Source organism: Streptomyces sp. NPDC006743, assembly GCF_040703815.1.
Classification (GTDB): domain Bacteria; phylum Actinomycetota; class Actinomycetes; order Streptomycetales; family Streptomycetaceae; genus Streptomyces.
The window spans coordinates 1-56,202 of record NZ_JBEYJA010000051.1 but is presented as its reverse complement, the minus strand read 5'-3'; the positions used below and the strand labels follow the sequence as shown (position 1 = coordinate 56,202).

General features: G+C 72.9%; 51 protein-coding genes and 4 pseudogenes. 31 read left to right on the top strand and 24 right to left on the bottom strand.

The features are described from left to right. Positions 1-200 precede the first annotated feature (200 nt). The 5 genes from ABZ719_RS30570 to ABZ719_RS30550 all read left to right on the top strand — a co-directional run bounded on the left by ABZ719_RS30570 (position 201) and on the right by ABZ719_RS30550 (position 3,946). Positions 201-1,016, top strand: coding sequence for a phosphatase (locus tag ABZ719_RS30570; protein WP_366728391.1), 816 nt, complete (start codon positions 201-203; stop codon positions 1,014-1,016). Between the two features lie 129 nt (positions 1,017-1,145). Beyond that, entirely contained in the window at positions 1,146-1,358 is a 213-nt protein-coding gene (locus ABZ719_RS30565) for a helix-turn-helix domain-containing protein (RefSeq protein WP_158771693.1), read from the top strand. A gap of 155 nt (positions 1,359-1,513) precedes the next feature. Further along, positions 1,514-1,612, top strand: a complete 99-nt coding sequence (locus ABZ719_RS30560; RefSeq protein ID WP_003948845.1) for an AURKAIP1/COX24 domain-containing protein — start codon at positions 1,514-1,516, stop codon at positions 1,610-1,612. A 184-nt stretch (positions 1,613-1,796) separates the two neighbouring features. After that, a complete protein-coding gene (locus tag ABZ719_RS30555; protein ID WP_366728390.1) occupies positions 1,797-2,858 on the top strand; it encodes an NAD-dependent epimerase/dehydratase family protein in 1,062 nt (353 codons plus the stop codon). 14 nt (positions 2,859-2,872) lie between these two features. Next, entirely contained in the window at positions 2,873-3,946 is a 1,074-nt protein-coding gene (locus ABZ719_RS30550) for a lysophospholipid acyltransferase family protein (protein ID WP_366728389.1), read from the top strand. Between the two features lie 85 nt (positions 3,947-4,031). On the opposite strand, the gene ABZ719_RS30545 is transcribed toward ABZ719_RS30550, so the two are convergent. The 3 genes from ABZ719_RS30545 to ABZ719_RS30535 form a co-directional block, all read right to left on the bottom strand. Further along, entirely contained in the window at positions 4,032-5,276 is a 1,245-nt protein-coding gene (locus tag ABZ719_RS30545; RefSeq protein WP_366728388.1) for a DUF5667 domain-containing protein, read from the bottom strand. Positions 5,277-5,510: 234 nt separating this feature from the next. Continuing rightward, positions 5,511-6,335 carry an ECF subfamily RNA polymerase sigma factor, BldN family gene (locus tag ABZ719_RS30540; protein WP_366728387.1) on the bottom strand — a complete coding sequence of 275 codons (825 nt, stop codon included), beginning with the start codon at positions 6,333-6,335 and terminating at the stop codon, positions 5,511-5,513. 570 nt (positions 6,336-6,905) lie between these two features. Continuing rightward, positions 6,906-7,832, bottom strand: a complete 927-nt coding sequence (locus ABZ719_RS30535; RefSeq protein ID WP_366728386.1) for an HAD-IB family hydrolase — start codon at positions 7,830-7,832, stop codon at positions 6,906-6,908. Positions 7,833-8,132: 300 nt separating this feature from the next. On the opposite strand from ABZ719_RS30535, the gene ABZ719_RS30530 reads away from it, so the two are divergent. The 5 genes from ABZ719_RS30530 (at position 8,133) to ABZ719_RS30510 (ending at position 13,968) form a co-directional block, all read left to right on the top strand. After that, a complete protein-coding gene (locus tag ABZ719_RS30530) occupies positions 8,133-8,417 on the top strand; it encodes a glutaredoxin family protein (protein WP_366728385.1) in 285 nt (94 codons plus the stop codon). Positions 8,418-8,745: 328 nt separating this feature from the next. Beyond that, positions 8,746-9,510, top strand: a complete 765-nt coding sequence (locus ABZ719_RS30525; RefSeq protein WP_366728384.1) for a redox-sensing transcriptional repressor Rex — start codon at positions 8,746-8,748, stop codon at positions 9,508-9,510. Next, entirely contained in the window at positions 9,507-11,279 is a 1,773-nt protein-coding gene (locus ABZ719_RS30520) for a glutamyl-tRNA reductase (protein ID WP_366728383.1), read from the top strand. The genes ABZ719_RS30525 and ABZ719_RS30520 overlap by 4 nt, the downstream gene beginning before the upstream one ends. Next, positions 11,276-12,262: a hydroxymethylbilane synthase gene (gene hemC / locus ABZ719_RS30515; RefSeq protein WP_366728382.1), complete on the top strand. Its 987-nt coding sequence runs from the start codon at positions 11,276-11,278 to the stop codon at positions 12,260-12,262. Before ABZ719_RS30520 ends, hemC begins: the two co-directional genes overlap by 4 nt. Further along, positions 12,259-13,968: a bifunctional uroporphyrinogen-III C-methyltransferase/uroporphyrinogen-III synthase gene (locus ABZ719_RS30510; protein WP_366728381.1), complete on the top strand. Its 1,710-nt coding sequence runs from the start codon at positions 12,259-12,261 to the stop codon at positions 13,966-13,968. Before hemC ends, ABZ719_RS30510 begins: the two co-directional genes overlap by 4 nt. 90 nt (positions 13,969-14,058) lie before the next feature. Here ABZ719_RS30510 and ABZ719_RS30505 read toward each other — a convergent pair whose 3' ends face one another. Continuing rightward, the gene (locus ABZ719_RS30505) at positions 14,059-14,307 is read right to left on the bottom strand and encodes a DUF397 domain-containing protein (protein WP_366728380.1); all 249 of its coding nucleotides are present in this window, start codon (positions 14,305-14,307) and stop codon (positions 14,059-14,061) included. Further along, a complete protein-coding gene (locus ABZ719_RS30500; protein WP_366728400.1) occupies positions 14,304-15,122 on the bottom strand; it encodes a helix-turn-helix transcriptional regulator in 819 nt (272 codons plus the stop codon). The genes ABZ719_RS30505 and ABZ719_RS30500 overlap by 4 nt, the downstream gene beginning before the upstream one ends. A gap of 172 nt (positions 15,123-15,294) precedes the next feature. Here ABZ719_RS30500 and ABZ719_RS30495 point away from each other — a divergent pair, with 172 nt between their 5' ends. Continuing rightward, a complete protein-coding gene (locus ABZ719_RS30495) occupies positions 15,295-15,759 on the top strand; it encodes an ATP-binding protein (RefSeq protein ID WP_366728379.1) in 465 nt (154 codons plus the stop codon). Positions 15,760-16,000: 241 nt separating this feature from the next. Then, a complete protein-coding gene (locus ABZ719_RS30490; protein ID WP_366728378.1) occupies positions 16,001-17,089 on the top strand; it encodes a helix-turn-helix domain-containing protein in 1,089 nt (362 codons plus the stop codon). Between the two features lie 18 nt (positions 17,090-17,107). Here ABZ719_RS30490 and ABZ719_RS30485 read toward each other — a convergent pair whose 3' ends face one another. Further along, complete coding sequence (locus ABZ719_RS30485) at positions 17,108-17,497, bottom strand: VOC family protein (protein ID WP_366728377.1); 390 nt, start codon at positions 17,495-17,497, stop codon at positions 17,108-17,110. A 70-nt stretch (positions 17,498-17,567) separates the two neighbouring features. Here ABZ719_RS30485 and ABZ719_RS30480 point away from each other — a divergent pair. Then, a pseudogene (locus tag ABZ719_RS30480) lies at positions 17,568-18,500 on the top strand (YafY family protein); the annotation flags it as partial. Positions 18,501-18,948: 448 nt separating this feature from the next. Then, positions 18,949-19,941, top strand: a complete 993-nt coding sequence (gene hemB, locus ABZ719_RS30475; RefSeq protein WP_037862419.1) for a porphobilinogen synthase — start codon at positions 18,949-18,951, stop codon at positions 19,939-19,941. Here hemB and ABZ719_RS30470 read toward each other — a convergent pair. Both ABZ719_RS30470 and ABZ719_RS30465 read right to left on the bottom strand, forming a co-directional pair. Next, positions 19,905-20,126, bottom strand: coding sequence for a hypothetical protein (locus ABZ719_RS30470; protein ID WP_366728376.1), 222 nt, complete (start codon positions 20,124-20,126; stop codon positions 19,905-19,907). The two genes, hemB and ABZ719_RS30470, sit on opposite strands and share 37 nt — an antisense overlap. 255 nt (positions 20,127-20,381) lie before the next feature. Further along, positions 20,382-21,155: a DUF4232 domain-containing protein gene (locus ABZ719_RS30465; protein WP_366728375.1), complete on the bottom strand. Its 774-nt coding sequence runs from the start codon at positions 21,153-21,155 to the stop codon at positions 20,382-20,384. 226 nt (positions 21,156-21,381) lie between these two features. Between ABZ719_RS30465 and ABZ719_RS30460 the strand changes: the two genes are divergently transcribed. From ABZ719_RS30460 to tgmC, 8 genes and pseudogenes are all read left to right on the top strand, one after another. Then, entirely contained in the window at positions 21,382-22,722 is a 1,341-nt protein-coding gene (locus ABZ719_RS30460) for an XRE family transcriptional regulator (RefSeq protein WP_366728374.1), read from the top strand. A gap of 94 nt (positions 22,723-22,816) precedes the next feature. Further along, entirely contained in the window at positions 22,817-23,719 is a 903-nt protein-coding gene (locus ABZ719_RS30455; RefSeq protein WP_366728373.1) for an SAM-dependent methyltransferase, read from the top strand. Positions 23,720-23,737: 18 nt separating this feature from the next. Beyond that, a pseudogene (locus tag ABZ719_RS30450) lies at positions 23,738-24,226 on the top strand (SAM-dependent methyltransferase); the annotation flags it as partial. A gap of 39 nt (positions 24,227-24,265) precedes the next feature. Further along, positions 24,266-25,039, top strand: coding sequence for a helix-turn-helix transcriptional regulator (locus ABZ719_RS30445; RefSeq protein WP_366728372.1), 774 nt, complete (start codon positions 24,266-24,268; stop codon positions 25,037-25,039). Positions 25,040-25,055: 16 nt separating this feature from the next. Beyond that, complete coding sequence (locus ABZ719_RS30440; RefSeq protein WP_366728371.1) at positions 25,056-26,243, top strand: M20/M25/M40 family metallo-hydrolase; 1,188 nt, start codon at positions 25,056-25,058, stop codon at positions 26,241-26,243. Positions 26,244-26,369: 126 nt separating this feature from the next. Beyond that, positions 26,370-26,642, top strand: a complete 273-nt coding sequence (gene tgmA, locus ABZ719_RS30435) for a putative ATP-grasp-modified RiPP (protein ID WP_366728370.1) — start codon at positions 26,370-26,372, stop codon at positions 26,640-26,642. A gap of 11 nt (positions 26,643-26,653) precedes the next feature. Then, positions 26,654-27,616 carry an ATP-grasp ribosomal peptide maturase gene (tgmB, locus tag ABZ719_RS30430; protein WP_366728369.1) on the top strand — a complete coding sequence of 321 codons (963 nt, stop codon included), beginning with the start codon at positions 26,654-26,656 and terminating at the stop codon, positions 27,614-27,616. After that, positions 27,609-28,730: an ATP-grasp peptide maturase system methyltransferase gene (gene tgmC / locus ABZ719_RS30425; RefSeq protein WP_366728368.1), complete on the top strand. Its 1,122-nt coding sequence runs from the start codon at positions 27,609-27,611 to the stop codon at positions 28,728-28,730. Before tgmB ends, tgmC begins: the two co-directional genes overlap by 8 nt. Positions 28,731-29,052: 322 nt before the next feature. Here tgmC and argS read toward each other — a convergent pair whose 3' ends face one another. Then, positions 29,053-30,816, bottom strand: a complete 1,764-nt coding sequence (gene argS / locus ABZ719_RS30420; RefSeq protein ID WP_366728367.1) for an arginine--tRNA ligase — start codon at positions 30,814-30,816, stop codon at positions 29,053-29,055. 218 nt (positions 30,817-31,034) lie between these two features. On the opposite strand from argS, the gene lysS reads away from it, so the two are divergent. Continuing rightward, positions 31,035-32,780 (top strand): lysine--tRNA ligase, encoded by a 1,746-nt coding sequence (gene lysS, locus ABZ719_RS30415; protein ID WP_366728366.1) that lies wholly within the window; start codon positions 31,035-31,037, stop codon positions 32,778-32,780. Between the two features lie 121 nt (positions 32,781-32,901). Here the strand turns inward: lysS and ABZ719_RS30410 are convergent, their stop codons facing one another. From ABZ719_RS30410 to ABZ719_RS30400, 3 genes are all read right to left on the bottom strand, one after another. Next, positions 32,902-34,197, bottom strand: a complete 1,296-nt coding sequence (locus ABZ719_RS30410; RefSeq protein WP_366728365.1) for a DUF2637 domain-containing protein — start codon at positions 34,195-34,197, stop codon at positions 32,902-32,904. Positions 34,198-34,315: 118 nt separating this feature from the next. Beyond that, positions 34,316-35,251, bottom strand: a complete 936-nt coding sequence (locus ABZ719_RS30405; RefSeq protein WP_366728364.1) for a DUF3558 family protein — start codon at positions 35,249-35,251, stop codon at positions 34,316-34,318. Between the two features lie 166 nt (positions 35,252-35,417). Next, positions 35,418-36,272: a DUF3558 domain-containing protein gene (locus ABZ719_RS30400; RefSeq protein WP_366728363.1), complete on the bottom strand. Its 855-nt coding sequence runs from the start codon at positions 36,270-36,272 to the stop codon at positions 35,418-35,420. Positions 36,273-36,476: 204 nt separating this feature from the next. On the opposite strand from ABZ719_RS30400, the pseudogene ABZ719_RS30395 reads away from it, so the two are divergent. After that, positions 36,477-36,710 (top strand): annotated as a pseudogene (locus tag ABZ719_RS30395) (RtcB family protein); the annotation flags it as partial. Positions 36,711-36,766: 56 nt separating this feature from the next. On the opposite strand, the gene ABZ719_RS30390 reads toward ABZ719_RS30395, so the two are convergent. From ABZ719_RS30390 to ABZ719_RS30370, 5 genes are all read right to left on the bottom strand, one after another. After that, positions 36,767-37,600, bottom strand: coding sequence for an LAGLIDADG family homing endonuclease (locus ABZ719_RS30390; protein ID WP_366728362.1), 834 nt, complete (start codon positions 37,598-37,600; stop codon positions 36,767-36,769). Between the two features lie 141 nt (positions 37,601-37,741). After that, positions 37,742-39,007: a tyrosine-protein phosphatase gene (locus ABZ719_RS30385; protein ID WP_366728361.1), complete on the bottom strand. Its 1,266-nt coding sequence runs from the start codon at positions 39,005-39,007 to the stop codon at positions 37,742-37,744. 43 nt (positions 39,008-39,050) lie between these two features. Further along, positions 39,051-39,269 carry a hypothetical protein gene (locus ABZ719_RS30380; protein WP_366728360.1) on the bottom strand — a complete coding sequence of 73 codons (219 nt, stop codon included), beginning with the start codon at positions 39,267-39,269 and terminating at the stop codon, positions 39,051-39,053. Beyond that, positions 39,266-40,042: an SDR family NAD(P)-dependent oxidoreductase gene (locus tag ABZ719_RS30375; RefSeq protein ID WP_366728359.1), complete on the bottom strand. Its 777-nt coding sequence runs from the start codon at positions 40,040-40,042 to the stop codon at positions 39,266-39,268. Before ABZ719_RS30375 ends, ABZ719_RS30380 begins: the two co-directional genes overlap by 4 nt. 50 nt (positions 40,043-40,092) lie before the next feature. Next, entirely contained in the window at positions 40,093-40,434 is a 342-nt protein-coding gene (locus tag ABZ719_RS30370; RefSeq protein WP_366728358.1) for a YnfA family protein, read from the bottom strand. Positions 40,435-40,882: 448 nt separating this feature from the next. Here ABZ719_RS30370 and ABZ719_RS30365 point away from each other — a divergent pair, with 448 nt between their 5' ends. The 5 genes from ABZ719_RS30365 to ABZ719_RS30345 all read left to right on the top strand — a co-directional run bounded on the left by ABZ719_RS30365 (position 40,883) and on the right by ABZ719_RS30345 (position 46,594). Next, positions 40,883-42,196, top strand: coding sequence for an MFS transporter (locus tag ABZ719_RS30365; protein WP_366728357.1), 1,314 nt, complete (start codon positions 40,883-40,885; stop codon positions 42,194-42,196). Between the two features lie 285 nt (positions 42,197-42,481). Continuing rightward, positions 42,482-43,585: an LLM class flavin-dependent oxidoreductase gene (locus tag ABZ719_RS30360; protein ID WP_366728356.1), complete on the top strand. Its 1,104-nt coding sequence runs from the start codon at positions 42,482-42,484 to the stop codon at positions 43,583-43,585. Further along, positions 43,582-44,190 (top strand): FMN reductase, encoded by a 609-nt coding sequence (locus tag ABZ719_RS30355; protein ID WP_366728355.1) that lies wholly within the window; start codon positions 43,582-43,584, stop codon positions 44,188-44,190. Before ABZ719_RS30360 ends, ABZ719_RS30355 begins: the two co-directional genes overlap by 4 nt. Before the next feature lie 232 nt (positions 44,191-44,422). Continuing rightward, the gene (locus ABZ719_RS30350) at positions 44,423-45,148 is read left to right on the top strand and encodes a response regulator transcription factor (protein WP_366728399.1); all 726 of its coding nucleotides are present in this window, start codon (positions 44,423-44,425) and stop codon (positions 45,146-45,148) included. Beyond that, a complete protein-coding gene (locus tag ABZ719_RS30345) occupies positions 45,149-46,594 on the top strand; it encodes a HAMP domain-containing sensor histidine kinase (RefSeq protein ID WP_366728354.1) in 1,446 nt (481 codons plus the stop codon). A gap of 246 nt (positions 46,595-46,840) precedes the next feature. Here ABZ719_RS30345 and ABZ719_RS30340 read toward each other — a convergent pair whose 3' ends face one another. The 4 genes from ABZ719_RS30340 to ABZ719_RS30325 form a co-directional block, all read right to left on the bottom strand. Continuing rightward, complete coding sequence (locus ABZ719_RS30340) at positions 46,841-48,982, bottom strand: protein kinase (protein WP_366728353.1); 2,142 nt, start codon at positions 48,980-48,982, stop codon at positions 46,841-46,843. Between the two features lie 32 nt (positions 48,983-49,014). After that, on the bottom strand, positions 49,015-50,880 hold the full coding sequence (locus tag ABZ719_RS30335; RefSeq protein ID WP_366728352.1) for a phosphatidylglycerol lysyltransferase domain-containing protein: 1,866 nt from the start codon (positions 50,878-50,880) through the stop codon (positions 49,015-49,017). A gap of 178 nt (positions 50,881-51,058) precedes the next feature. After that, on the bottom strand, positions 51,059-51,538 hold the full coding sequence (locus tag ABZ719_RS30330; RefSeq protein WP_366728351.1) for a hypothetical protein: 480 nt from the start codon (positions 51,536-51,538) through the stop codon (positions 51,059-51,061). A 353-nt stretch (positions 51,539-51,891) separates the two neighbouring features. After that, positions 51,892-52,548: a hypothetical protein gene (locus tag ABZ719_RS30325; protein WP_366728350.1), complete on the bottom strand. Its 657-nt coding sequence runs from the start codon at positions 52,546-52,548 to the stop codon at positions 51,892-51,894. 395 nt (positions 52,549-52,943) lie between these two features. On the opposite strand from ABZ719_RS30325, the gene ABZ719_RS30320 reads away from it, so the two are divergent. Then, a complete protein-coding gene (locus tag ABZ719_RS30320; protein ID WP_366728349.1) occupies positions 52,944-53,513 on the top strand; it encodes a DoxX family protein in 570 nt (189 codons plus the stop codon). Positions 53,514-53,599: 86 nt separating this feature from the next. Beyond that, positions 53,600-54,466, top strand: a complete 867-nt coding sequence (locus ABZ719_RS30315; RefSeq protein WP_366728398.1) for a class I SAM-dependent methyltransferase — start codon at positions 53,600-53,602, stop codon at positions 54,464-54,466. A gap of 150 nt (positions 54,467-54,616) precedes the next feature. On the opposite strand, the gene ABZ719_RS30310 is transcribed toward ABZ719_RS30315, so the two are convergent. The 3 genes and pseudogenes from ABZ719_RS30310 to ABZ719_RS30300 form a co-directional block, all read right to left on the bottom strand. Continuing rightward, entirely contained in the window at positions 54,617-54,973 is a 357-nt protein-coding gene (locus ABZ719_RS30310) for a MerR family transcriptional regulator (RefSeq protein WP_366728348.1), read from the bottom strand. 574 nt (positions 54,974-55,547) lie between these two features. After that, positions 55,548-55,772 (bottom strand): CBS domain-containing protein, encoded by a 225-nt coding sequence (locus ABZ719_RS30305; RefSeq protein WP_366728397.1) that lies wholly within the window; start codon positions 55,770-55,772, stop codon positions 55,548-55,550. A 193-nt stretch (positions 55,773-55,965) separates the two neighbouring features. Continuing rightward, positions 55,966-56,202: pseudogene (locus ABZ719_RS30300) on the bottom strand (ATP-dependent helicase); the annotation flags it as partial.

The following is a 56,202-nucleotide window of genomic DNA, read 5'->3' as shown; positions in this document are numbered from 1 at the left end:
CCGCCGTCGGCGGGTGGCGACGAGCGGTCGGCAGCCGATGGCTGATGGCCGGCGGTCGGTGGCCGACGTGCGGCGGCCGGGGAGCGAGGGCCGCCCGGCGGGACGGCCGCCTCGTGTCGCTCGGGCCGGCGTTACGCCGACCGTGCGGTGTTCTCCCGGTTCCCGGGACGTGCCCGTCGCGGGTCCGGCACCATCGCTTCGTGTCGAGCACCGCTGCACTGCGCGCCCACCTGGTGCGCGCCGGACTGGCCGGGGTGGTGGCCACCACGCGGGAGGTGAGCCTGCGGAGCTACCGGCTGTTCGCGGCCGGCGACCCCCGGGCGTTGATCGGGATCGACCCCGAACGGTCCTGGGGGCAGCGGGAACTGATCGGGTTGATGGCCGAGAAGTGCGGTGTTTCGGCCGATCCGCTGCACACCTTCGGCCATGATGTGATTGACCCGGAGCTGACCCTGGCCGCCCTCGGGGCCTTCGCGGACCGGCTCGGCCTGGCCGCCCGGTGCCGTACGGCGGTGCTGCTCGGCACCGGGCACCCGCACCGGCTGCTCGGTTTCTACGCCGCGCTCGCGGACGCCCTGTCGGCGTCGGGATGTACTGTCCTCACCCCGGCGCAGGGTCGCTGTGTCGACATAACGACCCGGTTCGGTCTACGTACGCACCACCTCGACTACGTACGCCGCGTCGCCCTGGTACGGCCCGCCGGCCCCGAACGCCCCGGTTGTGAGCCCGGCGCACACACGCACTCGCCGCTCCCGGTTCGGGTGGCCCTCGACGCGGCCGCGGACGCCGGCGGACCGCTGCCCGAGCTGGTGATCGGGGACCACGGCTGGGTCTGCGGGGCAGGTCAGCTGGGGTTCGAGGCCATGGGTCTGGCCGACACCGACGACCCGGCGCCGTTCGTCGGACAGGCCGAGGGGCGCGTGTCCGTCGTCGTTCCACTTGATGACGGTGTGCGAGCCGACTACTACCGTCCGCTGGCCCGCTACGTGCTCAATCGAGCGCGTCTGTCGCCTTAGCCCGGCGATGCGTGCACCTCTTCCCCACTCGCATCACCCGCCCCTAGTCTGGGGAGTGAGCACGCAGCGACGAAGAGTCACCGGAAGGGGAAGCCGGTGGCCGTCGAGTGCGGAAGGTGCAGGTGTGTCATGGCTGCAGCTGACCAGAGGCCTCTGAACGAGGTTCAGTTCCTCACCGTGGCGGAGGTCGCCTCGGTGATGCGAGTGTCCAAGATGACCGTGTACCGGCTGGTGCACAGCGGTCATCTGCCCGCGATCCGGGTGGGGCGGTCCTTCCGCGTCCCCGAGCAAGCGGTTCACGAGTACCTTCGCGAGAGCTATGTGGGGGTGGAAACCGCCTGACGGCAACGGAGGGGGACCCGTACCGGGTACCACCGGGTCCCTCCCGGCCCACCGATTAACAAGTGCGCCGCTCCTGCGGGTAGGCTAGCCCCTCGTAGGTCGTGTGGGCCCATGGCGCCCAAACACCGAGTGATGAGAAGTGAGCGAGGGTAGTCGTGGGCTCTGTTATCAAGAAGCGGCGCAAGCGGATGGCCAAGAAGAAGCACCGCAAGCTGCTGAAGCGCACCCGCGTCCAGCGTCGCAACAAGAAGTAGTGACGCCGGTCGCCACTGTGTAGTGCGCGACATTGCGAGAGCGTGTCCGTGGCCCCCCACCCGTGCGGTGGGGGGCCACACGCGTCACATACCGCAGTCGGCGGTCATCACAGCGCGACACCGGCCAGGATAGGTTGGCCGCACACGGGGAACGCGGGACGCGACGTGAAGGAAGGCGCTGAGCTTGGGACAGATCGTGCTCGTGACCGGAGCGGCCCGCCGGCTGGCCGGCCGGTTCGTCCGGCGGATCCAGCGTGACCCGCAGGTGGACCGGGTGGTCGCCGTGGACGCGGTCCCGCCCGAGCACCATCTGGGCGGTGCCGACTTCATCCAGGCGGACATCCGCCAGCCCACCCTCGCGCGGGTGCTGGCCGAGACGGCCGCCGACACGGTCGTCCACATGGACGTGACCGGCACCGCGCTCGGCGGCGGCAGCCGGGCCACGGTCAAGGAGACCAACGTCATCGGCACCATGCAGTTGCTGGGCGCCTGTCAGAAGTCCCCGAACGTCCGGCGGCTGGTGGTGAAGTCCAGCACCAACGTCTACGGCTCCGCGCCCCGCGACCCGGCGGTGTTCACCGAGACCACCCCGGCCAAGTCCCTGCCCAGCGGCGGCTTCGCCAAGGACACCGTCGAGGTCGAGGGGTACGTGCGGGGCTTCGCGCGGCGCCGTCCCGACGTGGCCGTGTGCGTGCTCAGGTTCGCCAACATCCTCGGGCCGACCGTGGACACGCCGCTCGCCTCGTACTTCGCGCTGCCGGTGCTGCCGACGGTCCTCGGCTACGACCCGCGGCTGCAGTTCGTGCACGAGGACGACGTGATCGAGGTGCTGCGCATCGCCTCGCACGAAGCGCGCCGGGGCACGCTGAACAGCGGCACCTTCAACATCGCCGGGGACGGTGTGCTGCTGCTGTCGCAGTGCGCGCGTCGGCTGGGCCGCCCGACCGTGCCGCTGCTGCTGCCGGCGGTCACCTGGGCGGGCTCGCTGGTGCGTACGCTGGGGATGACGGACTTCTCGCCCGAGCAGATCCGGCTGCTCACCCACGGCCGGGTCGTGGCCACGGACGAGATGCGCCGGACGCTGGGATTCGCGCCCCGGTACACGACCGCCGAGACCTTCGCGGACTTCGCCCGCAGCCGCGGCCCCGGGCTGCTGCCGCCCGAGGCCCTCGCGGGGGCCGTCGACCGGGCCGCCGCGCTGTCCCGACGGGGCGGCGGCCACCCCCCGACGCCGAGCGCCAACTGAGGAGCGCAGCAACGATGGCGGACGCCAAGGTCATTCCGTTCGACGACGACCGTTCCCGAGGGAGCGGCGGAGCGCGGCCGTCGCGGCGGCGGAGCGCGGGCAGCCGGCTTTCCGGCGGCGACTCCGCGGTGGTCAGGGAGGTCCAGCCGCTGCCGACGGGCGCGGCGGCGCAGGACGAGGGTGGCGTGAGCGGTGAGCCCGGGCGGGAGCGGCCGCCGCAGCCGTCGCGTGGGGACGGGCAGGGCGACGGCGGCTTGGAGCGGCGGGTCGCCAGTGGTCTGGCGTTCCTGCGCCGGCGCCTCACCGGCGAGTACGAGGTCGACGACTTCGGCTACGACGCCGAGCTGACCGACCAGGTCCTGATGTCCCTGCTGCGGCCGGTGTACGAGAAGTACTTCCGGGTCGAGGTGAAGGGGATCGAGAACATCCCCAAGGAGGGCGGCGCGCTGCTCGTCGCCAACCACTCGGGCACGCTGCCGCTGGACGGGCTGATGATGCAGGTGGCGGTGCACGACCACCACCCGGCCGGCCGGCACCTGCGGCTCCTCGCCGCCGACCTGGTCTTCGTGCTGCCCGTGGTCAACGAGCTGGCCCGCAAGCTGGGCCACACCCTGGCGTGCGCGGAGGACGCCGAACGGCTGCTGGGCCAGGGGGAGCTGGTCGGGGTGATGCCGGAGGGCTTCAAGGGCATCGGGAAGCCCTTCAGCGAGCGCTACAAGCTCCAGCGCTTCGGACGCGGCGGTTTCGTCTCCACGGCGCTGCGCCAAGGAGTGCCGATCATTCCGTGCTCGATCGTCGGGGCGGAGGAGATCTACCCGATGCTCGGCAACGCCAAGACGCTGGCGCGGCTCCTCGGCTTCCCGTACTTCCCGCTGACGCCGACCTTCCCCTGGCTGGGGCCGCTGGGTGCGGTGCCCCTGCCGACGAAGTGGACGATCCAGTTCGGTGAGCCGATCCCGACGGACGGCTATCCGCCGGAGGCGGCCGAGGACCCGATGCTGATGTTCAACCTCACGGACCAGGTCCGCGAGCAGATCCAGCACACGCTGTACAAGCTCCTGGTGCAGCGGCGGTCGGTGTTCTTCTGAGAGGTGCCCGGGGCGCCCGCCCCCGGGGACGAGGGCGCCCCCGGTGAGAGGGCGCCCTGGCCGTCGTACGGCTGCCGGGCGGGTGCTATCTGGCGTCCTCGCCGTCGATGCCCAGGCCGGGCAGGAGACCCGGGAGGAGAGGCGGGATCGTGACGTCGGGGTCGCTGCTGGGCGACTTGCCGGCGGACGGGGAGGCGCTGCCGCTGGACTGCGGCGGGTCGAGCAGACCGCCGGTGGTGCCGCCGAGCAGACCGTCACCGCTCTCGCTGCCGCTGCCCGCCGACGCCGTGGGGCTGCCGCTGCCGGACCCGTGAGAACCCGAGGGACTGCCGCTGCCGGTGCTGGGCGGGGCCGAGCGGCCGGCGGAACCAGTGGGGCCGGACGGGGACGCCGGTGCTTTCCGGTGCCGTCCGCCGCCGTCGGCGGGGGCGGTGGGCTGGGGCAGCAGCGACTGGAGCGGGGCGACCTCCTGGTCTATGGCGTCGAACACCGACGAGACCTGCTCGCTGACGTCCCCGAGCTGCACGGGCAGCTTCTCGCGCAGCGCGCCCCAGGCGTCGCGGTGGGACTTGGAGAAGGCGGAGAGCGCCTGGATGGGACCCAGGGACTCCGGGTCGCGCTCGTACGCCTCGTGCAGCAGGCGGTGGCCCTCGGTCGCGTCGTGCTGCATCCCGGACAGGGTGCGGCGGATCTCACCCAGGGACTCGTGGTCCAGGTGGCCGCCGCGGCCCCGCTCCAGCAGCCGTCTGGCCTCGCTCAGCCGGGTCGAGGCGAGGTCCAGGTAGGCCTGCCCCTGGTCGTCGACCCCGTCGGTGAGGTAGTTGAGCTTGAAGTCCTCGATGCCGCGCTTGAGGCCGTACAGCGAATCACCGGGGAGGGCGTCGGAGCTGGCGGCGGCCACTCCGCCGAAGGCGCTCGCGGCCACCCCGACGCTGAGCCCGCCCGCGGCGAGGCCCTTGGTCAGCCGTGTGCGCGGCCGCAGTTTCCCCAGGCCGCTCGCCCGGTGCGCGCCCTTGCCCCGGTGGCCCCGCTGACCGGGCACCGACAGCTCACTCGCCTCGCCCGCCGCGGTGCCCTCCTGCAGCATGGCCTCCATGGCGGCCACCAGCTGGGCCCGCTGGACGGCCTTGACCTCGGGGTCCAGCTCCGGCCTGGGCAGCGCGCCGAGACCGGTGGCGAGGGCCGTCAAGCGGCCCTGCTCGGTCTGGTCCGCCGCCGGGGCCGGCTCCGGTCCCTCGGACTGCTCGGCCGCCGGGCCCCGGTCGGACAGCTCCTCCAGGGCCTGGGCGAAGGCGTTCGCCCGCCGGTGCGCCGATACGTTCGCGATCACTGGCGGCACCTCCTCTCGTCATGACGGTCGACTCCACGGGGGTCCTGCGGGGTTGCACGCCCACGACCGGACCACCCGATCGGGTGATCAGCGTGGGCCAAGGCATGACCACAGGGAGCCTGTATCCCGCACAACGAGCGCCCCGGCACTTCGGTTACGGACGTTCCGGGATCCGGTGGAGAAGTCAACACGCCGCGACAGAAGGTGAGTTGAATGTCGCCCAGGGTAGGGGGCTCAGCGGGCGTCGTCGGGGAGCAGCCGGGCCAGGGTGCGCACCGCCCGGTACTGGAGGGTCTTGATCGCGCCCTCGTTCTTGCCCATCACCCGGGCGGTCTCGGCGACCGAGAGGCCCTGGAGGAAGCGGAGCGTGACGCACTCCTGCTGCTGGGGGTTGAGCCGTCGTACGGCGTCCAGCAGGGCGGCGTTGGACAGCGACTCCAGGACGGAGTCCTCGGGGGAGCGCTCGACCTCGTTGGCGTCGAGCATCTCGCCGGTGGTGACCTCCAGCCGGAAGCGGCTGGACTTGAAGTGGTCGGCGACGAGGTTGCGGGCGATGGTGACCAGCCAGGCCCCGAAGTCGCGGCCCTGCCAGGTGAAGGTGCCGATGCGGCGCAGGGCCCGCAGAAAGGTCTCGCTGGTGAGGTCCTCGGCGGTCGCCTTGCCGCCCACGCGGTAGTAGATGTACCGGTACACGGTGTCGCTGTACTGGTCGTAGAGGCGGCCGAAGGCGTCGGCCTCGCCGGCCTGGGCGCGCTCGACGAGGTCCATCATCCGGGCGCTGTCGCTGTCCGCTGCGGGGCGCCGGACGGTGGCCGCCGGGGCGGAGCGCGCGCGTCTGCCGGCCGTCCGCCCGTCGCCGGAGCGCCGCCCCTCGACGACGGCGCTGCGCGCGGGCCCCTGCTCCATGCCGTCGGCCAGCGCGTAGCACGGGCCGACCGGCGCGGCGGTGGCGAAGGCGGGGCCGGGGTACGCGGTGGGGACGAGGGTGCGCAGCAGGTCGAGGACCGTTGCGCGGAGCGTAGCCAGGCCCGAGGCGTCAACCCCGACGTGTGGGTACACGGGACTCCCAGAGGCAGAGCTTGCATCACGTGCAGTGCGGAACCGTTCACCCGTCGTAGCGACGGAGGGGTGCCGGATTGCGTCTGAGGAGAATAACGCTTCGTACAGGCCCTGCTACACCGAGTTGCTCAAATCATCGATTACGTCGTTTCAGTAACCGATTGGCGACTGTTCGTGTGTCGCAGAGTGACCGTTTACTGATCGTTCTGGTTCGTGATCGGGGTGGGACGGGGGCGTGTTGTGGCGGTGTACCGCCAACGGCCATGGCCGGCGCGGTACATGGGCGCGTTCGGTCGTTTGACCGGAATCCGGCTGCGGGGAGCGACTGTGACCGGTGGTGTCGCTGTGTTTTCTGTGACCGGTGGTGTGCGGCCGCCCGGCTCCGGGGGTGGCGAGGTCGGGACGACGGCGGCTGGGTGCGGTGGCCGGGGCCGGTGGCCGGGCCCGAGGACCGGGTGCGGGCACCGCTTCGGGGCCGACGGCCGGGTGCGGGGGCCGCTTGGGGGGCCGGTCAGGGCCGGCGGGGCGCACGAGGGCCGCTTCGGGGCCGGTCCGGGTGCGCGCCGGAGGTCAGCGGCGGCGCCGGTGCAGGGCGATCGCCGCGGCGGTGCCGCCCGCGACCGCGCCGACGCCCGCCGCCGCCGGGATGCCGACCTTCGCCGCCTTGCGGCCGGTGCGGTAGTCGCGCAGGCGCCAGTCCTTCTCCCGGGCGTGTCGGCGGAGCTTGGCGTCGGGGTTGATGGCGTAGGGGTGGCCGACCAGCGACAGCATGGGGATGTCGTTGTGCGAGTCGCTGTAGGCGGCGCAGCGGGACAGGTCCAGGCCCTCCGCCGCCGCCAGGGCGCGGACCGCCTCGGCCTTCGCCGGGCCGTGCAGCGGTTCGCCGACCAGACGGCCGGTGTAGACGCCGGCGACCGACTCGGCCACCGTGCCGAGCGCGCCGGTCAGGCCCAGCCGGCGGGCGATGACCTGGGCGATCTCCACCGGGGCCGCGGTGACCAGCCACACTTTCTGGCCGGCGTCGAGGTGCGCCTGGGCCAGGGCCCGGGTGCCCGGCCAGATGCGCTCGGCCATGTACTCGTCGTAGATCTCCTCGCCGATGGACTGCAGCTCGCGGACGCGGTGGCCCTTGACGATGGACAGGGCCGAGTCGCGGGCCTCCTGCATGTGTTCGGGGTCCTCGACGCCGGCCAGCCGGAACCACGCCTGCTGCCAGGCGAACCGGGCGAGGTCGCGGGTCTCGAAGAACTTCCGTTTGTACAGGCCCCGGCCGAAGTGGAACAGCGCGGCACCCTGCATCACGGTGTTGTCCAGGTCGAAGAAGGCGGCGGCGCGGTCGTCGCCGTGCACGGGGAACTCCGGTTCCGCCGGGGCGGGCGCCGGGGCCTGCGCCTCCTGGGTGGACTTGCGCGCTGCCTCCGCCGAGGCCTCGCCTGCCAACACGCTCCGCGCGGTGGCGGAGCGCCTACGGGGGGTGAGCCATCCGAGAGCGGCCATGGCGTGAGCATAGCCAGTCTGTTCGGGGGTTCCTCAGCCGCGAGGTTCGTACGCCGTGAACTCTGCGCGACCGCGCCGTGAAGGGGGCTGCCGATGGGCCGCCCCGGGACGGCCCCCCGGAGGGCGGCGGGACGGCCGGGGGAGCGGAGGCGGGACCGCCGGGGGAGCGGAGGCGGGACCGCCGGGGAACCCGCGGTGGGGAGCCGCCGGTGGGCGCGCGGCCGGGCGGCCCCGGAGCCGGGGGAGGGCCGGACGGCCGGGCGGGGCGGTCCTGGCAGCGGGGGCGCCGCCGGGGCGACAATGTCCGGCATGAGTCCGCTCTTCCGCCGCAGGCCCCCCGCTCCCCAGGACCGGCTGGTGACCCTCGTCCGCAAGCCCGGCTGTCATCTGTGCGACGACGCGCAGGAGGTCGTCGAGAAGGTGTGCGCGGACCTCGGTGTCCGCTGGGAGCAGAAGGACATCACCGAGGACCCGCGGCTGCACGACCAGTACTGGGAGCAGATCCCCGTCGTGCTGATCGACGGGGAGCAGCACACCTTCTGGCGGGTGAACGAGGAGCGGCTGCGCCGCGCGCTGGCCGGCTGAGCCGCGTGCCGGTGGACCCGAGGGGCCGGCCGTGAACTGACCGGCGGGTACAAAGTGGCCGAAAGTCGCTTAGGATCGACGGCGACTTGGTCTCGGGGGCGGTGATCGTGAAGGAGCGTGTGCGGTTTTGCCCCCAACGAGTAAGGAACGCGGACGCGGGTGCGTCGGTTCCGCATGTTCACGCCGGGGGCGCGTGACCCCGGTCACGTTGGCCGGGCAAATCGGACACCATCTTTGTGCACGCGTTCACAAAGACATAGCCTGCTGTCGACGGGGCGGTCCGGGAACGTATGACCGCCCACAGCCCCGCTCTACCCGCAGGAGCACCGTGGCAACTGGCCGAACTCACCGACCGGCGACCCGTAGCCGAGGGATTCCCGAGGCCACCGTCGCCCGGCTTCCGCTGTACCTCCGAGCCCTGACCGCACTGTCGGAGCGCTCGGTCCCGACGGTTTCCTCCGAGGAACTGGCGGCGGCGGCGGGAGTCAACTCCGCCAAGCTGCGCAAGGACTTCTCCTACCTCGGCTCCTACGGGACCCGTGGTGTCGGCTACGACGTCGAGTATCTCGTCTACCAGATCTCCCGTGAACTGGGGCTCACCCAGGACTGGCCGGTTGTGATCGTCGGTATCGGAAACCTCGGCGCCGCGCTCGCCAACTACGGCGGGTTCGCCTCCCGCGGCTTCCGCGTCGCCGCGCTCATCGACGCCGACCCCGCGATGGCCGGGAAGCCGGTCGCCGGGATCCCGGTCCAGCACACCGACGAGCTGGAGACGATCATCCGCGACAACGGCGTCTCGATCGGCGTCATCGCGACGCCCGCGGGCGCCGCCCAGCAGGTCTGCGACCGGCTCGTCGCCGCGGGCGTCAGCTCCATCCTGAACTTCGCGCCGACCGTGCTGAACGTCCCCGAGGGCGTCGACGTGCGCAAGGTCGACCTCTCCATCGAACTGCAGATCCTGGCCTTCCACGAGCAGCGCAAGGCCGGCGAGGAGGCCGCCGCCGAGGGCGCGGTGCCCGCCGCCGCGGCCGCCCGGAAGCACTCCGCCGACCAGGGACCCGACGGGGACGTCCCCGCCGTGATGCCGGCATGAGCCTCCTCGTCGTCGGACTCAGTCACCGCAGCGCCCCCGTCAGCGTCCTGGAGCGCGCCTCCCTGAACGCGGACGACCGGGTCAAGCTGCTCCAGGACACCGTCGCCGCGGAGCCCGCCACCGAGGCCGCCGTCCTGGCCACCTGCAACCGCATCGAGCTGTACGCGGACGTGGACAAGTTCCACGCCGGTGTCGCCGAGCTGTCCACGCTGCTCGCCCAGCACAGCGGGGTCGGCCTGGAGGAACTCACTCCCCATCTTTATGTGCACTACGAGGACCGTGCCGTCCACCACCTGTTCTCGGTGGCCTGCGGCCTGGACTCGATGGTCGTCGGCGAGGGCCAGATCCTCGGCCAGATAAAGGACTCGCTCGCCCGCGCGCAGGAACTGCACACCGCGGGACGCCTGCTGAACGACCTGTTCCAGCAGGCGCTGAGGGTCGGCAAGCGGGCGCACTCCGAGACCGGCATCGACCGCGCCGGGCAGTCCCTGGTCACCTTCGGCCTGGAGCAGCTGTCCGCGGGCACGGCCGTCACCGACTGGGCGCACGGCAAGAAGGCCCTGGTCATCGGCGCCGGTTCGATGTCGTCGCTGGCCGCCGCCACGCTGGCGCGCGCCGGTGTCGGCGAGATCGTCATCGCCAACCGCACCCAAGAGCGCGCCGAGCGCCTCGCGCGGATCCTCACCGAGGGCGACGACACGCACGTGCCGGCCCGCGCGGTACCGATGGACGCGGTACCGGTCGAGCTGACACGTGCGGACATCGCCGTCTCCTGCACCGGCGCGACGGGACTCGTCCTGACGGCCGAGGCGGTCGCCGCCGCGGTCGAGGGCCGTCCGGCCGCGCCCGCCGCCCGGCCGGACGGCGGCCGCACGGCCCCGCAGTCCGCGGGGAGCCGTACGGCAGCCGCGGCGGAGCCGGGCCCGCGCGGGACGACGCCGCTGCCTGCCGCCGCCGAGGAGGGCTGCCCGCTCGACCTGGCCACCGTGGAGCAACTGGCCGGCGTGGAGCCGGGCTTCTCCCTGCTCGGCGAGTCCGCGGTCGCCGGTATCGACGCGGCCACCCTCGAACAGCACGGGGCCTGGGTCGACGGCGGCACCTCCCTGCTGGAGCGGGGCCGCGCACGGGACGCGCAGGCGGAGGCCGGCGCGGACGCCGAGCTGATCACCGCGCTCGCGGCGACCGCCGCCACCGTCGGCCGCGTCCCCGAACTGCGCAAGCCCGAGCCGGTCGCCGTGCTCCCGCGCCCCGAACCGGTCCTCTTCGTCCTCGACCTGGCCATGCCCCGCGACGTGGACGCGGCCGTGCACCGGCTGGCCGGGGCGCGCCTGGTGGACATCGAGTCGCTCGCCGAGGCCTCGGCCGACGCGCCGATGGCGGCCGACGTCGACCAGGTCCGCCGTATCGTCTCCGACGAGGTCGCGGCCTTCGGGGCGGCCCAGCGGGCGGCGCACATCACGCCGACCGTCGTCGCCCTGCGCACCATGGCCGCCGACGTCGTGGCCAGCGAGATCGCCCGCCTCGAAGGGCGGCTGCCCGGCCTCGACGACAAGCACCGCGCGGAGATCACCCAGACCGTGCGGCGCGTCGTGGACAAGCTGCTGCACGCCCCGACCGTGCGGGTCAAGCAGCTCGCGGCCGAACCCGGCGGCGCCGGGTACGCCGACGCGCTGCGCACCCTGTTCGACCTCGACCCGGAGACGGTGGCCTCCGTCTCCCGGGCCGACGAAGACTCCGAGAAGAACGGCAAGAACCGAGGGCCGGCATGAGTAACAAGGCACTGAGACTCGGGACCAGGCGCAGCAAGCTCGCCATGGCCCAGTCCGGGCAGGTGGCGGACGCCGTGAGCCGGGTGACCGGACGGCCCGTCGAGCTGGTCGAGATCACCACGTACGGCGACGTCTCCCGCGAGCAGCTGGCGCAGATCGGCGGCACGGGCGTGTTCGTCGCGGCGCTGCGCGAGGCGCTGCTGCGGGGCGAGGTGGACTTCGCGGTTCATTCGCTCAAGGACCTGCCCACCACGCAGCCCGAGGACCTGGTCCTGGCCGCGATACCCGAGCGGGAGGACCCGCGCGACGTGGTCGTCGCCCGGGACGCGCTGAAGGTCACCGACCTCGCCGCGTCGTCCCCGACGGGGGTGGCACGCATCGGCACCGGCGCCCCGCGCCGCATGGCCCAGCTGAACGCGTACGCCCGCGCCCACGGACTGGACATCGAGACGGTCCCGATCCGCGGCAACGTCGACACCCGCATCGGCTTCGTCCGCAGCGGTGAGCTGGACGCGGTGGTCCTGGCCGCGGCCGGACTGAACCGCATCGGCCGCAGCGACGAGGTGACCGACTTCCTGTCGGTCGACACGGTTCTGCCCGCCCCCGGCCAGGGGGCCCTGGCGATCGAGTGCAGGGCGGGGACCACCGCCCAGGACACTGAGCTGATCGCCGCGCTCGCCCGGCTCGACGACCCGCTCACGCGGGCCGCCGTGACGGCCGAGCGGTCACTGCTCGCCGCCCTGGAGGCCGGTTGCAGCGCCCCTGTGGGTGCTTTGGCCGACCTCCTGGCCGACGGGCAGACTGTCAAGGAAATGCGCCTGCGGGCCGTCGTCGGCACGACCGACGGCACCACGCTGGTGCAGCTGTCCACCACCGGTCCCGTGCCCCACACGCACGCCGATGCGATGGCGTTCGGTCGCGAACTCGCCACCGAGATGCTCGCCCAGGGCGCGGCCGGTCTGATGGGGGAGCGAGCACATTGAGCCCCACCACCCTTCCCGCCGGTCCTGAACACGGGCACGTCACCTTCCTCGGTGCCGGACCCGGAGATCCGGGACTGCTCACACTGCGCGCCGTGGAGGCGCTGGCGAACGCGGACGTCCTCGTCGCCGAGCACGAGGTGCTCGACGTCGTCCGCACGCACGCCCGGCAGGGCGTGACCGTCGTGGACACGGACTCCGGCTCCTCGCCGGACGCCGTTCCGGGCACGGGCGCACCTCAGCTCACAGTGGTTGACAGCACGTCAGCCACCGTCGGGCCCCCCGCGGTGCGGGATGCCGCACATCTTGTCATGGAGGCCGCGCGGGGCGGCAGGCGGGTCGTCCGTGCGGTGGCCGGTGACCCGGGACTCGACACGGACGCCGCCGCCGAGATGCTCGCGTGCGCCGACGCCGGGGTCCCCTTCGAGGTCGTCCCCGGCATCGCGAGCGCCGTCGGTGTGCCCGCGTACGCCGGTGTCCCGCTGCGCGACGCCGAGGGCACCGACGTGCGGTTCGTCGACGCCCGTACGGCGTCCGACCGCTGCTGGACGGAGGTCGGCGCCTCCGACGGCACGGTCGTCGTGTCGACGACCCTGGACTCGGTGGCCGCCACGGCCGGTGAACTCGTCACGGCCGGCCGCAAGCCGGACACCCCGATGACGGTGACCGTCGCCGGTACGACCACCCGCCAGCGGACCTGGACCGCCACCCTCGGCACGGTCGCGCAGACCCTCAAGCAGGCCAAGGTCCTGCCGTCCCCGGACGGCGGCCGTCCGGTGATAGCCGTGGTCGGTGAGCGCAGCGCCGCCGCGGCGCGGCGCGACCAGCTGTCGTGGTTCGAGTCCAAGCCGCTGTTCGGCTGGAAGGTCCTCGTGCCGCGCACCAAGGAGCAGGCCGTGTCGCTCTCCGACCGGCTGCGCTCCTACGGTGCCGTCCCGCACGAGGTCCCCACCATCGCCGTGGAGCCGCCGCGCACCCCGCAGCAGATGGAGCGCGCGGTCAAGGGCCTGGTCACCGGACGCTACGAGTGGATCGCCTTCACCTCCGTCAACGCGGTCAAGGCGGTCCGCGAGAAGTTCGAGGAGTACGGTCTCGACGCGCGTGCCTTCGCCGGCATCAAGGTCGCGGCGGTCGGCGAGCAGACCGCCAAGGCGCTGATCGCCTTCGGCGTGAAGCCCGACCTGGTCCCGAGCGGCGAGCAGTCGGCCGCGGGCCTGCTGGAGGACTGGCCGCCCTACGACCCGGTCTTCGACCCGATCGACCGGGTCTTCCTGCCGCGCGCCGACATCGCCACGGAGACGCTGGTCGCCGGGCTGATCGAGCTGGGCTGGGAGGTCGACGACGTCACGGCCTACCGCACGGTCCGCGCCTCGCCGCCGCCGGCGGAGACCCGTGAGGCGATCAAGGGCGGCGGTTTCGACGCGGTGCTCTTCACCTCGTCCTCCACGGTGCGCAACCTCGTGGGCATCGCGGGCAAGCCGCACAACGTGACGGTGATCGCCTGCATCGGCCCGGCGACGGCCAAGACGGCGGAGGAGCACGGCCTGCGGGTCGACGTGATGGCTCCCGAGCCGTCCGTCCTCAAGCTGGCCGAGGCCCTGGCCGACTTCGGCCTGCGCCGCAGGGCCGCCGCCCTGGAGGCCGGTGACCCGGTGACCCGGCCGAGCGAGCGGCGTCCGGGGGCGCGCAGGCGCCGGTCCTCGACGTAGCGGCGCCGCGGGTGAGCGGAACGGCGGGGCGTGCCTTCGGGCACGCCCCGCCGTACGTGCGCGGTGCCTCGCGGACTCCGTCAGTGCCGGTCAGTGCCGGGAGGCGTACGGCAGGAAGGCCGCCCAGGTGGTGGGAGTGAGGGCGAGGCGGGGGCCGCAGGGGTTCTTGGAGTCGCGGACGAGGATGTGGTCCGGGGCTGCGGCCACCTCGACGCACGACGGTCCGTCGGACGTGCTGTAGCTGCTCTTCGACCAGGCCACTTCGACGCAGGATGGACCGTCGTCGGTGCTGTAGCTGCTCTTTATCCACTCCAGCTCAGAGCTGCGTTTGAGGCTCATGTTTCTCCCCGCAGTTGCTCGATGAAGGTCAGGGACTCCCGTGGCGTGAGCGCCTGTGCCCGGATGATCCCATAGCGCACATCGAGGACGGTCGTCTCCTTGGGACCGCAGAACACCCGGCTGACGAGCGGCGCTTCGCTGAGCCCCACGGCCGTCCCGTCCTTGAGCTTGAGCAACCGGAAGAGCCCGCCGAGTCCCGAGTTTTCCTCGCTGGCCAGGGGAAGCACCTGGAGGTCGACGTTGGGTAGCCGGGCCACATCCAAGAGCCGTTCAAGCTGCGCACGCATGACCATCCTGCCCCCGATCGGTCGCCGCAGCGTGGCCTCGCACAGCACGAAGCTGAACAGCGTTTTGGCGGTTGCGCTGTCGATGATCTCCTGACGGGCCAGGCGCGCAGTGAGCTGCCAGTCCAGCTCCTCCTCCGTGAAAGGGGGTCGGCGCGAACTGAAGACGGCCCGCGCATAGTCCTCGGTCTGGAGGAGACCGTCCACAACCGAGTTGTTGTACGAGCAGATCTGTACGGCCTCGACCTCCAGGCGGCGAACGTCCCGCACCTTCTTCGGATACCTGACCTCCGCCAAGTCACGCGTCATCGCTGTGATCCGGCCGCCCGCGTTCAGCACTCGGTCCGCCGCCTCCAGGTACTCCGGCCGGGGAATCCGTCGTCCCCGCTCCACAGACGAGACCAGTTCCTCGCCATACCCGATGGCCGCGCCGAACTCCGCCTGGGTGAGGCCGGCGGACTCGCGCCAGAGCTTCAGTTGCCGTGCGACGGCCCGTACGACCGCGCTGGCTTCCTCGTCCTCCGGGCTCATGTCGCTATCGTTCACGTCTGTCCTCCCACCGCACCCTTCCCCGTCCAACCCGCCGCCCCCGTACGCCGTCACCCCGGGCACCCCGGACGGAACCGGACACCTCCCGGACAGCCACCGGCCGCACGGGGTATCTACCTTCACAGGTTACGCAGGCGTGAACACGCTGAGTGACGTGAATCAGCAAACCGCCGCAGCGCACACGTCGTTGCACCACTTCTCCGTACCGCTGTCCGCCACGCGCCGTGGCGCCCGTCTCGCGCGGCTGCTCGCTGCCGAGCGGCTGGACGCGTGGGGAGTCCCGTTGGACCCGGCGCGGCTCGTCGTGGCCGAACTCGCGGCGAACGCCGCACTGCACGGCAGGGTCCCCGGACGGAGTTTCCGGCTCGGTCTCTCCCTCCTCGCACCCGGGGTGCTGCGGGTCGAGGTGACCGACGCCCGCGGTGACCGGCTCCCGGTCCCCGAGCGTGCTACCGCAGTCGTGGAACCCGCCGAGTCCGGTTACGGTCTGCTGCTCGTCGAGGAGCTGGCCGACCGGTGGGGCGTGCGGGAAGGGCCGTCGCCGTGCAAGACGGTGTGGGCGGAGTTCGATCTCGCCGGTTCGCCGGGCCGCCTTCCACCGGCGCCGGGAAACATGTGATCCGGCGGGGCGGCCGTCGGGGCTTCGGGACGTAAAAAGACCAAAGAACCCAGGGAAATAACCAACCAACCAAACCAAACCCGGCGTAGGTCACCCGGGCGGGTGAAATCGGTCGGTGTGGGTGGCGCGGCGGCTGGTCAGGCGGGCACTCTCGGCTCAGACAACCCACACATACGTCGGCCCCCGCCGGGACTGCCATCCCAGTGCGAGGGCCTGACCAACGAGGAAGTGCCGCTTCCCCATGGCTGAGAAGAAGCCTAGTGCTGCCCCGCGTCCGAATCACGAGGTTCGGGCAAGTACCACCCCCACCGGTGTCACCCACGTACGCACGTACCAGTCGGGCCAGTACGTCGTGGTCGGCAACCACCTCGCGCAGCACCGCGAGTTGTCGCTGACCGCGATCGGGCTCGCGACGCACATCATGTCGGTGCCCGAGGGCACCCCGGTCGACATCCGCAGCCTCACCGAGCGCTTCCCCGAGGGGCGCGACCGGATCGCCTGCGCGCTGCGCGAGCTGGAGGCGCACGGCTACCTGGAGCGGGTCCGGGAGCACACGGCGGCGGGGCGTCTGGTCACGCGGACGTACGCCCACCACACGCCCGCCGCAGCCCAGCGGGCAGCCGTGCCGGTGCCGTCGCAGGTGGCCGCCCGTCCGGTCGTGCCGCATGCCCGCATGCCCAAGCGCGCGCACGGTACGCATGCACAGGGCACAGACACGTCTCAGGAGGATGATCCAGCCGTCCGGCAGGCGGAAGCGACACCGGAAAGCGCGCCCGTACGGGAAGGCGGGGCCGTTCGCGAAGGCGTGGCGGTTCCCGGAGTGCCCCGGCAGCGGTCCGTGCCCGGGCGGCTTCGGCCGTCGACGCCTGTGAGGCCGTTGCCGCCGGACGGGCCGGGAACCCGCGACCGGAGCGATGACGAGCGCTACGACAAGGCCGTCACGCTGCTCGCCGGGCTGCGCCGTGCCGACGGCCGGCTCGTCCTCTCCCTCCGCGACGTGAACGCTCTGGTCCCGGGAGTCGTCGACTGGCTGGACAGGGGTGTCCCCCTCGTCGACATCCACCGGGCCCTGGTGAGCGGTCTGCCCGCCGAGATGAACCACCCGGCGGGTGTCCTGGCCTACCGCCTGCGCGAACTGCTGCCACCGCGGCTTCCCGCGCTCCCGGCGCCACCGCCGGGCGCGGCGGCCCGCGCGGAGGGTCCCCCGCGTCCACATCCCTTGCAGGACTGCGACGGTTGCGAGCGGGTCTTCCGGGCGCCCGCCCCCGGCCGCTGCCGGGACTGCCGGGCGGAGCAGGCCGGGGTGGGCGGCGCCCTGTGCCCCGCGTGAGGCGCGGGGCACAGGGACTCAGACCAGCGTGGTGATGCAGAACGGGTGGCCCGCCGGGTCCAGCAGGACCCGCCAGCGGTCGGGGGAGGGCTGGTCGGCGGGCTTGGTGGCGCCCAGGGTGAGCAGGTGGGACTCGGCGGCGTCCAGGTCGTCGACGCCGACCTCCAGGTGGGCCTGCTTCCCCTGGGCGGGGTCGGGCCAGGTGGGGCGGCGGTAGTCGGCGATGCGGTTGAAGCCGAGGCCGGGGGTGCCGTCCTTCGCGAGGAAGACGAAGTCGTCGGTGGAGTAGGCGACGGGCAGGCCGAGCATCTCGCCGTAGAAACGGCCCAGTTCGGCGGGGTCGGCGCAGTCGAAGGTGACGGCGGCGTAGCGGTAGGCGGGTGCGGAGGTGCTGTTCTCGGTGCTCATGGGAGGACCGTAGGACGGGACCAGGACAGTTCCGGTCCTGGATGTACGGGGACTGTGGAACACTTCCGGCGTGATCACTGCGTCCGCCCGGCTGCTGCGACTGGTCTCCGTGCTGGCCGCCCGCCCCTCGTGGACGTGCGCCGAGCTGGCCGAGCGGACCGGGGTCACCGAGCGCACGGTGCGGCGGGACGTCGCCAGGCTCCGGGAGATCGGCTACGTCGTCGACTCCGAGCCGGGGCCGTGGGGCGGCTACCGGCTGCGGGCCGGGTCCCGGGTGCCGCCGCTGATCCTCGACGACGAGGAGGCCCTGGCCGTGGCCGTCGGGCTGCGCGAGGCGGCGCTGAGCGGGGCGCTCGGCGGTGACCAGGCCGCGTTGTCGGCGCTGCTGAAGCTGCGGCAGGTGCTGCCGCGGCGGATCGCCGAGCGGCTGGAGGAGATGGACGCCGCGTTCGTGCACACGCCCCGGGCCAGCGAGCCGCAGATCACCTCCGGGATGCTGCTGGAGCTGGCCGCCGCGTGCCGCCGGGGCGAGCGGGCGCGGCTGGCCTACCGGGACGGGCAGGGGCGGGCCACCGTCCGGGACGTCGACCCCTACCGGCTCGTCCACACCGGGCGCCGCTGGTACTTCGTCGCCCGGGACGTGGCACGGGACCAGTGGCGCACCTTCCGCGCCGACCGGGTCGAGCACGTCCAGCCGACCGGGCAGCCGGTGGCGCCCGCCGACCCGCCCGACCCGGCGCGGCTCGTCTCCCGTTCCACCGCGAACGGCCCCTACCCGCTGACCGCGACGGTCCGGCTCCCGCTGTCCGGGGAAGAGGCGCTGCGGCTGATCCCGGCGACGGTCGGCACGCACCGCCCGGACGGCCCCGGCGCCACGGTCGTGGACGTCGGGGGCCCCGACGCCGACGGGCTCGCCCGGTACCTGCTCGGGTTGGCCGTGCCGCTGCGGGTGCTGGCCCCGGCGGCCGTGCGCGAGACCCTGGTACGGATCACCCGCGAACTCCTCGCCGCCAACGCCGACGGGGACGAGCACCTGCCCGGTGCGCACCGGGCGGACGGGGACGCGTACGTGGCCGGCGCGCACCCGGCCGACGGGAACGCGTCCTTGGCCGACGCGCGGGGCGTTGATGGGGACGAGCACCCGCCGGGCGCGCACCGGGCGGACGGGAACGCGTACGTGGTCGGCATGCACCCGGCCGACGGGGACGCGTACGTGGCCGGCGCGCGGGGCGCTGACGGGGACGCGTACTCGGCCGGTGCGCACCGCCCCGACGGGGATGAAGCCCCCTCCGGCGCGCACCGCCCTCACGGGGTCGACCCGCCCGCGCAGCACCCCGGCGCCGCCGGTCCCGGCGGTCCGCGGCGGGCGGGGGAGCGAGGCCGGGGCGGTGGGCAGGCGGTCGACACCGCGTCGGCAAAAGGGCGTCCGGGGCGGGCGTAGCGTAGAGGACATGACGAAGTACGGATCCTTCCCTGGTACGCGTCCTCGTCGGCTGCGCACCACCCCCGCCATGCGCCGCATGGTCGCCGAGACCCGGCTGCACCCGGCGGACCTGATCCTGCCCGCCTTCGTGCGCGAGGGCGTCGGCGAGCCCGTGCCCATCGCGGCCATGCCCGGTGTCGTGCAGCACACGCGGGACAGCCTGAAGAAGGCCGCGGCCCAGGCCGTGGAGGCCGGCATCTCCGGGATCATGCTCTTCGGGGTGCCGGAGGAGGCCAAGAAGGACGCCCTCGGCACCGCCGGGACCGACCCGGACGGCATCCTCCAGGTCGCCCTGCGGGACGTACGGGCCGAGGTCGGCGACGACCTGCTCGTCATGTCCGACCTGTGCCTGGACGAGTTCACCGATCACGGTCACTGCGGGGTCCTCGACGCCGAGGGCCGGGTGGACAACGACGCCACGCTGGAGCGGTACGCCGAGATGGCGCAGGTCCAGGCCGACGCGGGCGCCCACGTCGTGGGTCCCAGCGGGATGATGGACGGCCAGATCGGTGTGGTGCGCGACGCGCTGGACCAGATCGGCCGCGAGGACGTGGCGATCCTCGCCTACACCGTGAAGTACTCGTCCGCCTTCTACGGACCCTTCCGCGAGGCCGTCGGTTCCTCGCTCCAGGGCGACCGCAAGACCTACCAGCAGGACCCCGCCAACCTGCGGGAGTCGCTGCGCGAGCTGGCCCTCGACCTGGAGGAGGGCGCCGACATGGTGATGGTCAAGCCGGCCGGCCCCTACCTCGACATCCTCGCCAGGGTCGCCGACGCCGTGGACGTGCCGGTCGCCGCGTACCAGATCTCCGGCGAGTACTCGATGATCGAGGCCGCCGCCGAGAAGGGCTGGGTGGACCGGGACCGGGCCATCCTGGAGAGCCTGACCGGCATCAAGCGGGCCGGGGCGCGCAACATCCTCACCTACTGGGCGGTCGAGGTCGCGCAGAAGCTGCGCTGAGGGGCTGGCTGGCCGGCAGCCGTCGCACACGGCCGCCCCAGCGACGCCGAGTCCGTGGACGGCCCCTCGTCGCGTACGCCCTCACCGTCGTTGCAGCCCGTCAGGGCCGTGGAGGCGGTGAGCACGAGCACCGTCGCGGCGAGCAGCCGGACGCGGAGACGGGCACGGGTGGTGCGTGCGGGCATGGGAGATCCCCCTGGAAGCGGGCACGAGCGGTTCTTGCGGTGCGGGACAGCGGCGGCGCGGTACGGCGGCGGCGCGGCGCGGTACGGCGGCGGGCGCGGGTGGTCGGGTCCAGCGTGGTCCCGCGGGGCGCTCTCGCGCCACATCCGGCCGCCGATGCGGGACGCCGGACCGCCAGGGCACCCTGTGACCTGCGGGAACGGCGTCCCTGTGGGATGCGGTACGGGACGCGGCACCGGACGTCCGCATCCGGTGCGTCAGAAGTCCACGGCCGGTGCCATGGTGCTCTCCCAGTACGACACCGTCAGCTTGTCGTCGACGAAGACGCCCTGGGCGGGCAGCCGCACCGTGGCGATGGAGCCGTCGTCGAACGGGATCGTCAGGGTGTGCACGGTGTGGCCGTGGCCGCCGTCGCCCGACAGCAGCACGCCCGCGTATCCGGACTGCCCCGGCTCCAGCGTGGTCAGTGCCTGCGGCTTGGTGTCCTCGGCCGTCGGCGGCACCGACTGCGCCTCGCCGAACCGGGTGGCCGGGTACATCGGCAGCATGCAGGTCCTCGAACCGGTGTTGGTCGCGGTGAGCAGCAGGTGGTTGAGGGGACGGGAGACCTCGGCGGCCTTGAGGCGCAGGCTCTTGGCACCGCATCTGGCGAGCTCGCCCGAGGACGCGTCGGAGGAGCCGGAGGCGTGCGAGCCCTTGCCGGAACCGCTGCCCTTGGCGGTGCCGCCGCCGACGGAGCCGCCCTCGCCGGCGGCGGAGCCCGAACCCGAGCCGGCGCCCGCTCCCGCTCCCGAGCCGGCGCCCGACCCCGTCCCGGCGCCCGTGCCGACGGGCGACTGCGGGTCGGCGGAGGCGGCGCCCGACGGCTGCTCGGTCTGTACGGAACCCGCGGGGGCGGCGGAGGAGGCGCCCGCGCCGTTGTCGTCGCCGCCGGCCTGGCAGGCGGTCAGGGACAGCGCGGCGGCGGCGAGGGCCGCGGCGGTGAACAGGCGGGTGCGGCGGGGACGGCGGGTGCGGGGGGACAGGGACATGGGAACTCCTTGGTACGCGGTGGTGGAGGACGGCGCTCGGCCCTTCGCCGGGGAGGCGGCCGCCGGGAGCGCCGTGTTCGGCTGATCCACAGCTTGTGGGAGGATCCGTCCCGGGTGCCACAGACGCGGCGGCACCCGGGACGGTGGAACACAGAAACGGGCCCTGACCTGCGGAAACAGCACCCGTCTGGGACGCCGTCCGGGGATGTGAGGAGAGGAAGAGAAGGTGGCGGGGGACGATTTCGCCGGGTTGCTGCGGGAGCTGAAGGAGCGGTCCGGGCTCAGTTACGGGGCGCTCGGCAAGCGCCTGCACATGAGTGCCTCGACCGTGCACCGGTACGTCAGCGGTGACGTCGTGCCGACCGACTACGCCCCGGTCGAACGGCTCGCCCGCCTCTGCCGGGCGACCCCCGACGAACTCCTCGAACTGCACCGCCGCTGGGTGCGCGCGGACGCGCTGCGCGGGACCAAGGGGGCGGCCCCCGCCGGGGAGGCGACGGCGGAGCCGGCCGGCGAGGGACCGGCAGAGGAGACCGCGCCCGCCCCCGCCCCGGGCGCCGGGTCCGCCGCGGGCCCCGCCCGCGCCCCCGGCCCCGCCCCGGCCCCTGAACCGTCCCTCGCCCCGGCTCCCGAACCCGCCCGCGCGCCCGCCCCCGCCCCTCGCGGACGCCGTCCCACCGCCCTGCTCGCCGGTGCCGGGATCGTGGTGGTCGCCGCGGTCACCGCCCTCGTGGTGAACCTGGTGCCGGGCGGTCGCTCCCACCCCTCCGGCGCCACCGGTGAGGCCGCCGCGACGGTCTCCTCCACGGGTGCCACCGCCCCGCACACCGTGCCCCCGGCCGGCGGCGCGAGCGCCAGCACGTCGCCCTCGCCCTCACGGCCGGCCTCCTCCTCGCCGTCCCCCTCGGCGCCCGCGCACCGCACCGCCGCCCCGAGCGTCACCGCGTCTCTCGCGAACGGACGGCCGGGCGCGGTGCCGGTCACGGTCGCCACCACCCCCTACTACTGGGACGTGCCCTGCGAGCAGAGCTTCCTGGTGGACCGCAGCCCGAAGAACGTGCCGCCGCCGGCCGGACTGCAGGACGTGGTCGGCTGGGCCACGCCGCTCGGCGCGGTGGCCGCCGACCACCAGATGGTCGTGCTCACCGTGCAGGGCACCGGCGCCGAGACGGTCGTGCTCCAGGCGCTGCACGTGCGCGTGGTGCGCAGTGCCGCACCGCTGACCTGGAACTCGTACGCCATGGGCAACGGCTGTGGCGGCGGGGTGGACACCAAGTCCTTCGACGTCTCCCTCGACCTCGGCAACCCGCTGGCGCAGCCCATCGGCGGGCAGCGCAACTTCCCGTACAAGGTCAGCGAGTCCGACCCCGAGGTCTTCTACGTCAACGGGCACACCACCGGGCACGACGTCAGCTGGTACCTGGAGCTGGACTGGTCCAGCGGCGACCGGCACGGCACCGTGCGGGTGGACGACCACGGCAAGCCCTTCCGCACCAGCGGCGCCCCGGGCGACCACTACGTCAGTCCGCTGGGCGGCCACGGCTGGGAACGGGAACTGGGGACCTGAGACCGGACGGCACGACTTGGCCGCCCCGGGCGCGCCCAACCGGCGTGCCGGGCTAGGTTGTCGGCGATCGGACGACCTTCCAGGGAGACGCCCCGTGCCCGGTGATGCCCTCAGCCACGACTCCGCCGAGCTGCGGAGACGGATCGACTCGACGAAGCCGCACCCGGCCCGCGTCTACGACGTCTTCCTGGGCGGCAAGGACCACTACCCGGTGGACCGGCAGGCGGCGGCGCGGGCCATCGCCGAGCACCCCCGGGGCTTCCTCACCGCCCGGCACAACCGGGACTTCCTGCGCCGGGCGGTCACCACGCTCGTGCGCGACGAGGGCGTGCGCCAGTTCCTGGACGTCGGCACCGGCCTGCCGACCGCCGAGAACGTCCACCAGATCGCCCAGCGACTCGCCCCCGAGACCCGGGTCGTCTACGTCGACAACGACCCGATCGTCCTGACCCACGCGCGCGCCCTGCTCACCTCCGGGCCCCAGGGGCGCACCGACTACGTCGACGCCGACCTGCGCGACCCGGCGCGGATCCTCCGCGAGGCCGCCCGCACGCTGGACCTCGACCGGCCGGTGGCGCTGGTCCTGCTCGCGGTGCTGCACTTCATCGAGGACGAGGCGGCCTACGGCCTGGTACGGGACCTGCTGGAGGCGCTGCCCTCGGGCAGCTGGCTGGTCCTGAGCCACCTGGCCGAGGACCTCAACCCGGAGGGCACCGCCAAGGTCGTGGACTCCTTCAGGAAGAGCGGGCTGACCTTCGTGCTGCGCACGCGCGAAGAGGTGGAGCGGTTCTTCGCCGGCAACGGACTGACCCCCGCCGAACCGGGCGTCGTCCCCGTCCACCACTGGCGCCCGGACGGCGCGGCCCCCGTGCACCGCGCGCCCAGCCCCGCGTACCTGGAGTCCCTGGAGCTGATCGACCGGATCAAGTACGCGGACATCAACGACCCCGCGGCAGGCGACCCCAGCGTCCACGCGGCCATCGCCCGCAAGCCCTGACCGACCCCTTCGCCCGCCGCGGACCTGCGCGATCCCGCGCACCTCCTCGAACAGGCCGCGAAGACGCTCGACTTCGACGAGCCGATCGCCCTGTGCCTGGTCGCGATCCTCCACTTCGTGGCGGACACGGAGGCGTACGCGATCGTCCGCGAGTTCGTCGACGCGCTGCCCTCCGGCAGCCGCCTGGTCCTCAGCCACCTCACCGCGGATCTGGACCCCGAGAACGTCCGCGCGGTGCAACGGGCTCACACCGAGCGCGGTTTCACCCTTCGTGCCGCGCTCGCGTGCGGAGGTCGTCCGCTTCCTCACCGGCAACGGCCTGGAGACGGCGGAACCGGGCGCCGTGCCCGTCCACCACTGGCGCCCGGACCACGCCGAGCCATGCCCGAGCGGCCGGAACCGGGCCACCTCGACAGCCTCGACGACATCGAGAAGGTCCGCCACCGCGACATCAACGATGTCATTGTGTGTCAGGTTCCACGCTTACCGCCGGTGGGTGGGAAATGAATGCTGGTGCACGCCGGTCGACAGGAAGGGGCGGTGGTGGTGGCCGCAGCCAGTAGTACGGACTCGGCGCTCAAGCGGGCCCGGCTCGCGCGGAACATGACGTTGGAGGAAGCGGCCGAGGCCCTGAACGTGTTCACCGGCGGGGCGGCGGACGCGAGCCTGCTGAGTGCGTGGGAGTCCGGGAGGCGCCGTACGGGCAAGCGGAACAGGGCCGGGCTGTGCGCGTTGTACCGCGAGCGTCCGGAGGTGCTGTTCGCCCATCAGGACGGGCCGGCCACCAGCGTGCTGGAGTCCTCCGGCACAGCGGTGGTGGTCAAGGTGCTCACCCGCTGGACCGAGCTGATGGAGGCGATGGTCGGCGTCGTCGCCGGAGCGCGTGAGCAACTGGTGGTCACCGGCTCGCGGAGCAGGGAGAAGGCGTATCTGGCGGCGATCGAGACGGCAGTGGCCCAGCACCCCGATCTGGTGCACTACCGGGTGCTCTACGGACCGCCGCGGCACAGGGCGCTCGCCGACCACCTGGTGCGACTGCTGGAGCTGCGTGACCCGTCCGCGCGCCGCAATGGTGTCAAGACCCTTCACGTCCGGATGGTGGAACCGGACGAGGCGTTGGAACGGTTCTTCGTCGCCTCAGAGACCGCCGCCGTCGTGCCGCTGCCGTCGTTCCATGGGGCTGACGGGTTCGACTGCGGTGTCCTGCTCGGTCGTGAGGCGGCCGTCGGGCTGGTCCACCATGGGCGGGAGGCATGCGCCTCGGCGCAGCCGGTGGAGACGGCCGACGCCGTCCGCGCGCTGTCGATACGGGACAACTGAGAGCCGAGGGAGAAACGTGATCGAGAACGTGCCACAGACCACGGCCCGTACGGCGACCGTGGTGGAACTCGCACAGGAGCTTGTCCGGCAGCCCAGCAGGGGCGGGATCGACGACTACGGACCCGTCCTGGACGTCCTGGAGGACTGGCTCGCCGCCCACGGCCTTCCGTTCCGCCGACTGCGCGACGATGCCGGGGGGCCGGTGGGACTGCTGGTGGAGATCCCCGGTGGCCGGCCGGGCCCCTGGTGGACGCTGGACGCGTGCGTGGACACCGCTCCGTACGGAGACGAATCCGCCTGGTCGTTCCCGCCCGCCAGCGGTGACGTCGCCGACGGTTGGCTGCTGGGCCGCGGCTCGGCGGACTCCAAGCTCGCTGCCGCGATGTTCTGCCACATCGCCGCTGACCTGCTGCCCCGGGCCGCCGAGCTGCGCGGTGGCCTGGCCGTGCTGCTCGACGTCGACGAACACACCGGGGGCTTCGGCGGCGCCCGTGCCTACCTCGCCGACCCGGAAGCGGTCCGTCCGGCCGGGGTGATGATCGGCTATCCGGGCATGGACGAGGTCGTCGTCGGCGGCCGGGGCCTGTGGCGGGCCGGCGTCGCCGTGCATGCCCCTGCCGGGCACTCCGGCTCCAGCAGGACCGTGGTCGGTGCCATCTCCCGGGCCGCGCATCTCGTACGCCTGCTGGACGGTGCCGACCTGCCCGGGGTCGACGCGGCCTCGGGATTCCCGCTGCCGCCCAAGCTGTCGGTGACCTCCTTCCACGGTGGCCAGGGCTTCTCGGTCACCCCCGGCCGGTGCGACCTGAACATCGACGTGCGCACCACCCCCGCGTTCGACTCCCATGACGCGGAAACTCTCGTCCGCAAGGCCGTCGCCGAACTCGACGCGGAGTTGCCCGCCCCGGTACCCACCGAGGTCACGCCCGTCGCCGCGTGGCCGCCCTTCCGTCTCCGGGAGGACGAGCAACCCGCCGCCGCCCTGCTGAGCGCTGCTGCGGAGGCTGGGTTGCCGGTGCGACCGAAGACCGCTGGCCCGTCGAACATCGGCAACCTGCTCGCCGGGGAGGGGATCGCGGCCACAGCCGGTTTCGGGGTGCCGTACGAGGGGCTGCACGGTATCGACGAGCGGGCCCACCTCGCGGAACTCCCCACGGTGTACGCCGTCTACCGGCAGGCTGTGTCCGACCTCCTCCGGGGCTGAGACCCCAGGCCCGTACCAGCTTCCTCCCAGATCCGCTCCCAGCAAGTGCCCAGCTCCGTCTCTGGGAAAGCAGCTTGTGCCGCGTTGACATAGAGGCACCACCGTACGAGCGACCGAGGAGGAGATGTGCGAGAGAGCCTCGCAGGTACGGAGATCAGCGCGCGGGCGCCGTGGGGGCTGCGCCGTATGGAGCCGCTGCGCAACGGTACGCCCTCGTCCTGGCGGTACGCGGGCATCGACCCGGCCACGCAGACCGGCCGGTGGGTCGGGCAGGACGGAACGATGGCACCGGCCCAACTCGGCAAGCACGGAACGAGCGTGAACACCTACCCGCCCACCCAGGTAGGCAAGGACGGCAAGGTGGACGCCGACTCCGGTCACGACGCGACACAGGACTAGGAGACAGCACCATGGATGGACGCCCGGTGCTGGTCTGCACGGAGTACGAGGACGCGACCGCTGATCTGGTCATCGCGGAACTGAACCGGCGCCGGGTGCCCGTCCTCCGGTTCGACCCGGGGTGCGACTTCCCGGCGCCCGGGGTGCTCACCGCGCGCCTCGGGTCCGGGGAAGGATGGGGCGGGTGGCTGACAGTCGGGGAACGTAAGGCCGACCTGTCCGCCGTGCGCGCCCTGTATCACCGTCGGCCGAGCCCCTACTCGGCGGATGACGGCGAGCAGGAGGCCCGGTTCGCCGCGCAGGAGAACCGGCGTGGACTGGGCGGCGTGCTGGGCGCGCTGCCGGGGTGCCTGTACCTGAGCCACCCGCAGGCCATCGCGCGAGCGGAGTACAAGCCCGCGCAGTTGTCCGCGGCACTCCGAGCCGGACTCAGGGTCCCGGCCACCCTGATCACGAACGATCCGGTGGAGGCCGAGACGTTCTGCGCCGCGCAGCCGGCCGTCTACAAGCCGTTGCACGCGGGGGCGTACGAGGTCGCGGGTGAGCCCGCCGGGATCTGGGCCGCCCCGGTCGGGGCCGGCGAGGTCGACGGCGCGGTGCGCCACAGCGCGCACCTGTTCCAGGCACGCGTGCCCAAGGTGGCGGACGTGCGCGCGGTCGTCGTCGGCGAGCAGGTGTTCAGCGCCCGGATCACTGCGCCGCCCGGCGTCGTCGACTGGAGAACCGAGTACCGGAACCTCACCTATGGGCCGAGCGTCTGCCCGGATGGGACACGACAGGCGCTGGGGCGGTTTCTCGCCGCCTTCGGGCTGGACTTCGGCGCCTTCGACTTCGCCGTGACCGCGGACGGCGGATGGTGGTTCCTGGAGTGCAACCCCAACGGCCAATGGGCATGGCTCGAAGAGGCGGCCGGACTGCCGATCACCACCGCAATCGCGGACCTGTTGGAGAACGGAGCGAGCCGGCATGACTGACCCTCTGCCGTCGGAACACCTACGGGCCGGCCTTGTCCGGCGCCTCGCCGAGACCGGTGCTCTGCACAGCCCGGAATGGGAAGCGGCAGTTTCGTCCGTACCCCGCGAGGTGTTTCTCTCCCGCGGCTGGTTCGAGTACGAAGGGGGCGGCTGGTACCGGCCGGCGGCCGGGAACTCCCCGTACGGCCTGGCGCGGATCTACGAGGACGACACTCTGGTGACGCAAGTGGCCGGGGGCGTCTTCCCGGACCAGGTCGAGGGGCGCATCGCCGCGGCCCCTTCGTCGTCGTCCACGCTGCCGAGTCTGGTCGTGCGGATGCTCGAAGAGCTGAGGGCGGCCGAAGGGACGCGTGTTCTGGAGATCGGCACGGGGACGGGCTACTCGACGGGGCTGCTGTGTCACGTCGTCGGCGGGGACAACGTGACCACGGTCGAGGTCGACGCGGAGGTGTCCGCCCGCGCCGGGATCGCGCTCGCGGGCGCCGGACACTGGCCCACGCGCGTGGTCGGTGACGGACTGGCGGGCTACGAGGCGGGTGGGCCGTACGACCGTGTGATCGCCACATGCGGCGTGCACACCTTGCCGGACGCCTGGCTTGCGCAGACCCGCCCCGGAGGTGAGGTCCTGGTCACGGTCGGCGGATGGATGCACGCGTCAGAACTCGTACGGCTCACGGTCGCCGACGACGGAACGGCCTGCGGCCCGGTTCTCGGTGGGCAGGTCTCGTTCATGCTGGCCCGCCCCCACCTTCCGCCGCCGTTGGGCATCCTGCCGGACCTCGGCGAGGGTGACGTGGTGCCCGCAGAGCTGGGCGCGGACGTGCTCGACGACTGGACCGCCCGGTTCGTCGCGCAGTTCGCCGCACCGCGCGCTCAGCGGCTCACGCTGGAACGCGACGGCCGGACGGAACACGTCGTGATCGACGTGGACGCCGAGACGTGGGCGGTCGTCTTTCGGGACGGCGCGCGGTGGCTGGTCCGGCAGGGCGGGGCGGTGCGCCTGTGGGATGACATCACCAGGCACCTCGCACAGTGGCAGGCGGACGGACGCCCGTCGGCCGACCGTATGCGGCTGCACGTCGGCCCCGATGGGCAACGCCTCACCTGGACGTGATCTCGAGCCGGCACCCCTGTGCCCCAGCGGGTGGGCTTCGGTTCTTCATCGGCACGCCGGGCCGGGTGACCCGTACGGATGACGCGTACGTCTTTCACTCGGTGATCCACAGTAGTGACTCTGCGCGATATTCACGCCGTGAAAGTCGGCCACCAACACCCTGCTGCACGGCGTGCCGTGCGTCCCAAAGGGCCCCGTAGACGCGGCTGAGGGCGGACGCGAGCTGATGCTCGCGTCCGCCCTCAAGGACAAGCGGGGTGCGGAGCCCGAGCCGGGTGGGGTGGTCCGGGTCCGTTCGGTGGCCGTCGCCGGTCCGGCCGGATCAGAGCCGTTCGGGCGTGCGGATGCCCAGCAGGGCCATGCCCTGGTGCAGCGTGCGGGCCGTGACGTCGCACAGGAACAGGCGGTTCTCCACCTGTTCGGGCGTCTCGGCCTTCAGCACCGGGCACTTGTCGTAGAACGTCGTGTAGAGGGACGCGAGCTGGTACAGGTAGGCCGTCAGCTTGTGCGGGGCGTACTCGGCGGCTGCCTCCGCGACCGTCTCCGCGAACTGGTCGGCGTGCAGCCCGAGGGCCCGCTCGGCCGGGGACAGTTCCAGCTCCGGGTGCGCCGCCGGGCGGACCTCGCCCGCCTTGCGCAGGATCGACTGGATCCGGGCGTACGCGTACTGGAGGTAGACGGACGTGTCGCCGTTGAGCGAGACCATCTGGTCCAGGTCGAACTTGTAGTCCCGGCTCGCCGACGTCGACAGGTCCGCGTACTTCACCGCGCCGATGCCCACCTGGGCGCCGCGCTCGGCGATCTCCTCCTCGGACAGGTCCAGCGACTTCTCGCGCACCACCGCAGAGGCGCGGTCGATCGCCTCGTCGAGCAGGTCGACCAGGCGGACCGTCTCGCCCTCACGCGTCTTGAACGGCTTGCCGTCCTTGCCGAGGACCGTGCCGAAGGCGAGCTGCTGCGCCTTCACGTCCTCGCTCAGCCAGCCCGCCCTGCGCGCGGTCTCGAAGACCATCTTGAAGTGCAGGGACTGGCGGGCGTCCACCACGTAGAGGAGGGTGTCGGCCTTCAGGTTGAAGACGCGGTCGCGGATCGCGGAGAGGTCGGTGGCCGCGTAGCCGTAGCCGCCGTCGGACTTCTGGACGATCAGCGGGACCGGGTTGCCGTCCGGGCCCTTGATGTCGTCGAAGAAGACGCACAGCGCGCCCTCCGAGCGGACGGCGACGCCGGACTCCTCCAGCAGGCGGCAGGTCTCGGCCAGCATGTCGTTGTAACCGGACTCGCCGACGATGTCCGCGTCCCGGATCTCCATGTCCAGCTTCTCGAAGACGGAGAAGAAGTAGATCTTCGACTCGTCGACGAACTTCTGCCACATCGCGAGGGTGTGCGGCTCGCCCGCCTGGAGGTCGACGACCCGGCGCCGGGCGCGGGTCTTGAACTCCTCGTCGGCGTCGAACTTCTTGCGCGCGGCCTTGTAGAGGCGGTCCAGGTTGGACATCGCCTCCTCACCGCTGACCTCGCCGGCCTTGTGGTCCAGCTCGTGCGGGTGCTCGTCCAGGTACTGGATGAGCATGCCGAACTGGGTGCCCCAGTCGCCGATGTGGTGGCGGCGCACCACGTTCTCCCCGGTGAACTCCAGGAGCTGCACCACCGAGTCGCCGATCACCGCGGAGCGCAGGTGGCCGACGTGCATCTCCTTGGCCACGTTGGGCTGGGCGTAGTCGATGACCGTGGTGCCCGGGTGGTCGGCCTGCGGCACGCCGAGGCGGCCGGCCGGGTCGGTGGCGCGCGCGGCCAGGTTCTCCGTGATCGCCCTGTCGGTGACGGTGATGTTGAGGAAGCCGGGTCCGGAGACCTCGATGTCCTTGATCACGTCACCGGCGGTCACCCGCTCCACGACCTGCGCCGCCAGCTCCCGCGGGTTGGCCTTCGCCTTCTTGGCCAGCGCCAGGATGCCGTTGGCCTGGAAGTCCGCCCGGTCGCTTCGTCGCAGCAGCGGGTCCGCGTCGGCGGTCTCCGGCAGGGCGGCGGAGAGGGCGTTCGCGAGGCGCTGGTGGACGGAGGCGGTGAGGGACGTGACCGAGGCCATAGGAATGGGTGCCGTTCTCCTCGTGGGGATGGATAGTCACGGCCAGTATCCCACGGGGGGCAAAGCGAATTTTCCTGCCGCCCGGCCAACCCCGGCGTCCGCAGACCCGTCCAACGCGGTGATAAGGCGTTTTCGTGGATGCCGGCCCTCCTGGGACAATGGAGCGGTCAGCCGTGCGACCGCATTGGCAGCTCACGGAGAACTTCAGGAAAGAGGACGTGCCGATCGTGGCTCAGAGCACCGAGACCACCGACTGGGTCTCCCGTTTCGCGGATGAGGTCATCGAGGAGTCGGAGCGTCGGGCCCCCGGCAAACCCGTTGTCGTCGCGTCCGGGCTCTCCCCCTCCGGTCCCATCCACCTGGGCAACCTGCGCGAGGTCATGACCCCGCACCTGGTCGCCGACGAGATCCGCCGCCGCGGCCACCAGGTGCGGCACCTGATCTCCTGGGACGACTACGACCGGTACCGCAAGGTCCCGGCGGGCGTCCCCGGTGTCGACGAGTCGTGGGCCGAGCACATCGGCAAGCCGCTGACCTCGGTCCCCGCCCCCGCGGGCTCCGAGCACCCGAACTGGGCCGAGCACTTCAAGGCCGCGATGACCGCCTCGCTGGCCGAGCTGGGCGTGGAGTTCGACGGCATCAGCCAGACCGCGCAGTACACCTCCGGTGTCTACCGCGAGCAGATCCTGCACGCGATGAAGCACCGCGGCGACATCGACGCGATCCTCGCCCAGTACCGCACCAAGCCGAAGGCCGGTGCCAAGAAGCAGCAGCAGAAGCCGGTCGACGAGGCCGAGCTGGAGGCCGCCGAGGGCTCGGGCGCCGCCGCCGAGGACGACGGCAGCTCCGGCTCCGCCGGGTACTTCCCGTACAAGCCGTACTGCGGCAACTGCGAGAAGGACCTCACCACCGTCACCGCCTACGACGACGACTCCACCGAGCTGACCTACACCTGCACGGCGTGCGCCTTCTCGGAGACCGTCCGGCTCAGCGAGTTCAACCGCGGCAAGCTGGTCTGGAAGGTCGACTGGCCGATGCGCTGGGCGTACGAGGGCGTGATCTTCGAACCGTCCGGCGTCGACCACTCCTCGCCCGGCTCGTCCTTCCAGGTCGGCGGACAGATCGTCGGCATCTTCGACGGCAGGCAGCCCATCGGCCCGATGTACGCCTTCGTCGGGATCTCCGGCATGGCCAAGATGTCCTCGTCCAAGGGCGGGGTGCCCACGCCCGGCGACGCGCTCCAGATCATGGAGCCGCAGCTCCTGCGCTGGCTGTACGCCCGCCGCCGCCCCAACCAGTCCTTCAAGATCGCCTTCGACCAGGAGATCCAGCGGCTGTACGACGAGTGGGACAAGCTCGCCGCGAAGGTGGCCGACGGCTCCGCGCTGCCCGGTGACGTCGCCGCGTACACGCGCGCGGTGGGCACCGCCGCCGGTGAACTGCCGAGGACCGCCCGCCCGCTGCCGTACCGCACCCTCGCCTCCGTCGCCGACATCACCGCCGGCCACCAGGACCAGGCGCTGCGGATCCTGTCCGAGCTGGACCCGGCCAACCCGCTGGGCTCGCTGGACGAGGCCCGTCCCCGGTACGACAAGGCCGAGGCGTGGATCAACACCCACGTCCCCGCCGAGGCCCGCACCATCGTCCGCGACGAGCCCGACACCGACCTGCTCAAGTCCCTCGACGAGGCCTCCCGGCAGTCCCTGCGCCTGCTGCTCGACGGCCTCGCCGAGCACTGGTCGCTGGACGGGCTCACCCACCTCGTCTACGGGGTGCCCAAGGTCCAGGCCGGGTTCTCCGCCGACGCCACGCCCAAGGAGCTGCCGCCGGAGATCAAGACCGCCCAGCGGACGTTCTTCGCGCTCCTCTACCACCTGCTCGTCGGCCGCGACACCGGCCCGCGCCTGCCCACGCTGCTGCTCGCGGTGGGCCAGGAGCGGGTCCGGACGCTGCTCGGCGCGTAACCGCCGCGGGACGCCGCACGGGAAGGGGGCTCTCCAGACGGAGGGCCCCCTTCCCGTCGCCCGCCGCCGTGGCTGGACCGTGCCGGGCGTCGCGAGCCGGTGAACCTTTCCGGTCACAGCCCTAGGCGATGTGCTCTTCCATCAGCTCTTCGTTGAGACGGGCCGTGAACAGGTCCATGTACTTGCCCAGCTCACGCGAGTTCAGCCGCACCCCGTACGCCGCCTCGACGTTCGCGGCGAAGGTGCCGGGGGTCGGCATGCCCTCGCCCTCTATCGAGTACCGGAACACCTGGTACAGGCCCTCCTCGTCCGGAGCCTGCGCGGGAGTGCCGCCGCCGTCGCCCAGCTCACGGGTGCGGCCCGGCCCCGCGGCGACGGGGAAGCCGCCCGTGTCCTCGGAAGAGGACTGCGGGGCGGGCTGCCCGGGGTGCTGCGGGGCGTGCTGCGCCGGGTGCTCGGGCCGGTGCTCGGGCTGGTCCGGCTGCTGCTCCTCGTACCACTCCTCGTACGGCGGCTCCGGGCCGTAGGACGGCTCCGGCTCGTACGTCGGGTCGTACCCGCCGTGGTAGTCGATCTGCCGCTGCGACTGGAACCACGGGCTCTCCTCCGGGTCCGGCACGTACGCCTGCTGCTCCGGCTCCGGCCCGCGCTCGGCCACCAGTGCGCGCGGCCTGCCGCCGCCCGGCACCGCCGCCCGTTGCGCGTCGGCGGTCACCACCGGCTGCGGCGCGGGCGCCGGCGGGAGCAGCACCGGCTCGATCCCGGCCGCCGCCAGCCCCGCGGGGGCCGTCTCCGCCAGCGGCACCCCGTACCGGGCCAGCCGCAGCGGCATCAGCGACTCCACCGGCGCCTTCCTGCGCCACGCCCGGCCGAAGCGGGAGCGCAGCCGCGCCTGGTAGACCAGCCGCTCCTGCTCCAGCTTGATCACCTGCTCGTAGGAGCGCAGCTCCCACAGCTTCATCCGCCGCCACAGCAGGAACGTCGGCAGCGGCGACAGCAGCCAGCGGGTGAGGCGGACACCCTCCATGTGCTTGTCGGCGGTGATGTCCGCGATCCGGCCGACCGCGTGCCGCGCCGCCTCCACGGCGACCACGAACAGCACCGGGATCACCGCGTGCATGCCCACACCCAGCGGGTCCGGCCAGGCGGCGGCGCCGTTGAACGCGATCGTCGCCGCCGTCAGCAGCCACGCCGTCTGGCGCAGCAGCGGGAAGGGGATCCGGATCCAGGTCAGCAGCAGGTCCAGCGCGAGCAGCACGCAGATGCCCGCGTCGATGCCGATCGGGAACACATAACTGAAGTCCCCGAAGCCCTTCTTGATGGCCAGCTCGCGCACGGCCGCGTACGAACCGGCGAAGCCGATACCGGCGATGATCACGGCGCCGGTCACGACCACGCCGATGAGAACCCGGTGCATCCGAGTCAGCTGCAGTGGCGCGGCCACTCGTACTCCCCTCCCCTTACGTCCTGTTGCGCGCAACAGAGTGGCACATCCGTCCGGGGAACGGTTGTCCGGATCCGGTGACCCGCCGCGCTCAGCGGCCGTCCGACGCCTTGGACGCGGACTGCGACGCCGACGGCGAAGCGGACTTGGACGCCGATCCGGAGGGCGACGTGGAGGGCGTGCCCGACGCCGGCTTCTTTGACGAACCCTCACCCGAACCCGGCGAACCCGGACCCGTCCCGGTGCCGCCGTTGGCCTTGGTCACCGACGCCACCACCTCCTTGGCGGCCTTCACCGCGTCCTTCGACAGGTCGTCCGCGTCCGGCGCCTTGTCACCGGCCAGCCCCGCCCCGTTGTAGTCCAGCGTGACCACCACGTTCTCCACCCGGGCCACGACCGTCTGCTGCTTGAAGGTGCCTTCCTTCTTCTTCAGGTCGTAGCGCACCGCCGTCGCCTCGTCGCCCGTGCCGGACACCGGCTGCGACTTGGTGTTCTTCGCGTCCGCCACGGCCTGCGCGTCCCCCACCTGCTTGCGGTAGAACACCTGCGCCTGCTCCTCGCCCGTGCCGCGCGCGGCGTCGGACTCGAAGCGCAGCAGGGACACGTTCAGCCAGCGGTACTGGGAGCCCTTCACCCCGTTGTTGTCCAGGCCGTTCCACGAGCAGCTGGCCCGCGTGCCCACATCGCTCGACGCGCCCGCCTTCGCGGACTTCGCGCCCCGGGGGACCAGGTCGTCCAGCGTCTTGCGCGCCAGCACCTTGCACGCGTCCGGCAGCTTCGCGTACTTCGCCGGCTGCACGGTCGGCGAAGCGCTCGGGCTCGCGGACGTCTTCGCGCCGGCCGACGGGCTCTTCGACGCGTCGTCCGACCCCGAACCCGAGTCCGAGGAGGAGCAGGCCGCCGCGAGCAGCAGCACGGGCACCGCACCCGCGCAGACGAGGGCACGGTGCAGCCGCTTCGCCCGCGGGCCGCGTCCCTCCCGCTGATCACGCCGGTCACGCTGTTCTCGCTGAGCTGCTCGCTGCATGGTTCCTTCACTCATGACGCTCGTGGTTCCCTGCGTTCTGATCGGGTGCGGGTCCGGCCGGGTGCGGTCCGACCGGGGCCGGGAGGGCCACCGTACGCAATCGGTCAGCCGCGTGGTCCGCCTTCCCCAAGAGCACGGCACCGCGCCAAGTGCCGCCCCCGGCACGTCAACCGCCCAGCGAACCCGCCAGCTGCGCCGCCAGTTTCCGGGCCTTGTCCTGCATTTCCTTGCTGTCCGGCACCACGCCGACGGCGGTCGGCTGCTCCTCGTACTCGATGGTCACGATCACGTTCGACGTGCGGAACGCCACAGTCACCGTCCGCTGCTTGACCGTCGAACCGGAGCTGCTGAGGGTGTCGTCCACGAACGCCTCGTCGCCGAGGTCGTCGAGCGTGCGGGGCTGCACCTCGGCCGGGTCGGTCGTCGGGGCGGACGCCGAGGAGGAGGGGGCCGTGGAGGAGCCCGAGGCCGGGGCGGACGGGGTGCCGCCGGAGTCACCGCCGGCCGGCGGCCCGGCCGCCGTGTCCGTGCCCGTCGAGGAACCCGAGCCGGTGGCGGAGACGGGCGGGGCGGGCAGGTCCGCGGCCGTCTGCTTGGTGGCGAAGACCGCCTCGGCCTGGCTGTCGTCGCTGACGGCGTTGTCGTAGGAGACGACCCGCTCGAAGTCGACGTGGAGGTGGTCGGTGGCGTCCGTGGAGTCCACCTTCCAGCGGCAGCCGACCTTGCGTTCGGTGTCGTAGGTGAGCGTGGCCTCGCCGTCGTAGGCCTTCTCCCGCTGGCCCGGGTCCGTGATCTGCTGGATGCCGGGCAGCAGCGCGTCCAGGGTGCTGTGGCCGACCGCGCGGCAGGCCTCGGGGAGCGTGCGGTACCTGCCCGGCTGGGCCGCCGCCGTCGCCTTGCCCGGACCGTCCGCGTTGGCGTTGTCGGCCTGGCCGTCGTCGGACGAGCCGCCGGTGCAGCCGGCCAGCAGCAGCGCCGCGAGCAACGCGGCCGGGCCGGATACGTACGCCTTCCGCAGCACGGTCAGGCTCCTCTCGACGATGTCGGGCCGGGGTGCCCCGCCCGGTTATTCGCTTGCCGGTCGGGGGCGTCTCCTGGAGACAATGTCTATCGCACGCACTGCCGTGGACGCCGGTCCGATGCCCTGTTTCGTCGACCTTGACGCCGGTATTGCGATTCACCGCTTCTGAGACTTCTGTTTGTTTTCCGGGGGAATGAGGACGATATGTCGTACGTGGAAATGCCGGGCGCGAAGGTCCCCATCCGGCTGTGGACCGACCCCGCCTCGGTCGAGGACGTGGCGCTGCGCCAGATGCAGAACGTCGCCACCCTCCCCTGGATCGAGGGCCTGGCCGTCATGCCCGACGTGCACTACGGCAAGGGTGCGACCGTCGGCTCCGTCATCGCCATGCGGGGCGCGGTCTGCCCCGCGGCGGTGGGCGTGGACATCGGCTGCGGCAGTCCCGGTTCACGCACAGTGGCCCCGAGCGGGCACTCGGGGCCACTGGTGCCGTGTCACTGATCGGCAGGCCTGGGGACTAGGCCGTTTCGCAGCCGCCAGAGGCGGAGACTGCAGCTGTTCTCGGTCCTGCCGAGCGCCTGTGCTGCCGCCAGGGGGCTCTTCAGTTCCAGCAGGACCCGGTCTTCGCGCTCGGACCACCGGCGATGCCGGGAAGCCGCGCGCATGCCGCTGGGGCGGGTCCAGGTGGTGAGTGAGTCGGCCGCTTCTCGCTTGCGATCGAGAGACAGGCAGCCCGGATACCAGAGGTGCCCTGCCAGGGTCTGGGCGGTCTCCATGGTGTAGAGGATGTTGTAGATGCTGTCGCGAGTGTTTCGCTTGACGGTGCGTTCAGCGCCGGTGATCTCCTTGACGTACTGGCACAGGTAAGTAGCGGTCGATGTGCTGGCTGTGGTGAGGGAGACGAACGGGAAGCCATTGCCGGTGAAGCCCACCGAGCCGTCGGCATCGATGACTCCGCGCAGGTAGTCGCGGCGGGAGAAGTCTCCGCTCGGGGGAGCGATGGACGTGGACTTGCGGCCGTAGGGCAGTCCGAGATCGTTGAGTCGGGTCCTTGCCTCCAGGGAGCACAGGGACCAGACAGCGGTGTGAGACGTCTTCGCGAAGTTCGTAGACCGGCTGCGTCCGGTGATGCTGCTGTTGTACGGCGTCAGTTCCTGGAACGACCGCAAGAGATTGATGTCCCGAGCGCTGATTTCGACAGTCAGGCGTCCTTTCCGCCCAGGCCCTTGATGCAGGTGCCCGTCCGCCTGCAAGAAGCCGAACATGTATGCGTACGCCGGGTCCGTGAGGTCCATGAACCGGGTCGCGTTAAGCTCGCGGTCAGCCATGAGGAAGTCGTTCCTTCCTTGCTGGTCAGGCCCTCGGTCGGGTTGCCGCCCGGCCGGGGGCCGTCGTGTGAGGTTGTGGCGCGAGCCTAGATCGACAGTTCGGCGTCTGTTCGGGTGATCGACGAGGTTCACTCCTGTGGGTTATGGGAGCCGCTTCTCCATGAGGGTCACCGCGTACGGGCTGCCCGTGCCGTCCGTCTTGGCGGGCTGCTCGCCGACGGCCGTGTAGCCCGCCGCCTCGTAGTAGGCGCGCAGACGGGGGTTGGAGGACAGGCAGTCGAGGCGGGCGTAGCCGCGGCCGGCGGCGGCGATGCGGGACTCGGCCTCGGCCAGCAGAGCGCGGCCGGCGGCGGGCGGGGACGTGTGCGGCACGGTCATGAGGCGGTGGAGGTAACCGGCCTCCGGGGGGCGGGGGCCCCAGGCGGCGGGGTCGTCCCACCACAGTTCCCAGGCGCCGGCCAGGTCGTCCCCGGCGTACGCCAGCCACACCTCGCCCTCGCGCATGCGGGTGACGAAGTGGGCCTCGTCCTTCTCGCCGGGCTTCCACTGATCGATGCCGCGGGCCAGTTGCCGCAGGGCCGCCGTGTCGCGCAGGCGGACCAGGAGCGGGGCGTCGGCGGGGACGGCCGGGCGGTACGTCAGGGCCGGCCACGAGGTGGGGACGGGCTCCAGCAGGTGCGCCCGGAGGGTGGCGGTGAGGACCTGCGCGTCGAGTTCCAGCGCGTCCCTCACGTACCCCTCGACCGAGCCGTACCTCGCCTTCAGCGCGGCCAGGAACAGGCGCATCACCGCGGCGGGCGCGCGGCCGTAGCCCGGCCAGTTCGGGGTGCGGCCGCCGTTCCTGGCCCGCCAGTCGGCCAGCAGGGCCGGGGAGGCGAGTTCGGTGAGGGTGAAGTCCTCGACGATCACCGGTTCGGGGACGCCGAGCAGGGAGAGGACCAGGGCGGCCAGCTCGCCCGTGCGGTCCTTGCCGGAGGCGCAGTGGAAGACCAGCGGGGTACCGGCGACGGCCGCGTCGCTGATCAGCTCCAGGGCCTCGCGGATCTCCTTGGTGCCGTCCTCGGCCACCTCCATGTACCGCTCCGCCAGGTACGGTCCCGGATCCACCTCCGGGCCCAGGGCCGGCTGGTCGTACGGGCGGTGCTCGATGCTCAGGTTGTGGTATGTGAAGGACGGGTGCTCCGGCACGCGGCCCTGGCGGTCGACCTCCCAGCCGTGGCGCAGGTCGATCACCGTGCCGATGCCGAGGGCGAGGAAGCGGTCCCAGTCGGGGGTGCCCGGGTTCAGCTTGCCGAGGCCGTCCGCGCGGAACAGGCGGCGCGGAACGACCCGCCGGCCGTCGCCGGTGGCGTACCCGCCGAGGTCGCGCATGTTGCGCAGGGCGTCGAAGCGTATGTGTCTGTCCACGGTCGGTCACCCTACGGCCGGGAGGGCGGTTTGGGCCGGGGATTCACTTCGCGTGCCGCACGGCGTAGATCATGACGAAGGCGACGACGTGGATGCCGAAGAGGAAGTAGCCGAGGTAGTACCAGACGTAGCGCTCGCGCTTCTTCTCCTCGGCGAGGCGCCGCTGCTCGGCGGCCCGGTCCCGGGCGGGAGCGCCCTGCGCGGGGGTGTCCCGCGCGGGCGGGTGCTCGGGAGTGTCCCGCGGTGTCGTCAGCGCGCTCACCGCTCCCGGTGGACCTTGGTGTTCGAGGCCTGGGCGCGCGGGCGCACGACCAGCAGGTCGATGTTGACGTGGCTGGGACGGGTCACGGCCCAGGCGATGGTGTCCGCGACGTCGTCGGCGGTCAGCGGCTCGGCGACGCCCTCGTAGACCTTCGCGGCCCGCTCCTTGTCGCCGCCGAAGCGGGTCAGCGCGAACTCGTCGGTCTTGACCAGGCCGGGCGCGATCTCGACGACGCGGACCGGTTGCCCGACGATCTCCAGGCGCAGGGTCTCGGCCAGGACGTGCTCGCCGTGCTTGGCGGCGACGTACCCGGCGCCGCCCTCGTAGGTGCCGTGTCCGGCCGTGGAGGAGACGACCACGACGGTGCCGTCGCCGCTCGCGGCGAGCTTGGGCAGCAGGGCCTGGGTGACGTTGAGGGTGCCGATGACGTTCGTCTCGTACATCGTGCGCCAGTCGGCCGGGTCGCCGGTGGCGACCGGGTCGGCGCCGAGCGCGCCGCCCGCGTTGTTGACGACCACCCCGACGGTCTTGAACGCGGTCGCGAACTCGTCGACGGCCGCGCGGTCGGTGACGTCGAGCTGGTAGGCGGTGGCGGCGTGCCCGGCCGCGGTGATCTCCTCGGCGAGCGCCTCGATGCGGTCCTTGCGGCGGGCGGTCAGCACCACGCGGTAACCGGCGGCGGCGAGCTGCCGGGCCGTGGCGGCGCCGATGCCGCTGCTCGCACCGGTGACGACGGCGATGCGGGAGGCGGCGGACGGTGCGGCGGTGGCCATGGGCTGCTCCTGGGGTTCGTACGCTCGGTTGCGCCCAGCGTAGGGGAACGTCAGCCGCCGTTCCTCGGCGCCCACATGATCAGCGCCATGCCGGCGAGGCAGACCAGGGCGCCCGCCACGTCCCACCGGTCGGGGCGGTAGCCGTCGGCCACCATGCCCCACAGGATCGAACCGGCGACGAAGATCCCGCCGTACGCGGCGAGGATGCGGCCGAAATGCGCGTCGGGCTGGAAGGTGGCGACGAACCCGTACGCGCCGAGCGCGAGGACACCGCCGGCCGCCCACAGCCAGCCGCGGTGCTCGCGCACGCCCTGCCAGACCAGCCAGGCGCCGCCGATCTCGAAGAGGGCGGCGAGGACGAACAGGGCGGCGGAGCGGAGGATCACGGGCATGGCGGCAGCTTCGCATGCGGGAGGCGGCGGGGGCGGGGCCTGGGGCCGGGGTGCCGGGTGACCGTGCCGACGCGGTGTCACAACCGCCAGTTGTGACGCCCTGGTCGGTGGTTGTTTGCTCCGGCGGGCGGTGGCGGGCTTGGATGACGCGGGCCGCGGGGCTGCCGGGCTGCCGGTTCGTGGGTTTGCCGGTTGGCCGGGCCGCTGGTCTGCCGGTTCGCCGGGCTGCCGTTTTTGTCGGGCTGCCGTTTCGCCGGTTCGGCGTCTGACGGTCTGGCGGAGGGGCCGGCGGGGGTCTGCCGTGCGCGGGGTCTGCCGTGCGGGCCCGTGGGCGGGTGCGGCGTGCGGGCCCGGTGGGTGGGTGCGGCCCGCGGGGCGCGGGCGTGCGGTGTGGGGGCGTGGACGGCGGGTGGTCCGGTGTCGGTGGTGTGTGGTGCGGAGGTGTGGCGTGGCGGGTCGGCGGCGGGCGCTGGGGCGGCGGTTCGGGTGGCTGTGGGCGGCCTACGCGGCCAGTACGTTCGGTACGTGGCTGGCGTTCGACGCCTTCGCGCTGATCGCGGTCCTGGTGCTGCACGCCGGATCGGCCGAGGTCTCGGTGCTGTCGGCCGCGGGGCCGGCCGTGGGCGCGGTGGTGGCGGTGCCGCTCGGGCCGTGGATCGAGTTCCGGCGCAAGCGGCCGGTGATGGTCGCGATGGACCTGGTGCGGTGCGCGGCGCTGATGAGCGTGCCGGCCGCCTACGCGCTCGGCGGGCTCGGGCTCGCCCAGCTGCTGGTGGTGTCGGTGGTGGTCGCCGCGGCGGACCTCGCGTTCCGCGCGGCGAGCGGGGCGCACCTCAAGGCCCTGGTGCCGCCCGGTGACCTCCTGGTGGCGAGCAGCCGTTTCGAGTCGACGACGTGGACGGCGTCGGTGCTGGGGCCGCCGGTGGGGGGCGTCCTGGCCGGAGTCTTCGGGCCGGTGGTGACGGTGGTGGCCGACGCGGTCAGCTATCTGCTGTCGGCGCTGGGGATCCGTGCGATCGGCGGTACGGAACCGGCGCCGCCGAAGGCACCCCGGCGCCGCGTGGGCTCCGAGGGCGCCGGGGCCCCCGGGGGCGAGGAGCGCGCGCCGGGGCTGCGGGCGGGAGAGCTGCTCGACGGCTGGCGGTTCCTGCTGGCGCATCCGGCGCTGCGCCCGCTGTTCTTCCACACGGTGCTGGCCAACTCCCTGATCATGGCGGTGGCGCCGCTGCTCGCCGTCCTGATGCTGGGGCCGCTCGGGTTCGCGCCGTGGCAGTACGGTCTCGCCTTCGCGCTGCCGTGTCTCGGCGGGCTGGTGGGGTCCCGGCTGACGGGCCGGCTGGTGGGCCGGTACGGGCAGCGCCGGGTGCTGCTCGGGACGGGTGCGCTGCGGGTGTGCTGGTCGGTCGGGCTGGCCTTCGTCCGGCCGGGGGTGGCCGGGCTCGCGCTGGTGATGGCGGTCGAGCTGGTGCTGATCACCCTCTGCGGGGTGTTCAACCCGGTGTGCTCGACGTACCGCCTGGAACAGACCCCGTCGGACCGGGTCGCCCGGACCCTCTCGGCCTGGTCGGTCACCGGCAAGCTGACCACGGCGGTGATGACCGCCCTGTGGGGGGTGCCGGCCGCCCTCGCCGGCCCCCGCACCGCCATCGGCCTGGCGGGTCTGCTGCTGCTCGCGACACCGCTGCTGCTGCCGTGGCGCGAAGGACGGCGGGAGCCGCGGCCGTCGCCGGGATCGCTGCCCCGGCCTCAGCCGCAGCCGTAGCGCGCGCGGGCCCGAGCGCGGCACGGGCCCCTGCCACGACCGCGCCGCCCACGCCGCCTCGGCGCTGCGTCCGGCCGAGCCGTCCCTCGCCGCCCGGCCCCCGGCCGAGCCGTCCCCCGCCGGGCCACCCCCAGCGACGCCACCCCCACCGCCCTGCCCCCACCGCGCCACGTCCGGCCAAGCCCTCTCCCAGTCAAGCCCTCTCCCCGCCGCGGAATACCCGCGGGGCGCGCGCCGTTCAGCGGGGTATAGTTGAACAATCAACAACTTGGAGGGTGAGCGACCATGCAGTTCGGGATCTTCAGCGTCGGTGACGTCACGCCGGACCCCACCACCGGACGGACGCCGACCGAGCGCGAGCGCATCAAGGCCATGGTCGCCATCGCGCTGAAGGCCGAGGAGGTCGGCCTGGACGTCTTCGCGACCGGCGAGCACCACAACCCGCCCTTCGTCCCGTCCTCGCCGACCACGATGCTCGGCTACATAGCCGCGCGCACCGAGCGCCTGGTGCTGTCCACCTCCACCACCCTGATCACCACCAACGACCCGGTGAAGATCGCCGAGGACTTCGCGATGCTCCAGCAGCTCGCCGACGGCCGCGTCGACCTGATGATGGGCCGCGGCAACACCGGCCCGGTCTACCCCTGGTTCGGCAAGGACATCCGCGAGGGCATCGACCTCGCCATCGAGAACTACGCCCTGCTGCACCGGCTGTGGCGCGAGGACGTGGTGAACTGGGAGGGCAAGTTCCGCACCCCGCTCCAGGGGTTCACCTCGACGCCCCGCCCGCTGGACGGCGTACCGCCGTTCGTCTGGCACGGCTCGATCCGCTCCCCGGAGATCGCCGAGCAGGCCGCGTACTACGGCGACGGCTTCTTCCACAACAACATCTTCTGGCCCGCCGACCACACCAAGCGGATGATCGAGCTGTACCGCTCCCGCTACGCCCACTACGGGCACGGCACCCCCGAGCAGGCCATCGTCGGCCTCGGCGGCCAGGTGTTCATGCGGAAGAACTCCCAGGACGCGGTGCGCGAGTTCCGTCCGTACTTCGACAACGCCCCGGTGTACGGCCACGGGCCCTCCCTGGAGGACTTCACCGCCCAGACCCCGCTGACCGTCGGCTCCCCGCAGCAGGTCATCGAGAAGACCCTGTCCTTCCGCGAGTACGCCGGCGACTACCAGCGCCAGCTGTTCCTGATGGACCACGCCGGGCTGCCGCTGAAGACCGTCCTCGAACAGCTCGACCTGCTCGGCGAGGAGGTCGTACCGGTGCTGCGCGAGGAGTTCGCCAAGAACCGTCCGGCGGACGTGCCGGACGCGCCGACCCACACGTCCCTGCTGGCCGCGGCCGCGGAAGCGGCTCCGGAGGAGGCGAGCGCCGTATGAACATCGTCGTCGTGTCGGCGGGACTGAGCGTCCCGTCCTCCACCCGGCTGCTCGGCGACCGGCTGGCCGCCGCGACCGCCGCGCACACGGGCGCGGACGTCCGGGTGATCGAGGTGCGCGACCTCGCCGTCGACATCGCGCACAACCTCACCAGCGGCTTCCCCGGCCCCGCCCTGGCAAAGGCGCTGGACGCGGTGGCCGGGGCGGACGGCCTGATCGTCGTCACCCCCGTGTTCTCCGCGTCCTACAGCGGGCTGTTCAAGTCCTTCTTCGACGTGCTCGGGGCGCGCGACAAGGACGCCCTGGCCGGCAAGCCGGTGCTGGTCGCCGCCACCGGCGGCACCGCCCGCCACTCGATGGTCCTGGACCACGCCCTGCGGCCCCTCTTCTCCTACCTGCGGGCCGTCGTCGTCCCCACCGGTGTCTACGCCGCCTCCGAGGACTGGGGCGCGGAAGGGCTGCCCGAGCGGATCGAACGGGCGGCGGGCGAGCTGGCGGCCCTGATGACCGGGCGCCCGGCGCGGCGGGACGGGGCGCCCGGGCGGGCGGCGGACGACCTGACCGTCGTCCCGTTCGAGGAGCAGCTGGCCCGGCTCCGTGGCTGAGGCCCGCACCCGGAGCCGCCGTGCCCGCGGTCCTGCGTCATCGGGTTCCGTGCTCGTGGTTCCGTACATGAGCACGAAGGGGGGCGGGGACGGCGGTGGGTGAGAGGACGGTAGGCACCTGCCGCCGGTTGCGTCCGAGACGGTGAGAGCCGGGTAAAAAGGGGTGATCGTAGGCCCGCGCGCCCGCTTCGCCCGCACCCGGCCTTGGCAGACTGGGCGGGTGCCTCAGACTGTGCTGCTCGCCGAAGACGACCGCGCCATCCGCCATGCCCTGGAGCGGGCCCTGACCCTGGAGGGCTACGAGGTGACGGCGGTGGCCGACGGCGTCGAGGCACTCGCGCAGGCCCACAAGACACCGCCGGACGTCCTCGTCCTGGACGTGATGATGCCCGGCATCGACGGGCTCCAGGTCTGCCGGGTCCTGCGCGCCGAGGGCGACCGCACCCCGATCCTGATGCTGACCGCCCTGGTGGAGACCGCCGACCGGATCGCCGGCCTCGACGCGGGCGCCGACGACTACGTCGTCAAGCCGTTCGACGTCGAGGAGGTCTTCGCCCGGCTCCGCGCCCTGCTGCGCCGCACCAGCCCGGCCCCCGCGGAACAGGCCGCCGCCCCGGCTGCCGAGGAGGCGCCGGCGAAGACCCCGCACCTGCCCGAGCGGCAGGTCGAGGCGGCCGGGATCCGCATGGACGTCCAGGCCCGCCGGGTGTGGCGCGGCGCCCGCGAGGTGGAACTGACCCGCACCGAGTTCGAACTCCTCGAACTGCTGGTGCGCAACGCCGGCATCGTCCTCGACCACTCCACCATCTACGACCGCATCTGGGGCTACGACTTCGGCCCCGGCTCCAAGAACCTCGCCGTGTACGTCGGCTACCTGCGCCGCAAGCTCGACGAGCCGGGCGCCCCGCAGCTCATCCACACCGTCCGCGGTGTGGGGTACGTGCTGCGGGAGGACTGAGTGGGCCGCCTCGCGCGGCTGACGGACCGACCGCGGCGCCGGCTCTCGTCGCTGCGGACCACGTTCGCGGTGTCGTTCGCGGTGGTGACCGCCGCCGTCACCGTCCTGGTCGGCATCCTGTCGTACAACTCCGCCGCCCGCCTGGTGCGCGTGGACCAGCAGTCCGTGTTCACCCAGGTCGTCCAGGACGTCCAGGACGAGGTCCGGCGCTACGACCGTACGCCCGAGGACTTCTCCTCCTCCCGCCCCGGCCACGAGGTCGTCCGGCCCAGCCGCACCGACGTCCAGGTGCTCGGCGCGCAGGGCCAGATCGTGGACCACGGCAGCCCCCCGCTGCCCGTCACCGCCGACGACCGGGCCGTCGCCTCCGACGACGTCGCGGGCAAGACCATCGAGTACCAGGACGTGCCCGTCGCCGACGACGTGTACCGCATCGCCACCGTCGCGCTCGGCGACGGGCGCGGTGCCGTGCAGGTCGCCCAGGAGTTCAGCGACACCGAGGACCTGCTGCGCGCGCTCCAGCAGCGCACCCTGATCCTGATGGCGATCGTGGTCATCGCGGCCGGCCTGTGCGGCTGGTGGCTGGCCCGCCGCATCACCCGCCGGCTGGTGGTCCTGACCTCCGCCGCCGAGGACGTCGCCCGCACCCGGCGGCTCGGCGTCCAGGTGCCGGTCACCGGCTACGACGAAGTGGGCCGCCTGGGCCGTTCCTTCGACCGCATGCTCGGCCGCCTCGCCCAGTCCGAGGAGGACCAGCGCCGCCTGGTGCAGGACGCCGGCCACGAACTGCGCACCCCGCTGACCTCGCTGCGGACCAACATCTCGCTGCTGCGCCGCATCGACGAACTGCCGCCCGCCTCCCGTGAGGAACTGGTCGCCGACCTCGCCCAGGAGGCGCGCGAACTCACCGACCTCGTCAACGAGCTGGTCGACCTCGCCGCCGGGCAGTCCGACACCGAGCCGCCGCAGCGCGTCGACCTCGCCGACATCGCCGAGGACGTGGCGGGCCTGACCCGCCGCCGCACCGGACGCGACATCGTGGTCCGCGCGAGCGGTGACACGACGGCGGACGGCCGGCCCGGCATGCTCCAGCGGGCCGTCTCCAACCTCGTGGAGAACGCGGCCAAGTTCGACCGGGGCGGCACGGCGCCCATCGAGATCGCCGTGCTGGGGCCGGCCCGGCCGGGCACGGTGCGCGTCGAGGTCCTCGACCGGGGCCCCGGCATCGCGGAGGGCGACCTGATCCGCGTCTTCGACCGCTTCTACCGCGCCGCCGACGCCCGTTCCCTGCCCGGGTCGGGCCTCGGTCTGTCGATCGTGCGGGAGGTGGCCATCGCCCACGGGGGCGCGCCGTTCGCCTCCCGGCGCGAGGGGGGCGGCGCGGTGATCGGGTTCACCGTGGGCGCCGAACGGGAGCGGGCCGAGGGCGGCGCGGCGGCACGGTGAGGTGCGGTGCCAGGGGGACTTGCGGTGCCGTGGTGAGCTGCGGTGCCGGGGTGAGTCGCGGCGCCAGCGGTGACTTGTGGTGCCAGGGTGACCTGCCGTGCCAGCGGTGAGCTGCCGCGCCAGGGTGAGGCGCGGTGCCACGGTGACCTGCGGGGACGGGTCAGGGCGGGTTCGGGCCGGCCGGTCAGGGCAGCCCTGGAGGCAGGTGAGGCCGGTTCCGGGGAGTGGACGCGGCCCCGGTGCCGGTCACTCCCTCGCCCAGCGCTGCGACGCCTTCCCGGTCGTGCACGGCGTGGCCGACACGTTGCCGCCGAATCCGATGTCCAGGCAACTGCCGTTGAAGACGCTGACCAGGGTGCTGCCGGAACCCGCGCGCCACAGCCGCGGGTTCGCGCCGTCGCAGGCGCCCACGAACACGTTCTGCCCGCTGAAGTTCGCGCTCAGGCACTGGCCGCTCTGCTTGCTGACCAGTTGGAAGGCGCCGCCGGAAGCGCTGCGGACGGTCCACGCGGCGGTCGAGTCCGCGCAGGCACCGGTGGACGCGGCCATGTACTGGCTGGTCAGGCACTTTCCGGTGTCGCCGTTCTTGTAGAGGTGGGCGCTGCCGGACGAGGGCTGCCCGCCGGAGCCACCACCCGCCGACCCGCCCCCCGCCGAGCTGCCGGAGCCGCTGCCCGAGCCCGGACCTGAACCCGAACCGGATCCGGTGCCGGACCCCGAGCCCGACCCCGAGCCGGATCCCGAGCCTGAGCCCTTTCCGGTGCCGGTCCCGCTGCCGGTTCCTGCTCCGGTTCCCGTCCCGTCCGAGCCGGTGCGGTCGTCCGCGCCGCCACCGCCGCGGCCGCCCGAACCCGCCGCCGCCTTCCCGTCCTTGCCGTCGTCCTTCCCGTCCTTGCCGTCGTCCTTCCCGCCCTTCGCGTCCTTGCCGGGCGAGGCGGAAGCGGACGTCGTGGGCTTGGCCGGACCCGAGGGCGAGCCCGACGCGGACCCGGAGGGGCTGACGCCGGCGCTCGCCGAGGTCAGGGGGGACGCGCCGGCCCGGGCGTCGGGACCGGCGGAGGAGTACGGGAGGAGCTGGACGGCGGTGGTGGCACCGGCGACGGCGACGACCGGCACGACGGCGAGCAGGATGCGGTTGCGGCGCCGGTGTTCCTTGCGCCCGCCGGACTTCGCCGGGTCCGCGGCCGAGCGCTCCTTCGCGCCTCCCGGTTCTTCCGAACCCCCCGGTTCCTTCGGGCCGCCGGGCTCCCGGCCCTCCGGTTCCTTCCGGTCCCCGGAGCCCTCCGGTTCCCGCGTGGTGCCCGACTCCGCCGGTTCCGCGGCTCCGGACTCCCGCGTCGCGGGCCGCGCGGCCAGGAGCGCCTCGGCCGCCGGGACCGCGGCGGCGAACGCCGCCCGCCGGGCCAGCACCGACGTGACCGGCGGGGGCCACAGCGGCTCGGTGAACGGCCCCTCGGCGTCGGCGAGCCGCACCAGCTCGGCCGCGGTGGGGCGCCCTTCGGGATCCTTGTCCAGACAGGCGGCGACGACGTCGGCGAGGGCCCCGTCGCACTCCCGGAGCCGCTGGAGGTCGGGCTCGTCATGGACGATGCGGTAGAGGAGGTCGAGGCCCGCGCCCTCGCCGAAGGGCGACCTCCCGCTCGCCGCGAAGGAGATCAGGGAGCCCAGGGCGAAGACGTCCGTGGCACCTGTCAGTGTCCGCGCACCCGAGGCCTGTTCGGGTGACATGTACGCGGGGGTGCCGACCACCATGCCGGTCTTGGTCAGCCGGCTCTGGTCGGCGGCGCGGGCGACACCGAAGTCGATGAGGGTGCATCCGTCGAGCGTCAGCATCACGTTCGACGGCTTGAGGTCCCGGTGCACCATGTCCAGGTCGTGCACCGTGCGCAGCGCCGCGGCGGACTCGCGCAGCAGCAGCCACAGCGCGTCGCCGGGCAGCCCGCCCTGGTGCAGCCCGACGGCCTCGCTCAGGGTGAGGCCGGGAACGTAGGCGGTGGCGAGCCAGGGCGGCTTGGCCTCGCGGTCGCTGGCCAGCAGCGGAGCGGTGGCGTGTTCGGGGAGGCGGGCGAGGTTGTCGAGTTCGTGTCCGAAGTGCCGCAGGAACCCCTGGTCCTCGGCGAGCAGGGGGAGCACCTGTTTGACGGCGGCGTACCGTCCGTCGTGCACCCCCAGGTAGACCCGGCCCATGCCGCCCGTGCCGAGCTTGCCCACCAGCGGGATGGCGCCGATACGGAGAGGGTCCTCCGCCCGCAGCGCTTCGGCGCCGCTGCCGCGCAGATCGAGCCCGGAACCTCCGCTCCCGTCCTGCTCCGGGCCGCTCCCGTCCCGTTCCGCGCGGTTCCCGTCGCCGTTCTCCGCCGTGTTGCCGTCTCCCCCGGACCCCGTCATGACCCGAAGGCTACCGAACGCGAAATCCCCTGTCAGCGCGAGGACTTGGCGCCGGAACCGGCGGCCCCGGCCGAACCGGCGGAATCCGCGGAATCCGTGGATCCGGCGGGAGCGTCCGGCACGGACCGACGCCCGCGGCGGGCGAACGACGGCAGCGCGGGCGGGGTGAGGAAGCCCTCGGCGCGGGCGCTGGCGATGCCGATGCGCGGGATGTCGGCACTCTTGGCGAACAGCAGGAACCGCGGTTCCCACACCGGCCGGTACTTGGCGTTGGCGCGGTACAGGGACTCGATCTGCCACCAGCGGGAGAAGAAGGTGAGCACCGAACGCCACAGCCGCAGCACCGGGCCGGCCCCGAGCCGCGCCCCGCGTTCGAAGACCGAACGGAACATCGCGAAGTTGAGCGAGACCCGCCGTACGCCGATCTCGCCCGCGCGCAGCAGGAGCTCCACGACCATGAACTCCATCAGGCCGTTCTCGCTGTCGCGGTCGCGGCGCATCAGGTCCAGCGACAGGCCCTGCTCGCCCCACGGCACGAAGCTCAGCAGTGCGCGCGGCTCGCCCTGCGCGTCCCGGCACTCCAGCATCACGCAGCGGCCGTCGGCCGGGTCGCCGAGACGGCCGAGCGCCATGGAGAAGCCGCGCTCGGTGGCGCCGTCGCGCCACTGGTCGGCCCGCTCGACGAGCTGTGCCATCTCGTCGTCGGGGATGTCCTCGTGGCGGCGGATGGTGACCGTGTAACCGGCCCGGCGCACCCGGTTGTGGGCCTGTCGTACGACCCGCATGGCGCGCCCGTCCAGACTGAAGTCGGCGACGTCGACGATGGCTTCGTCGCCCAGTTCGAGGGCGTCCAGGCCGTGCCGGGCGTAGATCGTGCCGGCCTCCTCGCTCGCGCCCATGACGGCGGGTGCCCAGGCGTGCCTGCGGGCCTCGGACAGCCAGGCGTCGATGGCGCCGGGCCAGGCCTCCGGGTCGCCGATCGGATCCCCGGAGGCGAGGCTGACACCGCCGACGACGCGGTAGGTGACGGCGGCCTTGCCGGTGGGGGAGAAGATGGCGGCCTTGTCGCGGCGGAGCGCGAAGTAGCCGAGGGAGTCGCGGTCGCCGTGCCGGTCGAGCAGGTCGCGCAGCCGCCTCTCGTCCTCCTCGCCGAGCAGCGCCCGGCCGCGCGGCGAGCGGAAGCAGACGTAGAGGACCAGCAGGAAGGTCGCCGCCATCAGGAGGTTGATGGTGATGTCCACCCAGCGGGGCGCGTGCACGGCGGGGACGCGGTCGGCCAGCGGGCCCACGCTGATGCTGCGCAGCAGGGTGTAGACGACCTTGTCGGTGAGGGGTGCGCCGGAGACCTTGTTGGTGGCGTCGACCAGCCAGGTGCCGAGGCCGCCGCTGAGGAGGATGCCGCCGGCGCCGACGGCCAGGGCGTGCCGGGGGTTGGAGCGGTCGCCGATGGCGTTGAACTCGCGGCGGCCGAGCAGCAGGGCGGCCACGAACCCCCCGGTGAGGGCGGCGGAGAGCCAGTTGAACAGGTGGTCCTGGTAGCGGTCCTGGGTGAGGGCGAGCACGTAGAGCAGGAACAGGGGTCCGGCGAACAGCAGGTTGAACAGCCAGGCCGCCCGCTTGCGGCGGCGCATCACCATGGCCAGGAACAGCGCGAGCGCGGCCGAGACGAGGCCGGCGGTGGCCAGGTACGGGGTGAAGAACTCGCCGCCGTTGTGCTCGTGCACCTCCTCGCGGAAGGGCAGGGAGAGCACCGCGACGATGTTGAGCGCCGCGAGCACCCGCAGGTACCAGACGGTGGCCGCGGCGGCTCCCGCCCGCAGCCGGGGGCCGGGGGAGAGGCGGGCCGGGGCGCGGGACTCGCGCTGCGGGGGGATGAGGACGGACTGCCGTTCGGGCATGGGTGACACGTCACCTCGGAGAGGGCCGCCGGGAAGGGCGGAGGGGGACGGGAGCGGGGGACGGAACGGGCTCGGACGAGACGGCTCTGCGGTCCCTACAGTCTGTAGGGTAACGGAGCCTGGTGAGCTGCCGCCTCCCACTGTTCCGGGAAAAGGTAAGGAACGGGTGGGGCGGCGCTTACTCGGCGGGACCGGGGTGGTGAAGCGGGGGTGTGCCGCCGGCGGGGGCGCCGGGCGGGCGGCCGCGGCCGGTGCCTTCGGTCCTCGTGGCACCGGGGGCGGCATCAGGGGCGGGGGTGCCGCTGCCGGTGACGGGAGTGGCGTGGTCGCCGTGCGCGGGGCCTTCCGCCGGACCGGTGCGCGGAGGGCGGCCGGGGCCGGTGGCCGCGTTCCTCCGGGGCGCCGTCAGGAGCCAGGCCAGGTTCCCCGCCGCGGCACCGGCCGCCACCGTGGCGCCGATGACCCCCGCCGTGGCGAAGCCGTCGTTGAACAGGTGCGGGTGCTGCGCGAGGCTGTGCAGCCCGAAGCCGCACAGTTCGTAGACCCCGCCGGCGGCGACCGTCAGGCTCGCCACCAGGACCGCGACCGTCGGCCCGAGCCCGCCCTTCGCCTCCTCGCCGAGCGAGGCGCCCGGCGCCGGGCACTGCGCTTCCTGCATGGATCCCCCGTCGACGGTTGCATGGCGAGCCGGACCCTACAGTACGTAGTGCCGCGCGGGGAGGGAAACCGGCGGTCGCCGCAATGGGCGCGGAGCCGGGCCACGCCGGCCGAAGCGCCACCCTTCCGGCGAACGGGCAGGCCGCGCTGCCCGGGACGATGCCCGGGACCAGGTCCCGGGACCATGTCACGGACGCACGCGACGGGCGGAAGCCGCAGAAGGACCTCACGGCTGGATGACAGGGGTGGACGCCAGGGGTGGGTCCACCCGGCGCGGCGCGTACGTCCGTGACGTCCACCCCTGGCGTCACGCGGGCCGGCGTCACCGCGAGGACGTCGGCCCGCCGGTGGACGTCACTTGCGGCCCGCCCGGTCGAGCGCGCGGACGACGGCCTCCTCGCCCTGCCCGACCAGGCTCTTCTCGAGGCTGTGGTCGTCCGAGCGGGAGAAGAGTTCGCCGCGTGCCACGTCCTTCGTGCCGAGCACGCGTCCGCACCATTCCCCCTGGCCGGCGGTGTGCCCGTCGAACGGCACGGAGGCGCCCTCGCCGAGCACCGCCCACCGGCCGTCGCTCCAGCGCAGGGCGAGCAAGTAGGTGTGGCCGGTCTCCAGGCGGGGAGCGTCCCCGGTCGTCCGCTTGATCCGGTCGCCGCTCTGTCGCATCACGCTCCACCCGGGGGCCACCAGGTCGAAGCTCCGGCCCAGCGACTGCCGGGGCCGGCCGGCGGACCACAGGAGGCGGTCCGTACGGAACGTCACCTTGCGGTCCGTCTGGTGGCCGACCGGGCCCTTGGTGAAGTCCTGGCGGCCGGTCTCCTCCTCCTGCACGGGAGTGCCCACGACCACGTGGTCGGCCTGGGTGACCCAGTCCCGCGCGCTCTGGTCCGGGTAGGTGTGGTCGGGGACGCCGCAGCCGACCACCGTGTCCAGCCCCGACGCGCCGACGAAGACGCCCCCCGCGATGCCGGCGAAGGCCAGGCAGATGGCGACCCACGAGGTCGTCCGTGTCACTTCGCACCCCCCGATGCGTTTTTGCGCCGCCCCGCGGCGACGCTCCCTGTGCCGCCCCGCGGCGACGCTCCCTGTGCCGCCCTCGGCGGCGCTTCCCCGAGGCCGCCTCGGGCGGCCTCTCCGCAGCCGCCCGCGGGCGGCGTCCGCTCGCGACCATGGTCGTTGATCGCAGCAGCCGTCATGATCACATGAGGTGCGCGGTCTGTACACAGACGCCGCCTGCGGGCGCGGTACGCGGGCGCGGTGGCCGGACGGTGCGGCGGGCGCCTCCCGGGGGCGGTGAAGGCGGTGGTCCGAGGTGCGCGACGGCCGCCGTTTTGGAAACGTGAGTCGTGGCGGCCCGGCGTCCCGCCGGGCGGGGGCGCGCCCGTTCCGGTGTCCTCCCGGAGATTCAGATGGTGGTCAAGCGCATCGTTGTGAAGCGCAACGTCAACCAGCCGCCGGTCACCGCGGGACCGACGGCACACCGCACCGCCCCGCCCGGAGCGGCGGCCGACTGGGGACTCCTGCTGCTCAGGGCGACCTTCGGACTGCTGATGGCCGGGCACGGCACTCAGAAGCTGTTCGGCCTCTTCGGGGGCGGCGGCCTGGCCGCGACCGGCAGGGGCTTCGAGTCCCTGGGGTACCGCCCGGGAGCGGTCTACGCCGTGATCGGCGGCCTCTCGGAGTTCCTCGGCGGCGCCGGTCTGGCGCTGGGGTTCCTCACGCCGCTGGCGGCCGCCGCGCTGATCGGCGTGATGATCAACGCGATGGTGACCGTCACCGTGGCCCACGGGCTGTGGGCCACGGACGGCGGCGTGGAGTACAACGTCTGCATCGCCGTCGTCGCCCTGGCCCTCGCCGCTGTCGGACCGGGCCGGTTCGCGGTCGACCGGTTCTTCCGCTGGGGGCGGGGAGGCTGGCCCGAAGCCGCCCTCGCCGCCGGCCTCGGCGGCGGCGGGGCAGCCGTCACCCTGGCCCTGTGAGGCTGCGAACGCCGTACCGGGACCGGCCCCGCCCGTGGGATCATCGCCCGTCCAAGTGCGGGTCCGGGCGGAGGCGGTGGGTGACGGTGGTGGCCGGCTGGGAGTGGGACGACACGCTGTTCGCGGGGACCGCCGCGTACTACCGGCGCGGGAGGCTTCCCTACGCCCCCGGGCTCGCGGACGTGCTCGCCGGGGCACTGGAACCGGACGGGCGCGGGCGCCTCCTCGACGTGGGGTGCGGACCGGGAACCCTCGCCCTGGACCTGGCGCCCCTGTTCGGCGAGATCGTCGGCGTGGACCCGGACCGCGGGATGATCGCCGAGGCCGGGCGGGCGGCCGCTGAGCGGGGCGTGGACGGGAAGACGCGGTGGGTGCGGGCCCGGGCCGAGGAACTGCCCGCGGGACTCGGGACGTTCACCGTCGCCGTCTTCGGCCAGTCCTTCCACTGGATGGACCGCGACCTGGTGGCGGCGACCGTCCGTAGGATGCTCCGCCCCGGCGGGGCCCTGGTGCACGTCTCCGACCTGAAGACGGAGACCCGTACCGCGGCCGGTCTGCCGCACCCCGCCGTCCCCTACGCGGCCATCGATCAGCTGGTCAGGGACTACCTGGGGCCGGTCCGGCGGGCGGGCAGGGGGACGCTGCCGCAGGGAACGCCCGGCGGTGAGGCGGCGGTGCTGGCACGGGCCGGGTTCCGCGGTCCCGACCGCCATGTCGTCCCCGGCGGGCAGGCGCTGGAACGCGGTGACGACGACGTCGTCGCCTGGGTGTTCTCGATGTCGTTCTCGGCCCCGCACCTGTTCGGCCCGCGCCGCGAGGACTTCGAGACGGAGCTGCGCGGGCTGCTCCGGAAAGCCTCCCCGTCGGGACGGTTCTCCGAACGCCGGCCGAGCACGGAGGTCTTCGTCTGGTGGAGGGATCCGATCGCCCCGGCACCTCGCCCCGGGCTGTGACCGGCGGGGCGGGCTGAGCGGGAACCGCACGACCGGGGCAGGCGAGTGCCCCGCCCGCAGACGCCGCCGGCATCTCCGGGCCGCGCCGGTGCGCGGGTGCACGCGGGCCCGGGAGGAACGGTTCGCTTCCGCCTGCCCGCGCCCGAGTGATCAGCCGGAACCGGTACGGGGACCGGGGCTCTGGGGTGCTTCCTTCGCGGCGCGGCGGTACTCGGCGTTGATGCGCTGAGCCTCCTCGAGCTGGTCCTCGAGGATGATGATGCGGCACGCGGCCTCGATGGGGGTTCCCCGGTCGACGAGCTCGCGGGCGCGGGCGGCGATCCGCAGCTGGTAGCGGGAGTACCGGCGGTGCCCGCCCTCCGAGCGCAGGGGGGTGATGAGACGAGCCTCACCGATGGCCCGCAGGAAGCCAGGGGTGGTGCCGAGCATCTCGGCGGCCCGGCCCATGGTGTAGGCGGGGTAGTCGTCGTCGTCCAGACGATTGCTGAGCGGAGTATCTGCTGCCATGTCACCTCGTTGTACAACGCGTCGAGGGGCCCTGGTGCCGTACGGCACCAGGGCCCCGAAGGAAATGAAACACCATCTGTCGGCCCTCATGCTCTGCCGACCTTCTGTTTCCGCTACCCGGCCCGCTTGGGGGAGGGGTGCGGGGATCGCGGCTGCGTGACCGGGGACCACCATCCAATCCGGGGTCTTGCGGTACCCGGGCCGAGAGCTGCTCGGGCCGGGCGATCCTGATGGCGTCTGCTCCTCCGTCCTTTCTCCGAACCGACCACTTGCGAACGGGTACTGCAGCTACTGCTTCCCGGCAGTTCGTGTCTGCCGGCTCTCACTGGACCGTCTCAACGAGAAAAAGGCTAACCGTGTAAGAGGCCGATGTCTACTCTGGCAAGAGTAGATTTTCTCGCCCGGGGTCCACAGCTCTCCGGTGACCTGCGACGAAGGGGCGGACGAGGGGCGGCGTGGCCCGGCGCGGAAGGGTGATACGACGACGAGGGCCCTGCCGACGCGTGTCGGCAGGGCCCTCGTCAGGTGTTCGCGGAGGTCTTCCGCCCGTCTTCGCGCCCCCGGGCGAGGCGTGTCAGCCGGTGGGGGCGAGGACGTCCCGCAGACGGATCCGGTCCGTGTACGCGGGGCTCCCCCGGAGAACGGCGAGCCGGGCCAGGGTGATCAGGCCCGTGCTCCGGTCGTCGCCGTCGCACAGGACGAGGTGATCGACACGGGCGCCCGCCATCAGGGACAGCGCCACCTCGACCGTCATGTCGTCACTGACCCGGGGCCCGGACGGTTCCCTGCCGCCGGGCACGGCTTGGGCGAAGCGATCCGCTGCCTGGTGCTGCGGCTGAACTGTCCTCACGGGTGCCTCCTGGCGGAAGGGACGGGCTGGTGATCAGGGACCTCGGAACTCTCAGAGCCGCGCCACAAGGACCTTCCGGCGCCTTGCGATCGCACGCACCGGACGCCGAGAGCTGCTCGGACTCCCCTTTTGTCCGCAGCTCTCAGGCGGCCGAGCCGGAGCCGGCCCGCCGGGGTGCGCTGCGGCGCGCGGCCTCGCCCGCGGGCCGGCCCTGTCCGGCGCGCCCTCGGGAGCCCCGGCGGCCGCGGGCGGGGGACGACGCGCCGCGCGGGCCTTCCCTCTTCGGCTCGGTGATGGTGGTGGGGGTGCCGGGGGGTGTGCGGGCGCCGGTGATGCGGTGGAGTTCGGTGTCGCCGGCGTGGATGGGGGTGATGTGGGG

What these genes read in the sequence shown, in the direction of transcription:
- ABZ719_RS30410 (WP_366728365.1), bottom strand. Translation starts at nt 34,197, where the DNA reads ATGCACCGGGTTCTCATCGGCGTGGTCGTGACCGGCGCCGTGATCATC.
- ABZ719_RS30505 (WP_366728380.1), bottom strand. Translation starts at nt 14,307, where the DNA reads ATGAGCCTCAAACGCAGCTCTGAGCTGGAGTGGATAAAGAGCAGCTAC.
- ABZ719_RS30535 (WP_366728386.1), bottom strand. Translation starts at nt 7,832, where the DNA reads ATGGCCGCTCTCGGATGGCTCACCCCCCGTAGGCGCTCCGCCACCGCG.
- ABZ719_RS30360 (WP_366728356.1), top strand. Translation starts at nt 42,482, where the DNA reads ATGCAGTTCGGGATCTTCAGCGTCGGTGACGTCACGCCGGACCCCACC.
- ABZ719_RS30470 (WP_366728376.1), bottom strand. Translation starts at nt 20,126, where the DNA reads ATGCCCGCACGCACCACCCGTGCCCGTCTCCGCGTCCGGCTGCTCGCC.
- ABZ719_RS30370 (WP_366728358.1), bottom strand. Translation starts at nt 40,434, where the DNA reads ATGCCCGTGATCCTCCGCTCCGCCGCCCTGTTCGTCCTCGCCGCCCTC.
- ABZ719_RS30375 (WP_366728359.1), bottom strand. Translation starts at nt 40,042, where the DNA reads ATGGCCACCGCCGCACCGTCCGCCGCCTCCCGCATCGCCGTCGTCACC.
- ABZ719_RS30330 (WP_366728351.1), bottom strand. Translation starts at nt 51,538, where the DNA reads ATGCAGGAAGCGCAGTGCCCGGCGCCGGGCGCCTCGCTCGGCGAGGAG.
- hemB (WP_037862419.1), top strand. Translation starts at nt 18,949, where the DNA reads ATGACGAAGTACGGATCCTTCCCTGGTACGCGTCCTCGTCGGCTGCGC.
- ABZ719_RS30500 (WP_366728400.1), bottom strand. Translation starts at nt 15,122, where the DNA reads ATGAGCCCGGAGGACGAGGAAGCCAGCGCGGTCGTACGGGCCGTCGCA.
- tgmB (WP_366728369.1), top strand. Translation starts at nt 26,654, where the DNA reads ATGGATGGACGCCCGGTGCTGGTCTGCACGGAGTACGAGGACGCGACC.
- ABZ719_RS30465 (WP_366728375.1), bottom strand. Translation starts at nt 21,155, where the DNA reads ATGTCCCTGTCCCCCCGCACCCGCCGTCCCCGCCGCACCCGCCTGTTC.
- ABZ719_RS30340 (WP_366728353.1), bottom strand. Translation starts at nt 48,982, where the DNA reads ATGACGGGGTCCGGGGGAGACGGCAACACGGCGGAGAACGGCGACGGG.
- ABZ719_RS30490 (WP_366728378.1), top strand. Translation starts at nt 16,001, where the DNA reads ATGGCTGAGAAGAAGCCTAGTGCTGCCCCGCGTCCGAATCACGAGGTT.
- ABZ719_RS30530 (WP_366728385.1), top strand. Translation starts at nt 8,133, where the DNA reads ATGTCCGGCATGAGTCCGCTCTTCCGCCGCAGGCCCCCCGCTCCCCAG.
- ABZ719_RS30320 (WP_366728349.1), top strand. Translation starts at nt 52,944, where the DNA reads ATGGTGGTCAAGCGCATCGTTGTGAAGCGCAACGTCAACCAGCCGCCG.
- argS (WP_366728367.1), bottom strand. Translation starts at nt 30,816, where the DNA reads ATGGCCTCGGTCACGTCCCTCACCGCCTCCGTCCACCAGCGCCTCGCG.
- ABZ719_RS30565 (WP_158771693.1), top strand. Translation starts at nt 1,146, where the DNA reads ATGGCTGCAGCTGACCAGAGGCCTCTGAACGAGGTTCAGTTCCTCACC.
- hemC (WP_366728382.1), top strand. Translation starts at nt 11,276, where the DNA reads ATGAGTAACAAGGCACTGAGACTCGGGACCAGGCGCAGCAAGCTCGCC.
- ABZ719_RS30335 (WP_366728352.1), bottom strand. Translation starts at nt 50,880, where the DNA reads ATGCCCGAACGGCAGTCCGTCCTCATCCCCCCGCAGCGCGAGTCCCGC.
- ABZ719_RS30310 (WP_366728348.1), bottom strand. Translation starts at nt 54,973, where the DNA reads ATGGCAGCAGATACTCCGCTCAGCAATCGTCTGGACGACGACGACTAC.
- tgmC (WP_366728368.1), top strand. Translation starts at nt 27,609, where the DNA reads ATGACTGACCCTCTGCCGTCGGAACACCTACGGGCCGGCCTTGTCCGG.
- ABZ719_RS30390 (WP_366728362.1), bottom strand. Translation starts at nt 37,600, where the DNA reads ATGGCTGACCGCGAGCTTAACGCGACCCGGTTCATGGACCTCACGGAC.
- ABZ719_RS30355 (WP_366728355.1), top strand. Translation starts at nt 43,582, where the DNA reads ATGAACATCGTCGTCGTGTCGGCGGGACTGAGCGTCCCGTCCTCCACC.
- ABZ719_RS30405 (WP_366728364.1), bottom strand. Translation starts at nt 35,251, where the DNA reads ATGCAGCGAGCAGCTCAGCGAGAACAGCGTGACCGGCGTGATCAGCGG.
- ABZ719_RS30485 (WP_366728377.1), bottom strand. Translation starts at nt 17,497, where the DNA reads ATGAGCACCGAGAACAGCACCTCCGCACCCGCCTACCGCTACGCCGCC.
- ABZ719_RS30550 (WP_366728389.1), top strand. Translation starts at nt 2,873, where the DNA reads ATGGCGGACGCCAAGGTCATTCCGTTCGACGACGACCGTTCCCGAGGG.
- ABZ719_RS30520 (WP_366728383.1), top strand. Translation starts at nt 9,507, where the DNA reads ATGAGCCTCCTCGTCGTCGGACTCAGTCACCGCAGCGCCCCCGTCAGC.